The 57,671-nt window shown below is 71.2% G+C and carries 46 protein-coding genes (2 of these 46 only partly in view); 24 read left to right on the top strand and 22 right to left on the bottom strand.

The features are described from left to right. The 4 genes from rpoC to AC0L6F_RS06795 all read right to left on the bottom strand — a co-directional run. A protein-coding gene (gene rpoC, locus AC0L6F_RS06780) for a DNA-directed RNA polymerase subunit beta' (protein ID WP_274635892.1) crosses the window boundary here: on the bottom strand, window positions 1-8 show its start. The gene continues 3,868 nt to the left of window position 1, outside the view; 8 of the gene's 3,876 nt are visible here — the first part of the coding sequence; it begins with the start codon at window positions 6-8; its stop codon lies beyond the left edge, outside the window. A 48-nt stretch (window positions 9-56) separates the two neighbouring features. Continuing rightward, on the bottom strand, window positions 57-3,551 hold the full coding sequence (gene rpoB / locus AC0L6F_RS06785) for a DNA-directed RNA polymerase subunit beta (RefSeq protein ID WP_473539649.1): 3,495 nt from the start codon (window positions 3,549-3,551) through the stop codon (window positions 57-59). Window positions 3,552-3,817: 266 nt separating this feature from the next. Then, window positions 3,818-5,518, bottom strand: a complete 1,701-nt coding sequence (locus AC0L6F_RS06790) for a 5-oxoprolinase subunit B/C family protein (protein WP_473539650.1) — start codon at window positions 5,516-5,518, stop codon at window positions 3,818-3,820. 10 nt (window positions 5,519-5,528) lie between these two features. After that, a complete protein-coding gene (locus tag AC0L6F_RS06795) occupies window positions 5,529-6,284 on the bottom strand; it encodes a LamB/YcsF family protein (RefSeq protein ID WP_473539652.1) in 756 nt (251 codons plus the stop codon). A gap of 208 nt (window positions 6,285-6,492) precedes the next feature. Here AC0L6F_RS06795 and AC0L6F_RS06800 point away from each other — a divergent pair, with 208 nt between their 5' ends. From AC0L6F_RS06800 to AC0L6F_RS06810, 3 genes are all read left to right on the top strand, one after another. Beyond that, complete coding sequence (locus AC0L6F_RS06800; RefSeq protein ID WP_473539974.1) at window positions 6,493-7,299, top strand: spermidine synthase; 807 nt, start codon at window positions 6,493-6,495, stop codon at window positions 7,297-7,299. 89 nt (window positions 7,300-7,388) lie between these two features. Beyond that, window positions 7,389-8,390, top strand: coding sequence for an ATP-binding cassette domain-containing protein (locus AC0L6F_RS06805; RefSeq protein ID WP_473539654.1), 1,002 nt, complete (start codon window positions 7,389-7,391; stop codon window positions 8,388-8,390). After that, window positions 8,387-9,211, top strand: a complete 825-nt coding sequence (locus AC0L6F_RS06810; RefSeq protein WP_274635897.1) for an ABC transporter permease — start codon at window positions 8,387-8,389, stop codon at window positions 9,209-9,211. Before AC0L6F_RS06805 ends, AC0L6F_RS06810 begins: the two co-directional genes overlap by 4 nt. A gap of 32 nt (window positions 9,212-9,243) precedes the next feature. On the opposite strand, the gene AC0L6F_RS06815 is transcribed toward AC0L6F_RS06810, so the two are convergent. Continuing rightward, entirely contained in the window at window positions 9,244-12,543 is a 3,300-nt protein-coding gene (locus tag AC0L6F_RS06815) for an ATP-binding protein (protein ID WP_473539655.1), read from the bottom strand. Between the two features lie 287 nt (window positions 12,544-12,830). Here AC0L6F_RS06815 and AC0L6F_RS06820 point away from each other — a divergent pair, with 287 nt between their 5' ends. After that, window positions 12,831-13,358 (top strand): tetratricopeptide repeat protein, encoded by a 528-nt coding sequence (locus tag AC0L6F_RS06820; protein ID WP_274635899.1) that lies wholly within the window; start codon window positions 12,831-12,833, stop codon window positions 13,356-13,358. A gap of 33 nt (window positions 13,359-13,391) precedes the next feature. Further along, window positions 13,392-13,880 carry a SprT-like domain-containing protein gene (locus AC0L6F_RS06825; protein WP_259612584.1) on the top strand — a complete coding sequence of 163 codons (489 nt, stop codon included), beginning with the start codon at window positions 13,392-13,394 and terminating at the stop codon, window positions 13,878-13,880. Window positions 13,881-14,056: 176 nt separating this feature from the next. Here the strand turns inward: AC0L6F_RS06825 and AC0L6F_RS06830 are convergent, their stop codons facing one another. After that, window positions 14,057-14,668 (bottom strand): 2-phosphosulfolactate phosphatase, encoded by a 612-nt coding sequence (locus AC0L6F_RS06830; RefSeq protein WP_473539656.1) that lies wholly within the window; start codon window positions 14,666-14,668, stop codon window positions 14,057-14,059. Between the two features lie 30 nt (window positions 14,669-14,698). Here AC0L6F_RS06830 and AC0L6F_RS06835 point away from each other — a divergent pair, with 30 nt between their 5' ends. Next, the gene (locus tag AC0L6F_RS06835; RefSeq protein ID WP_473539657.1) at window positions 14,699-15,190 is read left to right on the top strand and encodes a hypothetical protein; all 492 of its coding nucleotides are present in this window, start codon (window positions 14,699-14,701) and stop codon (window positions 15,188-15,190) included. 140 nt (window positions 15,191-15,330) lie between these two features. On the opposite strand, the gene AC0L6F_RS06840 is transcribed toward AC0L6F_RS06835, so the two are convergent. After that, window positions 15,331-16,767, bottom strand: coding sequence for an ABC transporter permease (locus AC0L6F_RS06840; RefSeq protein ID WP_473539658.1), 1,437 nt, complete (start codon window positions 16,765-16,767; stop codon window positions 15,331-15,333). Beyond that, window positions 16,764-17,549, bottom strand: coding sequence for an ABC transporter ATP-binding protein (locus AC0L6F_RS06845; protein WP_473539659.1), 786 nt, complete (start codon window positions 17,547-17,549; stop codon window positions 16,764-16,766). Before AC0L6F_RS06845 ends, AC0L6F_RS06840 begins: the two co-directional genes overlap by 4 nt. A gap of 142 nt (window positions 17,550-17,691) precedes the next feature. Between AC0L6F_RS06845 and AC0L6F_RS06850 the strand changes: the two genes are divergently transcribed. The 7 genes from AC0L6F_RS06850 (at window position 17,692) to AC0L6F_RS06880 (ending at window position 24,233) form a co-directional block, all read left to right on the top strand. Further along, window positions 17,692-18,063: a hypothetical protein gene (locus AC0L6F_RS06850; protein ID WP_259612588.1), complete on the top strand. Its 372-nt coding sequence runs from the start codon at window positions 17,692-17,694 to the stop codon at window positions 18,061-18,063. A gap of 185 nt (window positions 18,064-18,248) precedes the next feature. Further along, a complete protein-coding gene (locus tag AC0L6F_RS06855) occupies window positions 18,249-18,695 on the top strand; it encodes a CBS domain-containing protein (protein ID WP_274635905.1) in 447 nt (148 codons plus the stop codon). Between the two features lie 49 nt (window positions 18,696-18,744). Then, entirely contained in the window at window positions 18,745-20,058 is a 1,314-nt protein-coding gene (locus AC0L6F_RS06860) for a thiamine pyrophosphate-dependent enzyme (protein ID WP_473539660.1), read from the top strand. Between the two features lie 5 nt (window positions 20,059-20,063). Beyond that, window positions 20,064-21,089: an alpha-ketoacid dehydrogenase subunit beta gene (locus AC0L6F_RS06865; protein ID WP_473539661.1), complete on the top strand. Its 1,026-nt coding sequence runs from the start codon at window positions 20,064-20,066 to the stop codon at window positions 21,087-21,089. A gap of 33 nt (window positions 21,090-21,122) precedes the next feature. Beyond that, on the top strand, window positions 21,123-22,520 hold the full coding sequence (locus tag AC0L6F_RS06870) for a dihydrolipoamide acetyltransferase family protein (protein ID WP_473539662.1): 1,398 nt from the start codon (window positions 21,123-21,125) through the stop codon (window positions 22,518-22,520). Then, on the top strand, window positions 22,517-22,993 hold the full coding sequence (locus AC0L6F_RS06875) for a hypothetical protein (RefSeq protein WP_473539663.1): 477 nt from the start codon (window positions 22,517-22,519) through the stop codon (window positions 22,991-22,993). The genes AC0L6F_RS06870 and AC0L6F_RS06875 overlap by 4 nt, the downstream gene beginning before the upstream one ends. A 100-nt stretch (window positions 22,994-23,093) precedes the next feature. Further along, on the top strand, window positions 23,094-24,233 hold the full coding sequence (locus tag AC0L6F_RS06880) for an IS110 family RNA-guided transposase (RefSeq protein ID WP_473539975.1): 1,140 nt from the start codon (window positions 23,094-23,096) through the stop codon (window positions 24,231-24,233). A 287-nt stretch (window positions 24,234-24,520) separates the two neighbouring features. On the opposite strand, the gene AC0L6F_RS06885 is transcribed toward AC0L6F_RS06880, so the two are convergent. Next, window positions 24,521-25,957 carry a GH1 family beta-glucosidase gene (locus tag AC0L6F_RS06885; protein WP_473539664.1) on the bottom strand — a complete coding sequence of 479 codons (1,437 nt, stop codon included), beginning with the start codon at window positions 25,955-25,957 and terminating at the stop codon, window positions 24,521-24,523. Between the two features lie 155 nt (window positions 25,958-26,112). On the opposite strand from AC0L6F_RS06885, the gene AC0L6F_RS06890 reads away from it, so the two are divergent. Further along, window positions 26,113-27,078: an acetylxylan esterase gene (locus tag AC0L6F_RS06890; RefSeq protein ID WP_274635911.1), complete on the top strand. Its 966-nt coding sequence runs from the start codon at window positions 26,113-26,115 to the stop codon at window positions 27,076-27,078. Window positions 27,079-27,142: 64 nt separating this feature from the next. On the opposite strand, the gene AC0L6F_RS06895 is transcribed toward AC0L6F_RS06890, so the two are convergent. Continuing rightward, a complete protein-coding gene (locus AC0L6F_RS06895) occupies window positions 27,143-28,204 on the bottom strand; it encodes a LacI family DNA-binding transcriptional regulator (RefSeq protein ID WP_274635912.1) in 1,062 nt (353 codons plus the stop codon). Window positions 28,205-28,362: 158 nt separating this feature from the next. Between AC0L6F_RS06895 and AC0L6F_RS06900 the strand changes: the two genes are divergently transcribed. From AC0L6F_RS06900 to AC0L6F_RS06915, 4 genes are read left to right on the top strand one after another with little or no spacing between them, the layout of a single operon-like run. Beyond that, on the top strand, window positions 28,363-29,661 hold the full coding sequence (locus AC0L6F_RS06900) for an ABC transporter substrate-binding protein (protein WP_274635913.1): 1,299 nt from the start codon (window positions 28,363-28,365) through the stop codon (window positions 29,659-29,661). A gap of 8 nt (window positions 29,662-29,669) precedes the next feature. Then, a complete protein-coding gene (locus AC0L6F_RS06905) occupies window positions 29,670-30,692 on the top strand; it encodes a carbohydrate ABC transporter permease (protein ID WP_274635914.1) in 1,023 nt (340 codons plus the stop codon). Further along, window positions 30,689-31,558, top strand: coding sequence for a carbohydrate ABC transporter permease (locus AC0L6F_RS06910; RefSeq protein ID WP_274635915.1), 870 nt, complete (start codon window positions 30,689-30,691; stop codon window positions 31,556-31,558). Before AC0L6F_RS06905 ends, AC0L6F_RS06910 begins: the two co-directional genes overlap by 4 nt. A gap of 33 nt (window positions 31,559-31,591) precedes the next feature. Then, on the top strand, window positions 31,592-33,997 hold the full coding sequence (locus AC0L6F_RS06915) for a beta-xylosidase/alpha-l-arabinosidase (RefSeq protein ID WP_473539665.1): 2,406 nt from the start codon (window positions 31,592-31,594) through the stop codon (window positions 33,995-33,997). A gap of 13 nt (window positions 33,998-34,010) precedes the next feature. On the opposite strand, the gene AC0L6F_RS06920 is transcribed toward AC0L6F_RS06915, so the two are convergent. From AC0L6F_RS06920 to AC0L6F_RS06935, 4 genes are all read right to left on the bottom strand, one after another. Further along, window positions 34,011-34,673 (bottom strand): response regulator, encoded by a 663-nt coding sequence (locus tag AC0L6F_RS06920; protein WP_473539666.1) that lies wholly within the window; start codon window positions 34,671-34,673, stop codon window positions 34,011-34,013. 145 nt (window positions 34,674-34,818) lie between these two features. Further along, the gene (locus AC0L6F_RS06925; RefSeq protein WP_259612596.1) at window positions 34,819-35,988 is read right to left on the bottom strand and encodes a sensor histidine kinase; all 1,170 of its coding nucleotides are present in this window, start codon (window positions 35,986-35,988) and stop codon (window positions 34,819-34,821) included. A gap of 66 nt (window positions 35,989-36,054) precedes the next feature. Then, window positions 36,055-38,853, bottom strand: a complete 2,799-nt coding sequence (gene acnA, locus AC0L6F_RS06930; RefSeq protein ID WP_473539667.1) for an aconitate hydratase AcnA — start codon at window positions 38,851-38,853, stop codon at window positions 36,055-36,057. 395 nt (window positions 38,854-39,248) lie between these two features. Continuing rightward, window positions 39,249-39,734, bottom strand: a complete 486-nt coding sequence (locus AC0L6F_RS06935) for an Lrp/AsnC family transcriptional regulator (RefSeq protein ID WP_259612598.1) — start codon at window positions 39,732-39,734, stop codon at window positions 39,249-39,251. Between the two features lie 71 nt (window positions 39,735-39,805). Here AC0L6F_RS06935 and AC0L6F_RS06940 point away from each other — a divergent pair, with 71 nt between their 5' ends. From AC0L6F_RS06940 to AC0L6F_RS06950, 3 genes are all read left to right on the top strand, one after another. Further along, the gene (locus AC0L6F_RS06940; RefSeq protein WP_473539668.1) at window positions 39,806-41,320 is read left to right on the top strand and encodes a DUF6421 family protein; all 1,515 of its coding nucleotides are present in this window, start codon (window positions 39,806-39,808) and stop codon (window positions 41,318-41,320) included. 179 nt (window positions 41,321-41,499) lie between these two features. Then, a complete protein-coding gene (locus AC0L6F_RS06945) occupies window positions 41,500-42,189 on the top strand; it encodes an SDR family oxidoreductase (RefSeq protein WP_274635921.1) in 690 nt (229 codons plus the stop codon). Between the two features lie 117 nt (window positions 42,190-42,306). Further along, window positions 42,307-43,437, top strand: a complete 1,131-nt coding sequence (locus AC0L6F_RS06950) for a threonine aldolase family protein (RefSeq protein ID WP_274635922.1) — start codon at window positions 42,307-42,309, stop codon at window positions 43,435-43,437. A gap of 15 nt (window positions 43,438-43,452) precedes the next feature. Here the strand turns inward: AC0L6F_RS06950 and AC0L6F_RS06955 are convergent, their stop codons facing one another. From AC0L6F_RS06955 to AC0L6F_RS06985, 7 genes are all read right to left on the bottom strand, one after another. Beyond that, entirely contained in the window at window positions 43,453-44,958 is a 1,506-nt protein-coding gene (locus AC0L6F_RS06955) for a DivIVA domain-containing protein (RefSeq protein ID WP_473539670.1), read from the bottom strand. Window positions 44,959-45,167: 209 nt separating this feature from the next. Then, entirely contained in the window at window positions 45,168-45,800 is a 633-nt protein-coding gene (locus AC0L6F_RS06960; protein WP_473539671.1) for an NUDIX hydrolase family protein, read from the bottom strand. 132 nt (window positions 45,801-45,932) lie between these two features. Next, on the bottom strand, window positions 45,933-47,582 hold the full coding sequence (locus tag AC0L6F_RS06965) for a dipeptide ABC transporter ATP-binding protein (protein WP_473539672.1): 1,650 nt from the start codon (window positions 47,580-47,582) through the stop codon (window positions 45,933-45,935). After that, a complete protein-coding gene (locus AC0L6F_RS06970; protein ID WP_473539673.1) occupies window positions 47,579-48,439 on the bottom strand; it encodes an ABC transporter permease in 861 nt (286 codons plus the stop codon). Before AC0L6F_RS06970 ends, AC0L6F_RS06965 begins: the two co-directional genes overlap by 4 nt. Next, on the bottom strand, window positions 48,436-49,470 hold the full coding sequence (locus AC0L6F_RS06975; protein ID WP_473539674.1) for an ABC transporter permease: 1,035 nt from the start codon (window positions 49,468-49,470) through the stop codon (window positions 48,436-48,438). The genes AC0L6F_RS06970 and AC0L6F_RS06975 overlap by 4 nt, the downstream gene beginning before the upstream one ends. Further along, window positions 49,457-51,094 carry an ABC transporter substrate-binding protein gene (locus AC0L6F_RS06980; protein WP_473539675.1) on the bottom strand — a complete coding sequence of 546 codons (1,638 nt, stop codon included), beginning with the start codon at window positions 51,092-51,094 and terminating at the stop codon, window positions 49,457-49,459. The genes AC0L6F_RS06975 and AC0L6F_RS06980 overlap by 14 nt, the downstream gene beginning before the upstream one ends. Continuing rightward, complete coding sequence (locus AC0L6F_RS06985) at window positions 51,091-52,764, bottom strand: amidohydrolase (protein WP_473539676.1); 1,674 nt, start codon at window positions 52,762-52,764, stop codon at window positions 51,091-51,093. Before AC0L6F_RS06985 ends, AC0L6F_RS06980 begins: the two co-directional genes overlap by 4 nt. Window positions 52,765-52,936: 172 nt before the next feature. Here AC0L6F_RS06985 and AC0L6F_RS06990 point away from each other — a divergent pair, with 172 nt between their 5' ends. Both AC0L6F_RS06990 and AC0L6F_RS06995 read left to right on the top strand, forming a co-directional pair. Continuing rightward, window positions 52,937-53,632, top strand: a complete 696-nt coding sequence (locus AC0L6F_RS06990) for a TetR/AcrR family transcriptional regulator (RefSeq protein ID WP_473539677.1) — start codon at window positions 52,937-52,939, stop codon at window positions 53,630-53,632. 37 nt (window positions 53,633-53,669) lie between these two features. Beyond that, window positions 53,670-54,365, top strand: a complete 696-nt coding sequence (locus AC0L6F_RS06995) for an alpha/beta hydrolase (protein WP_473539678.1) — start codon at window positions 53,670-53,672, stop codon at window positions 54,363-54,365. 125 nt (window positions 54,366-54,490) lie between these two features. Here AC0L6F_RS06995 and AC0L6F_RS07000 read toward each other — a convergent pair whose 3' ends face one another. Continuing rightward, the gene (locus tag AC0L6F_RS07000; protein WP_473539679.1) at window positions 54,491-56,479 is read right to left on the bottom strand and encodes an endonuclease/exonuclease/phosphatase family protein; all 1,989 of its coding nucleotides are present in this window, start codon (window positions 56,477-56,479) and stop codon (window positions 54,491-54,493) included. Window positions 56,480-56,746: 267 nt separating this feature from the next. On the opposite strand from AC0L6F_RS07000, the gene AC0L6F_RS07005 reads away from it, so the two are divergent. Then, window positions 56,747-57,671 carry the 5' portion of an ABC-F family ATP-binding cassette domain-containing protein gene (locus AC0L6F_RS07005; RefSeq protein WP_473539680.1) on the top strand. It continues 740 nt past the right edge of the window, so 925 of the gene's 1,665 nt are visible here — the first part of the coding sequence; the start codon lies at window positions 56,747-56,749; its stop codon lies beyond the right edge, outside the window.

A 57,671-nucleotide genomic window follows, 5' to 3' on the forward strand; every position in this document is an offset into this window, starting at 1 on the left:
TCGAGCACTGGTTCTCCTGTGTGCCTTGTGAAAGCTTGAGTGTGGGCCTGGTCGGATCAGATCTCGTCGATGGACGAGGACTCGAACCGGCTGGAGATGTTGATGCCGAGCTCCTCCGCAGCGCGGAAGGCCTCGTCATCCGTGTCACGCAGGTTGACCGCCGTGCCGTCGGCCGAGAGGACCTCGACGTTCAGGCAGAGCGACTGCATCTCCTTCATCAGCACCTTGAACGATTCGGGCGTGCCCGGCTCGGGGATGTTCTCGCCCTTGACGATGGCCTCGTACACCTTGACGCGGCCGAGGATGTCGTCGGACTTGACCGTCAGCAGCTCCTGCAGCGCGTATGCGGCGCCGTAGGCCTCGAGCGCCCACACCTCCATCTCGCCGAAGCGCTGGCCGCCGAACTGCGCCTTGCCGCCCAGCGGCTGCTGGGTGATCATCGAGTACGGACCGGTCGAGCGGGCGTGGATCTTGTCGTCCACCAGGTGGTGCAGCTTCAGGATGTACATGTAGCCGACCGAGATGGGAGCCGGGAACGGCTCTCCGCTGCGGCCGTCGTACAGCATCGTCTTGCCCGTGGAGTCGATCAGCCGGTCGCCGTCGCGCGTCGGCAGCGTCGAGTCGAGAAGCCCTGCGACCTCGTCCTCGCGCGCACCGTCGAACACGGGGGTGGCGACCTTCGTGCCCGGGGCGGCCTCGCGGGCCTGGTCGGACAGCTCGGTGGCCCAGTCGGGGTTGCCCTCGACCTTCCAGCCGGTCTTGGCGATCCAGCCGAGGTGGGTCTCCAGCACCTGGCCGAAGTTCATCCGGCCGGGGATGCCGAGCGGGTTCAGGATGACGTCCACCGGGGTGCCGTCGGCGAGGAACGGCATGTCCTCGACCGGCAGGATGCGGGAGATGACGCCCTTGTTGCCGTGGCGGCCGGCCAGCTTGTCGCCGGCGGTGATCTTGCGCTTCTGGGCGATGTAGACCACGACACGACGGTTCACGCCGTTGCCGAGCTCGTCGTCGCCCTCTTCGGCGTTGAACTCCTTGACCGCGATGATCGTGCCCTCTTCACCGTGCGGCACCTTCAGCGACGTGTCGCGGACCTCGCGGCTCTTCTCGTTGAAGATCGCGCGCAGCAGTCGCTCCTCGGCCGACAGCTCGGTCTCGCCCTTGGGCGTGACCTTGCCGACCAGGATGTCGCCGGGGCGCACCTCGGCGCCGATGCGCACGATGCCGCGCTCGTCCAGGTCCTTCAGCAGGTCCGGGCTCACGTTGGGCAGGTCGCGGGTGATCTCCTCCTTGCCGAGCTTGGTGTCGCGGGCGTCCACCTCGTACTCCTCGATGTGGATCGAGGAGAGGGTGTCGTCCTTCACCAGGTTCTGGCTGAGGATGATCGCGTCCTCGTAGTTGTAGCCCTCCCACGTCATGAACGCGACCAGCAGGTTCTTGCCCAGCGCCAGCTCGCCGTTCTCGGTGGCGGGACCGTCGGCGATGACCTCGCCGACCTCGATCCGGTCGCCGGCCGAGACCACGACGCGCTGGTTGTAGCAGGTGCCCTGGTTGGAGCGGTCGAACTTGCGCAGGTAGTACTCCTGGGTGCCGCCGGCATCCAGCTGCACGGTGACCTTGTCGGCCGAGACCTCGTTGACCACACCGGCGTTCTCGGCGGTGATCACGTCACCGGCGTCGATCGCGGTGTAGCCCTCCATGCCGGTGCCGACCACGGGCGACTCGCTGCGCAGCAGCGGGACGGCCTGACGCTGCATGTTCGCGCCCATCAGGGCCCGGTTCGCGTCGTCGTGCTCGAGGAACGGGATGAGGGATGTCGCCACCGACACCATCTGTCGGGGCGAGACATCCATGTAGCCGATGTCCTCGACGTGGAACAGGTCGACCTCGCCGCCCTGACCGCGACGGGCAAGCACCCGCTCCTCGACGAACGTGCCGTCCGCCTTCAGCTCGGCGCCGGCCTGGGCCACGATGTAGTCGTTCTCCTCGCTCGCGGTGAGGTAGTCGATCTGCTCGGTGACCTTGCCGCCCAGCACGCGGCGGTACGGGGTCTCGATGAACCCGAACGCGTTGATGCGGGCGAACGAGGCGAGCGAGCCGATCAGGCCGATGTTCGGGCCTTCCGGCGTCTCGATCGGGCACATCCGGCCGTAGTGCGACGGGTGGACGTCGCGGACCTCGACGCCGGCGCGCTCACGCGACAGACCGCCGGGGCCCAGCGCCGACAGGCGGCGTTTGTGGGTCAGTCCCGCGAGCGGGTTGTTCTGGTCCATGAACTGCGACAGCTGCGAGGTGCCGAAGAACTCCTTGATCGCCGCGACGACGGGGCGCACGTTGATCAGGGTCTGCGGGGTGATCGCCTCGATGTCCTGCGTGGTCATGCGCTCGCGGACGACGCGCTCCATGCGGGACAGTCCGGTGCGGACCTGGTTCTGGATCAGCTCGCCGACCGCGCGGATGCGGCGGTTGCCGAAGTTGTCGATGTCGTCGATGTCCAGGCGGATCTCGACGTCCTTGCCGCCTCGACGGCCCTCGAACGTGACATCGCCGCGGTGCAGGCGGACGAGGTACTTGATCGTGGCGACGATGTCCTGCACGGACAGCACCGACTCGGACAGCGGCGACTCGACACCCAGCTTCTGGTTGATCTTGAAGCGGCCGACCTTGGCCAGGTCGTAGCGCTTCGGGTTGAAGTAGAAGTTGTCCAGCAGGGCGCGAGCGGCCTCGGCGGCCACCTGCTCGCCCGGACGGAGCTTGCGGTAGATGTCGCGGAGCGCGTCCTCCTTGGTGAGGATCGTGTCCTTGGACAGCGTGTCCTCGATCGACTCGAAGCCCGCGAACTCGTTCAGGATGTCTTCGCTGGTCAGCCCCAGGGCCTTCAGGAACACGGTGACGGACTGCTTGCGCTTGCGGTCGATGCGCACGCCGACCTGGTCGCGCTTGTCGACCTCGAACTCGAGCCAGGCGCCGCGGCTGGGGATGATCCGCGCCGAGACGATGTCCTTGTCGCTGGTCTTGTCCGGCGTCCGGTCGAAGTAGACGCCCGGGGAGCGCACGAGCTGCGAGACGACGACGCGCTCGGTGCCGTTGATGATGAACGTGCCCTTGCCGGTCTGCAGCGGGAAGTCGCCCATGAAGACCGTCTGGGTCTTGATCTCACCGGTCTGGTGGTTCATGAACTCGGCCTCGACGTACAGCGGGGCGGCGTAGGTCTTGCCGCGCTCCTTGCACTCCTCGATCGAGTACTTCTCCGGCTCCAGGTACGGGTTCGTGAAGCTCAGCTGCATCGTCTCGCTGAGGTCCTCGATCGGCGAGATCTCCTCGAAGATCTCCTCCAGACCGCTGTGCTCGGGGACATCGCTGCGGCCGGCGGCCTGCGCCTCGGCGACGCGCGCCTTCCACGCGTCGTTGCCGATGAGCCAGTCGAACGACTCCGTCTGCAGCGCGAGCAGATCGGGGACGGTCAGCGTGTCTGAGATCTTGGCGAACGAGAGGCGGGATGCTCCGCGGCCGTTCTTGGGGGTGGTGGTGGATGCGTTGGGCGCAGCAGCCAAGGGGATAACCTCCATGGGCCCGGGGCGGGCTTCGGTTCCTTGTCGACAGATGGCGTGCTCGGATCCCCGAACCCCGAGCGCCTCACGTCGCCGCCCATCGGATGCCAGGTCCATCGGGAACAGCGGGGGCACACGGGCACGGCCGACCACCATATGAAGGCAGGGGGAACCAGAGCGCAACTACCAACTATAGGCCGCCGGGGCCTTCATGTCCAGTCGGATTCTTGACGAGTGTCCGATCCTGCGGTATAACCCGCCGATTCCGCTCAGACGGCGGGCGGCGCGTGCCGGAATCGGATGCGGGTGCCCGGCCGTGCCTGCGCGATCAGGTCGAGCGCGGCATCCGTCACGACCGCGATCACCGGGTAGCCGCCCGTGACCGGACCGTCGGCCAGCAGGATGGTCGGCCGGCCGTCCGGCGGCACCTGGATCGCCCCCGGCAGCATCCCCTCGCTGGGCAGCTCGTCGGTGCGGGCGCGCTCCAGCGCCGGGCCGTCCAGCCGCAGCCCGACCCGGTCGGCCTGCGCCGAGACGGTCCACACGGCGTCGAACAGCGCGGTCCGGGCGGAGGCGGTGAACCAGTCCCCGCGCGGGCCGGGGGCCAGCCGGATCTCGAGGTCCTCGTCATCCGGCGCACCCCACGGCATCACCTCGGCCGGAGGGATCGGCACAGCCGCGGCATCCGCCGTGGCCAGCACATCGTCGGCGGCGAGCGGGGACGGCCCGATCCCGGCCAGGATGTCGGTGGCCCGCGAGGTGGCCACGAGGGGCGCCCGGATGCCGCCGCGGACGGCGAGGTAGGCGCGGGCGCCGTGGGCGAACCAGTCCAGGTGCAGCTCGGCGCCGGCCGGCCAGGCGTACGACTCGTACGGATCGAGCTCGTGCCCGTCCAGATGGACCGGGCCCCACGCACCGGCCACGGCGAACCACAGGTCGCGCTGCGCGACGGCGCGCCAGCCGCCCATCGTGATCTCGATCCCGGCCGCGTCCTCGGGGTTGCCGACCAGCCGGTTCGCGGTGCGCAGGGCGCCGCGGTCGAGCGCGCCCGAGCGGGCGATGCCCTGCGCGGCATGGCCGGGACGGCCGAGGTCCTGCACGGTCGCCAGCAGCCCCGGGTCGACGACCCGCAGCGCGGCTTCTGGCGCGTCCTCCAGTCCGGGCGCGTCCTCCGGTCCGGGCGCGTCCTCCGGGTCGGGCGCGTCCGCCGGTCCGGGGGCGCCGCGCGGCGTGCGTGGCGTGCGGAACTCCGGAGATTCCGCCGCGGATGGCCCAGAATCGGCCCGAACGGCCCCGGAGGACGCCGGATCTCCGGAGTTCTGCACACGCGCGGCGGCCGCCTCGACGAACCGGACGCGGTTCCCCGGCGCGAGCAGGGCCGGATCGGCGGCATCCGGGTCGAACAGCGGCGCACCGGTGGTGCCGATGAGGCGCCACCCGCCGGGTGTCGCGCGCGGGTAGGCGCCGCAGAATGCGCCGGCCAGCCCGACCGCGCCGGCCGGGACGCGGGTGCGCGGGGCGCTCCGTCGCGGCACGTCGAACGGCCAGTCCTCGCTGACCAGGTACCCGAATCCGGGGGCGAACCCGGTGAAGGCGACGGTCCAGTCCGCCTCGAGGTGCCGGCGCACGAGCGCCTCCGGGCTCAGCCCGAGCAGCGCGGCGGTTTCGGCCAGGTCCGGGCCGTCGTAGGCGATCGGCAGCTCCACCGTGCGCGGCACGGGTGCCGCTGCCGCCGATTCGGGCGCCTCCGCAGTGCGCTCGATCCAGGTCCGCGCCGCCGACAGCGCCAGCACCTGCGGGTCGACCTGCACGAGCACCGTCCGCGCGGCCGGCACGACGTCGACGACCCCGGCCGGGCGGGATGCCGCCAGCCGGGCGCTGAGGGCGAGCACCTCGCGCAGGGCGTGCGACGGGTCCGCGGCATCCGCTTCGATCAGCACCGCGAGATCACCGAACGGAAGGATGCGCATCGGGGTCACCTCACCAGGGCGCGCGCACGGCGATGCCGGCGGCGTCCAGCGCCGCCCGCACCGCACGCGCCAGCTCGACGGATTCGGGGGTGTCGCCGTGCAGGCAGAAGGATGCCGCGTCGACTTCGACCACGGTCCCGTCGGTCGCCTCGACCTCGCCGGAGCGGGCCAGCCGCACCGCGCGCGCGGCCGCCGCGGCCGGATCGTGCACCAGATCGCCCGGCTCGCCGCGCGGCACGAGCGAGCCGTCGGGCAGATAGCCGCGGTCCAGGAACGCCTCGCGGAAGAACGGCAGGCCGATCGCGGTCGCCGCCTCGGCGAGCGCGTCGCCCAGCCCGAGGATCGGGATGCCGCGGCCGACCCGCTCGCTGAGCTCGGCGACCGCCTGCACGACCGCCCCGGCCTGCTCGGGGTCCGCGCCGGCGGCGTGGTAGAGCGCGCCGTGCGGCTTGACGTACCGGATGTCGGCGCCGGCGTCCGAGAGGGACGACAGCTGCTCGGCCAGCACCGCATGCAGCTCGAACTGCCCGATCCGCATCGGCGAGCGGCCGAAGCCGGCCCGATCCGGGTAGGACGGATGCGCGCCGATCGCCACACCGGTGCGGTCGGCGCGCTCGACGGCGGCGTGCATGGATGCGGCATCCCCCGCGTGCCCCCCGCATGCGATGCTGGCACTGGAGACGAGGGCGAACATCGCCTCGTCGTCGGCCGTGGGCGCCCCGTCCACGGTCTCGCCGAGGTCGGCGTTCAGGTCGATCGCGTCCATATCTCCACGGTAGCCCGGGTCGTGCGGCGGGTCACCCGTGCAGAACTCCGGAGATTCGCGCGCGGGCGGCCGGCTCAGGAGGTGATACGGCGCCGCCCGGTCGATTTCTCCGGAGTTCTGCACGCCGCCGCGACGGTACGGTGGTCGCGTGGGCCGGACCAGACAGCGGGACGCGGAGTTCCCGAAGGCGCGCCTGTCCGACGGGACGATGGCCGGGATCGTGCCGAGCCCGTTCGCCTCGGGCTTCGAGCTGCTGGTCGGGGCGACGCCCCAGTCGCACGTCGATCTGGACGACCCGTCCCACCTGCACTTCGAGTACGTGGCTCGGATGGGCGCGGTGATCGACCAGCTGGGGATGCCGGGCCAGCCGCTGACCGCGGTGCACCTCGGGGCGGGCGCCCTGACCATCCCCCGCTACATCGAGCACACCCGTCCCGGTTCGCGGCAGCAGGTGATCGAGCTCGAGCAGGCGCTGGTCGACCTGGTGCGCGCCGAGCTCCCGCTGCCCCGCGCCGCATCGATCCGGATCCGCATCTCAGACGCCCGCGCCGGCTTGGCCCGCCTGCCCGCCGCGCTGACCGGCACGGTCGATCTGCTGGTCTCGGACGTGTACGCCGGAGCCCAGACCCCCGCGCACCTGACCACCGTCGAGTTCTACACCACGGCATCCCGCCTGCTGGCCCCCGACGGGGTGCTGCTGGTGAACGTCGCCGACGGCGCCGGACTCGCGTTCGCGCGGCGGCAGGTCGCGACGGTGCGGGCGGTGCTGCCGCACGTGATCGTGCTGGCCGAGGTCCAGACGCTGAAGGGCCGCCGCTTCGGCAATCTGGTGGTCGCGGCATCCGCAGCAGAGCTGCCCACCCGCTGGCTGCCGCGCCTGATGGCCGCCGGCCCCCACCCGGCCAAGGTCGCCGAGGGCCGCGAGCTCGACGAGTTCGTGGGGTCGCTGGCGCCGGTGACGGATGCCGATGCCGTCCCGTCGCCGAAGCCGAACTCCTCGCTGTTCGAGCGCTGAGTCGGGGGCCGGGCGCCGGCGACAGCAGGTGAAAGCCGGCGACAGCGCCGCGACAGCGCCATGACAGGCCGGGTGCTGATCCTTGTCGCATGACAATTTCCACTGACTGGGCCGTTGAGGCCGACTCCCTGGTGAAGGTGTTCGGGCAGAACCGCGCGGTCGACGGCGTCGACCTGCGGGTCAAGACCGGCACCGTCTACGGGGTGCTCGGACCGAACGGCGCCGGCAAGACCACCACCATCAACATGCTCGCCACGCTCCTGCGTCCGGACGGCGGCTCCGGCCGCATCTTCGGCCACGACGTCGTGCGCGAGCCGAACATCGTGCGCCAGCTGATCGGCGTCACCGGACAGTTCGCGTCCGTCGACGAGACGCTGTCGGCCACCGAGAACCTGATCATCTTCTCGCGCCTGCTGGGCCTGTCCCGGGCCGAGGCCCGCAGCAAGTCCGTCGACCTGCTCGAGCGGTTCGGACTCACGGATGCCGCGCGCCGGCCGCTGAAGAAGTTCTCCGGCGGCATGCGCCGTCGCCTCGACCTGGCGGCATCCCTGATCGCCCAGCCTCCGCTGATCTTCCTGGACGAGCCGACGACCGGGCTGGACCCCCGCACCCGCGGGCAGATGTGGGACACGATCCGCGAGCTGGTATCCACCGGTTCGACGGTGCTGCTGACCACGCAGTACCTGGACGAGGCCGACCAGCTGGCCGACCGGATCGCGGTCATCGACCGTGGCAAGGTCGCGGCCGAGGGCACCGCCGACGAGCTGAAGTCGTCGGTGGGCACCTCGAGCCTGCAGCTGCGGCTGGCCGATGCGGCCGACACCGCCGACGCCCTGCGCGCCATCGAGCGCGTCCTCGGGACGACGGCGACGCTCTCCCCCGAGGCATCCCGCCTCACCGCACCGATGGCCGACGCCGACCGCGTCGCCGACCTGCTGATCACGCTGCGGGACGAGGGCATCCACCTCACCGAGATGAGCGTGCAGAAGCCGACCCTGGACGAGGCGTTCCTGGCGATCACCGGACACGACGCGACCGACCAGGCCGAGGCCGCGCAGAAGAACGCAGAGAAGGAAGAGGTATCGGCATGACCACCCTCACCGCCGGCCGGATCGTCCCGGCCGCCGATCGCCGGCTGAGCAACCGCCCCAGCATCCGCCAGAGCGTGGCCAACACGTTCACCATGGCGTACCGCGGACTGATCAAGATCCGCCGCACGCCCGAGCAGCTGGTCGACGTGACGGTGCAGCCGATCATCTTCACCCTGATGTTCGCGTACCTGTTCGGCGGCGCGATCGCCGGCGACGTGCAGAGCTACCTGCCGTCGCTGATCCCGGGCATCCTGGTGCAGACCGTCATCACCACCTCGGTCGTGACCGGCACCCAGCTGCGCGAGGACATGGACAAAGGCGTGTTCGACCGGTTCCGGTCGCTGCCGATCGCGCGTATCGCCCCGCTGTCCGGGGCACTCCTGGCCGACACCGTGCGCTACGCCATCGCGACCACGCTCACGTTCGCGATGGGCTTCGTGATCGGCTACCACCCCGCCGGAGGTCTGGGCGAAGTCGTCCTGGCCGGCCTGCTGGTGATCGTCTGCTCATGGGCGATCAGCTGGATCTTCGCGTTCTTCGGGGTCATCGCCCGCACCGCCGGCAGCGTGCAGGGCATCTCGATGCTCGTGCTGTTCCCGCTGACGTTCCTGTCCAACGCATTCGTGCCCGTGGACAGCATGCCCAGCTGGCTGGCCTGGTTCGCAGACATCAACCCGGTCTCGCATCTGGTCACCGCGGTGCGCGAGCTGGCCAACAACGGCGCCTTCACCTCGGATGCGTGGGTGTCGCTGCTGGGCGCCGCCGTGATCGTGGCGATCTTCGCCCCGCTGACCGTCCGCGCCTACATGCGCAAGGCCTGACGGCCGGCACTCGCCGCCCCGCCCCCGGTCGCTCAGCGGCCGGGGGCGCTCGGCTCGCGCAGCACGGCGAGTCCGCGGAGCACCGCGTCCTCCCGTGGCAGCCCGGCGATCGCGTCCCGCGCCGCGGCCACCCGCTGGGCGCCGGCCACGCGCTCGGCGTGTGCGAAGTGCTCGGTCCAGTGCAGGCTGAGCAGATCCTGCCGGGCGCCGAGCCGCTCGCCCAGCGCGAGCGCCGCCAGCGCCCGATCACGGCGCTCGGGGTGATCCATCGCCCACGCCGACCACCCCATCAGGACGGTGCCCACCACCGGGGCGTCGAGGAACTCCGACCGCATCCGCGCGACCGCCAGCATCCGTCCTCGCAGTCGGCGCGCCCAGCGGCTGCGCGCCGGCTCGGTGAGCAGGTCGTCGAACGTCGCGGCCGACAGGGTGCCGGCCATCAGCATCAGGTACCACGGCGATCCGCGCTGGTCACCGGACCGGAACATCGACAGCGCGCGCTCGAACGCCGCGCCGGCGTCCGCACCGGCTCCGGAGGCGCGATCGATCTCGGCCAGTCCGTACCAGCCGATGGATGCCGCCTCCAGCCCGTCCTCGGTCATCTCGCGCCCCTCGGTGAGGGCCTGGAACACGTCGCGGGCGGCGTCGAGTTCGCCGAGAGCGGCCAGGTTGGCCCCGCGCAGCCATTCCAGCTGCCGATCCTGCTCGAACGCACCGAACTGCGCGTACTCCTCCGCCGCGATCGCGAGCCATTTCAGCGCCGCCGCGGGCTGGGCCATCTGACTGCTCAGCTGGGCGATCGAGGACGCCGCCATCGCGGCGAACCACTGTGCCGGGCTGCGCTGCGCCAGCTGCCACGCCCGGGTGGCCGACTCGAGCGCGGTCTGCATGTCGCCGGAGTTCTCGGCGAACTGCGACAGCAGCGATTCGCCGAGCAGTCGGGTCGCGAGATCGGGCGCGGCGCGGAGCCGCTCGAACGCCGCCAAGATGCGATCGGTGCGGCGCGATGCTCCGGCCTGGAGGATCGCCAGGACCGCATCGGCGAACGCGCCGAGCAGACTGTCCATGTCCGGATGGCGGCGACGGAGGATGCGGATGCGCGCGAGGAACCGCAGCGCGCGCGGCTCGCCTTCGGCGCGCAGGACGAATGCGCCGAAGATGAGGGTCACGATGAGGGCGTCGACCGGGACCTCGCGCTCGCCGGTGCGGGCGACCGCGTCGAAGACGACCGGGGCGAACGCCGCGAGCTCGGTGAATGCGCCCTGCACCATCCAGCCCTGGCCGAGCAGGGCGAACAGCAGCACCGTGACCGCGTCGTCGTCCGCGTCGATGGACCGGCGCAGCACCGAGATCAGGTTGTCGTGCTCGGCGCGCACCTGACGGTTCACCTCGCGCTCGAAGACCTGCCCCAGGCGGTCGCTGCTGAACCGACCGGCCCAGTCGGTCACGCGGGCCCAGGCATCCTCGACACCCCCGGGGGTGTCGGCCAGTCGCGCCAGCGCGTACTCACGGACGGTCTCGAGCATCCGGAACCGCACCTGCCCGGTGTCGGGCTGCTCGCCCACCAGCAGCAGCGACTGCGACACCAGCCGGTCGACGACGTCGTCGGCGGGCTCGCCGAGGACCGTGGCCATGGTCTCGACCGTGAATCCGGCCGGCAGCACGGCCAGCATCGCCATCGCGCGGCGGGCCTGCTGGTCCAGCAGGTCCCAGCTCCAGCCGATCACGGCCTCGAGCGTGCGATGGCGTTCGGGCGCGCTGCGGTCACCGGTGGTCAGCAGCGCGAAGCGGTCCTGCAGCCGCGCCTCGATCTGCTCGGGGGTCATCGTCCGCACCCGGGCCGCAGCCAGTTCGATCGCCAGCGGCAGGCCGTCCAGGTGCGTGCACAGCCGGGCGACCACGTCTTTCGGCAGCGTCGCGCCGGGGCGCACGGCGCGCGCGCGATCCAGGAACAGCCGGACGGCGGGGCTCTCGATCTCGCCCGCCGTGGACGCCTCGCCGCCGGCATCGGCCGGACCGCCGGGGTCGGCCGGACCGCCGGCATCCGTCCCACTGCGGGCATCCGTGCCGCCGCGGGCGTCCGTGCCATCGACCGAGAGCGGCGGGAGCGGATAGGTGACCTCGCCGGCCACCGCGAGCGGCGTGCGGCTCGTGGTGAGGACGCGCAGCGTCGGGACGGCCGCCAAGATGTCGGCGACCCAGCCGGCGACGCCGTCGATGACCTGCTCGCAGTTGTCGAGCACCAGCAGGGTGGGCTGCTCGCCCAGCAGCGAGACGACCCGCACCCGAAGGTCGGGGCGGGTGCGGGCGTCGGCGAGGCGCCCCCCGGGCGTGGCCTCGTTGATGCCGAGCGCGGCCGCGATGGCCAGCGGCACATCGTCGTCCGAGCGGACCCCTGCCAGCGACACCACGACCACGGTGGGCGCATCGGATGCCGCGGCCACCGCCTGCGCCGCGCGCGTCTTGCCGAGGCCGCCGGTGCCCAGGATCGTGACCAGCCGGGCGTGCGCGAGCAGCCCGGCCAGAGCCCGCAGGTCGCCGTCGCGCCCGACCAGCTCGTTCGGGGCCGCCTGCAGCCCGAGGCGCACCCGCGCGCTGCGGGCCCGCGGATCCGCCCGCAGCAGCCGGGTGTTCAGCTCGGTCAGCTCGGCGCCGGGCGAGCTGCCCAGTTCGTCGCGCAGCCGAGTGCGCAGCGCCGCGAACACGGCGAGCGCCTCGGGCACACGGCCGGCGTCGGCGAGCGCCCGCATCCAGCGCGCGTGCAGGGCCTCGTCGTACGGCCGGGCGACGGCGAGCGCGGCGAGCGCGGCGGCAGCGTCATCGGGCCGGCCGCCCGTGCTCAGCGCATCGGCCCGGGATGCCTCGGCCCGGGCGCGCAGGGCGGCCGCGGCATCCCGCACCGCGTCTGAGACCGGGTGGCCCTCGAGATCGGCGCCGGGTTCGCCGCGCCACAGCGTGAGGGCCGCATCCAGCAGCGACAGCCGTTCCGGGTCGTCGGCGGGCAGGCGGTCGGCCCGCTCGAGCAGGCCGCGAGCCGTATCGATGTCGATCTCGACGTCGCCCAGCGCGTAGCCGCCGGGCGCGCTGCGCACCGCATCCGCGCCGGCGACCGCGCGCACCCGCGAGACCAGCGTCTGGAGGGCCGCCCGCGGGTTCTGCGGCGGGTCGTCGCCCCAGATGTCGTCCACGAGCGCATCGGTGCTGCGGGTGGTTCCGGTCGCGAGTACGAGCGAGGCCACCAGGGCGCGGGCGTTCGGCCCGCTCAGCTCGACGCGGGCGTCCGCGGCCTCGACCGTGACCGGCCCAAGGATCGCCGCACGCACACTGTTCACAGGCCGAGCCTAGTCATCGCTCCGACGTCGTCTCGGGCTGCTGCGCGGGGCGGCCGGCGGGCGGGACGCGCCCGCGGGGCGGCGGAGCACGCCGGCGCGGCGGGCGATCGAGAAGCACCGGCCGGATGCCGTGGCCATCACCTCGTGGACGGGGAGCACGGACGTGTCCGACCCGCGCCCGCCGGGGCGGGTGGGATGCCTCGAGCCCGGGGACACGCGGCGTCGATGCCCGACCGCCCCGGCCTCGTCAGGCACACTGGAAGCACCGGTCGCGAAGGGAGTTCACGGTGAGCTACATCCAGGGGTACGACCCCGACACCCTCCGCGAGATCGTCGACCCGCATCGCTGCCGGGAGCGGCTGGACGAGATCGGCGGGCAGCGCAGCCTCCCCGCGATGCTGGAGCGGGTCTGGCTGCTGAAGGTGCTCGACGACCTCGATGAGGCGCTCACCGTCGCCGACGCCGCCGTCCGGCAGGCCCGGATGGCGGGCACCCGCCGCGACCTGCTGCGCGCGCGGATCCTGCACGCGACGGTCCTGCAGTTCCGCGGCTCGTATGCGGCGGCGATCGCGGAGATGACCACCTGCGCGGCCGAGGCCGAGGGCCAGGGCTGGTCGAGCATCGCGGCGTTCGCGCTGCAGCACCGCGGCAAGGCGCACTTCGACGCCGGGGATTACGACTCCGCGCGCGCCGACTTCAAGCGCGCCCTGTTCCTGCGGCAGGAATCGGAGGCGCCCGAGGATCAGCTGGAGTCCACGCTGATGGCGATCGACACGACCGAACGGCGGCGGGCAGAGGCATCCATCGCCGTCTGACCCGATGTCGCAGGTACGTTCTAATGTCTTCGCATGTCTGAACTGCATCGGGTGCGCGCCTGGGCCGACGCACTCATCTCGCTCCATCTCGATCCCTCCTGGTCGTTCGCGTTCGACAACGCGAAACGCCGCGCGGGCCTGTGCAACTACACGCACAAGCGCATCAGCGTGTCGCGGTACCTGGCCGCCCGCTACGACGACGACACGAACCACCAAACGCTGCTGCACGAGGTCGCGCACGCCGTCGCCGGGCCGGCCGCCGGCCACGGCGCGGAGTGGAAGCGGGTCGCGCGACGACTCGGGTACGTCGGCGGCACCACGCATGACGGCGAGACGGCGACCGAGCTGGCGCCATGGGTCGGGGTCTGCCCGGCCGGCCACGTGGCGTATCGGCACCGGCGTCCCACCCGTCCCACGTCCTGTGTGAAGTGCGCGCCGCGCTACGACGAACGGTTCCTGTTCCGCTGGACGCGCCGCGAGATCGCACCGGCCGCGCGGCTGGCGGCCATGACGCCGCGCTGACAGAGCTGTCCCGACAGCAGCACCGCACGGTGTCCGCCAGGACGGGCGAAGAGCAGGAGACCACATGGCCTTCCAGTCCTCCGGACCGCACGGCGACGTGTCGGACACGCTGTGGCTCGACGGCAAGGACACGCACCCGCTGCAGAAGTGGCGGGTCGGACGCGCGCCGTCCGTTCTCAGCCCGCGGCGAAGACGCCGTCCCGCAGGATCGGCACGACGTCGGCCGCGTCGAGTTCGGCGGCGCGAAGGACGTCGTCGCGCAGGCGGCGCTCGACCAGTTCCTGCCCCGAGCCGCTCGCGAGCAGCAGGTGCCGCACGGCGCCGCGCAGTCCGCGGAACGCCTCGCACGCCACGGCGGCCTCAGGTGACGAGTGATCGATCCCGCGTGCCGCGAGCGCGTCGACGACTGCCCCGGCACCCAGCTGGTCCTCGATCGCGAACCGCATCTCGCCGGACCCGTCGCGCTCCCCCGCCGGCACCACGGCGACGCCGACCCGGGTGCCGCGGCGGTGCTGCTCGTCGGTGATCAAGCGGGCCACGGCACCGGCGTTGCGCAGGCTGCCGGCCAGCACGACGGCACCGGATGCGGCGGCCTGCGCCGCGATCGGTGCGCCGTTGATCGACCCGCTTCCGGTCAGCGGAAGGGACGCGCCGCGGGCCGCGGCATCCGTCGCCGTCGTCGTGAACCGCAGCACGTCCACGACCACGACCACATCGGCGGGAGCCAGGCGGGCCAGGCCGGCGAGACCCCAGTCGAGGCGGACCTGGAAGAAGGACTGATCGAACACGTCCGAAAGCCTAGGGTGCGAGACTGAGGCATGCGCATCCTGCTCAAGCTCGTGATCGACTGCGATGCGGATGCCGCGTGGCGGGCGCTGCACTCGCCGCGGGCGATCGCCGAGCTGGACGGCCCGTTCGTGACGCTCCGTTCGCTCGAGCACCTGCCGCCGTCGTGGTCGCCGGGCGATGACGCGATCGTCGACCTGTCGCTCGGCCCGCTGCCGCTGGGGCGGCAGCTGATCGACGTGAGCGATGTCGAGCGGGTGATGGACGGGCAGCGGGTGCGGATCCTGCGGGACAGCGGCATCCCGCTGTCGGGGCCGCTGGCGGCGCTGGATGTCTGGGACCACCAGATGGCGGTGAGCCCGGCCCCGGGCGACCCGGCACGCACGCTGTGGCGCGAGCGCCTCGTGATCGGCGGCCGCGCGGCGCCTGCCCTGTGGCCGGCGCTGTGGGCGGTGTGGCAGTGGCGTGCGGCGCGCATCCGCGCCCTCGCCCGCACCTGGGCCCACGACCCCGAGCCCGCCTGACCCTGCGCCTTCACCTCGAGATCGTACGATCCGGCCGAGTGCACATCAATCTGGGCCCAGGATGATGTGCACTCGGCCAAATCGTACGATTTCGGCAGGGGCGAGGGTCGGGCAGGGGCGGGGTCGAGCAGGGGCGAGGGTCAGGCGGCGAGCGCCTCGACCGGGGTGACCCGGGTGGCCAGGCGCGTGGGGACCACCGCCGCGACGAGGGTCAGCAGTGCGGTGGTCACGACGATGCCCACCACCACCGGCACCGGGATCGCCGGCCACACCATGCCCGCCTGCTCGCCGTTCGGGTTGGCCGCGACCGCGCCGAGCAGGGACTGCGCCCCCGCCCAGCCGTACGCGATCCCGAGCACGACGCCGGTGATCACGGCGGTGATCGCGATGTGCGCGGCTTCCAGCAGCACCACCCGCCGCACCTGGCCGGTCGACAGGCCCAGCGCGCGCAGCAGCCCGAGCTCGTGCCGCCGCTGCACCACGCCGAGCGTGAGCAGGTTGACCAGGCCGACCGCGGCGATGACCGCCGAGACCCCGACGAGTCCCATCATGATGCCCGCGAACGTGTCGAGCACGGTGCTCAGCTCGGGCGGGAGCGTCCCCCCGGCCGCGGCGGCCATGACCGCCTTGGCCGATTCCATCGCGACCGAGAACATCGTCACCAGCGTCACGCCGATCACGACGCCGATCGCCATCCGGCTCGAGCGCTCCGGGTAGCGCAGCGCGTTCTCCGCGGCCAGCCGCGCCACGGCCGAGCGGCCGAACATCCGGCCGGTGAGGCGCAGCAGCGGCGGCATGAAGACCGTCGCGCCGAGCGCGATCCCGGTGAACGAGAGCAGCCCTCCGACGAAGGCCACCAGGACTCCGGACGGGTTGAGCAGCCCCAGGGCGACGCCGGCGGTCAGCAGCAGCATCCCGACCCCCACCAGGATGACCGCGGTGACGTTGCGGCCCGTGCGCCGCGCGACCTCTTCGCGGCGCGCCTCGGTGGACGCCCCCAGCGCCTGCAGCGGCGTGACCGCCAGCACGCGGCGCGAACCCGTCCAGGCGGCGGCCCACGTGGTCAGCGCCACGATCGCCGTCGGCAGCAGCAGCACTGCACGCAGCACCTCGTAGTCGACCCCGGTGATGTCCAGCACACGCGCGACGATCGCGATCCCCGCGAACGACACCAGGATGCCGACGGCCAGGCCCACGATCGCGCCGATGACGCCGACCACCAGGCCTTGGCGCGCGACGTCCGCGCGCTGCGCACGCGCCGACGCGCCGATCAGCCGCAGGAGGGCGATCTGCCGGGTGCGTCCGGCGACCACGGTCGAGAACGTGTTCGCCGTCACGATCGCCGCGACGTACACGGCCAGGCCGACGAGGATGACGCCGACCACCCCGAGCACGACGGCCAGCGTCCCGCTCTCGCCGATGTACGGATTCGCCCGCAGCATGGCCGCGAGGTAGCCGGTCGCCGAGATCAGGATCACGCCGAACGCGGCGGAGATGGCCGAGACGAGGATGCTGGCGCCCATCCCCCGGTCGCGCAGCCAGTGGGTCTCGCCGATACCGCCCCCTGTGCCGCTCATGCCGACACCGCTTCGGAGGTCGTCGCGCCGAGCTCGGTGGCCAGCATGTAGGCCGAGATCTCCTCGGCGGACTGCCGCGGCTTGTCAGCGACGATCCGCCCGTCGCCGAGGAACACCACCCGGTCGGCGTGCGACGCGGCCACCGGATCGTGCGTGACCATCGCGATCGACTGGCCGTGCTCGGCGCTGGCGGCGCGCAGCAGCGCGAGTACCTCGCGCCCGGAGCGGGAGTCGAGGTTGCCGGTCGGCTCATCCGCGAACACCAGGTCGGGGGCCGTCGCCAGCGCCCGCGCGATCGCGACGCGCTGCTGCTGTCCGCCGCTGAGCTCGTGCGGTCGGTGCCGCAGCCGCCCGGTCAGGCCGAGCGTCTCCAGCAGCGAGTCGATGCGGGCGTGCTCCAGCGCGGACGGCTTGCGCCCGTCCAGGTCGAACGGCAGTCGCACATTGCCCAGGACATCCAGCGTGGGCACCAGGTTGAACGACTGGAACACGAAGCCCACCCGACGCCGACGCAGGATGGTCAGCTCGAGGTCGTCCAACCCGGTGATCTCGGTGTCGCCGATCCAGGCGCGCCCGTCGGTGGGGGCATCCAGCCCCGCCATGATGTGCATCAGGGTGGACTTGCCCGAACCGGACGGCCCCATGATCGCGGTGAACTCGCCGCGGCGGATTCCGACGGTCACGCCGTCCAGCGCGCGCACCTCGCCGGCGCCGGCGCCATAGGTCTTGGTCAGCTGGTGGACCCGGGCGGCCAGCCCGAGTTCGGTCGTTGTGATCTCCATGCCCTCGACGCTACGGATGCCGCACCCCGCCCCGCATCGGTCTGCGGTCGACTCTCGCCTACATCGCTGGGATGATCCCGCACCCGCGCGCGGAGGCCGGAACAGCCTAGTCTGGCGCCATGGCCCACCCTCCGCGTGCGCGGTGAACGCCGCGCGCGTCCTGCAGATCATCGGCTTCGCCCTGACTCTGGCCGCCGGCGTCGCGCTCTGCTTCCTGCCCGCCTTCCAGAGCGTCACCTCCGACTCCGACGGCCACCAGGCGACCCGGACGCAGACCCTCCTCCAGATGCAGGGGAGCGCATATCTGCTGGTTCTGGTCATCCCCGTCCTGATCGCCGCGGTGCCGCTGCTCCTGCGCGGGCGCGCCTGGAGGGTCTCCTCGATCGTGGCCGCCGTCCTCCTCGGCGTGTTCGCGCTCGTCGGGGCCCTCAGCATCGGCGTCTTCTACCTGCCGGCCGCGATCGTCGAGGTCGTGGCCGCCTGCCTTCCGGTCCGACGTCCGGAGGTTCCCTGACGCCACACCGTCGCCGCGGTCACGCACCGCCACCCGCCAGGGCCGCGAACACGCCCGGCACCGGCATTGTCACGGCCCGCGGCGGCCCACCGAGCCGGCCGGGCTGATAATCTGCGATGCAGGGACAGGGGGATGCGATGGCGTCACAATCGGGTTCGGCAGCGGGGATCACCGCCGGTCAGGTCATGACCGCACCCGTGATCACCGTCGGCCCGGATGCGACCGTGGCCCACATCGCCGAGGCGCTCACCTCACGGCGGATCAGCGCGGTCCCGGTGGTGGATGCCTCCGGCACGGTGCTCGGCCTGGTCAGCGAACTCGACCTGCTGGCGCGCACCGGCCGGACGGCGCGGGATGTCATGACCACCGCCGTGATCAGCGTCACCAGCGACACCGACATCGAGCAGGTGCGGCGCATCCTGGTGGACTCGCAGATCCGGCGCGTCCCGGTGCTGTCCTCCGGCCGCCTGGTCGGAATACTCAGCCGGCACGACCTGGTCGGCCGGATGGTGGAATGGGCGTGCGGCGTCTGCGGCGAAACCGTCCGCGGCGCGCACCCGCCGCTGGTGTGCCCGAAATGCGGAGGAAGCGAGGACCGGTTCACGCTGCAGGAGCAGCCACCCGGACCGTGACGAGACAGGCGGCCACAAGCCGCGTTGTTCGGTGAGAGGGATTCGACAAATGGCCGGACGAACGCAGGATCCGCAGCGCGACAAGACCGCCCCCGGCGGCAGTGCGCCCACGGACAGTGCGACAGCGTCAACACGTAGGAAAGCCCCCGCGAGATCCGCGGGAGCACGAGCGAAGGGCCCGGCGGCGACCGCCGCCAAGAGCAAGACCGCGGCATCCGCCCCCAAGGGCAAGACCGCAGCATCCGCCGCCAAGAGCAAGACCGCGGCATCCGCCGCCAAGGGGAAGGCCGCAGCATCCCGCACGAAGGGCGCGGATGCCGAGACCCAACTCGCGTACTACCGCGAGATGGAGCTCATCCGCGAGTTCGAGCAGCGCGCGGCCGAGATGTACACGCGCGCCAAGATCGGCGGGTACTGCCACCTGAACCTCGGCGAGGAGCCGTCGGTGGTCGGCCTGATGGCGGCGCTGCGGCCCACCGACTATCTGTTCACGAACTACCGCGACCACGGCTACGCCCTGGCCCGGGGCCTGGGCACCGACCGCGTGATGGCCGAGCTGTTCGGCCGCAGCGACGGCGTCGCACGGGGTCTGGGCGGCTCGATGCACATGTTCGACGCCGAGAAGCGGATGCTGGGCGGCTACGGGATCGTCGGCGGTCAGCTGCCGCCGGCCACCGGCGCGGCCCTCGCCCTCACGTACCGGGGCAAGGCCGGGCCGGACGCCGAGGCCGTGATGTGCCAGATGGGCGACGGCACCACCAACATCGGCGCGTTCCACGAGTCGCTGAACCTGGCGGCGATCTGGAACCTGCCGATCGTCTACGTCGTCATCAACAACGGCCTGGGCATGGCCACGACGGTCGAGCACGCGTCCGGTGAGCCGCTGCTGTACAAGCGCGGGGCCTCGTACCGGATCGAGGGCCGCCGCGTCGACGGCGGCGACCCCGAGGTGGTGCGCCAGGCGGCCGAGGAGATGCTCACGGTCGCGCGCGAGCAGCGTCGGCCCGGCCTGCTCGAGGTCATGTCGTATCGCCTGCGCGGCCACTCCGTGGTCGACCCGGCCCGGTACCGGAGCAAGGAGGAGACGGCTCACCTGAAAGAGCTCGACCCGCTCCCCGAGTACCGCGCGCGCCTCATCGCCGACGGCGTGCTCGATGCGAAGCAGGCCGATCAGATCCAGGCCGATGCCGTGAGCGAGGTCGCCGCGGCGATCGCGTTCGCCGACGCCAGCCCCGAGCCCGGCGCCGAGAAGCTGTTCGACTACACGTACGCGACGGATGTGCCCAACGCGCCGCGTCTGATGCCCGGCGACCCGGTGCTCGCGGCCGGCTGGGACAGGGCCGACGACAAGCAGGAGGCATGACGGCGATGGCCGACAAGACAGACCAGCCCGCAGCATCCGCCCCGGAGATCACCTACCGTCAGGCGCTGAACGACGCGCTGCGGGAGGAGATGACCCGAGACGAGAAGGTCATCCTCCTGGGCGAGGAGATCGGGATCTTCGAGGGCTCGTACAAGATCACCGCCGGGCTGCTGGACGAGTTCGGGCCCGAGCGGGTGCGCGACACCCCGATCGCCGAGGAGGGCTTCGTCGGAGCCGCGATCGGCGCCGCGATGCTCGGCATGCGCCCGGTCGTGGAGATCATGACGATCAACTTCTCGCTGATCGCGATCGACCAGATCGTGAACCATGCGGCGAAGATCTACGGCATGTTCGGCGGGCAGACCGCCGTGCCGATGGTGATCCGCACCCCGGGCGGCGGCGGGCAGCAGCTGGCCGCGACGCACTCGCAGAACCTCGAGGTCTGGTACGCGCACGTCCCCGGATTGAAGGTGCTCGCCCCGTCGACCCCGGCCGAGGCCAAGGCGATGCTGACCGCCGCGATCCGCGACGACGACCCGGTGCTCCTACTGGAGAACCTGTCGCTGTACAACACCAAGGGCCCGGTCCCCGAGGGCGAGCACGTCGCCGAGTTCGGCAAGGCGAAGGTGACCGTCGAAGGCACCGATCTGACCGTGGTCGGCTACTCCCGCTCGGCCGTGATCGCGAAGGATGTCGCGCACCGGATGGCCGAGCAGGGTGTGTCGATCGAGGTCGTCGACCTGTGCAGCCTGCGACCGCTGGACCGCGAGACCATCTGCCGTTCGGTGCGCAAGACCGGCAAGGCGGTGATCCTCGAAGACGACTGGCTCACCTACGGGATCGGCGCCGAGATCGCCGCGACGATCGGCGAGGGCGCGTTCGACTACCTGGATGCCCCGGTGCGGCGCGTGGCGGCGGCCGAGATCCCGCTGCCGTACGCGAAGTCGCTGGAGAAGATCGCCCTGCCGGACGCCGATGCGCTGATCCGGGTCATCAACGAACAGCTGGATGCGACGCGGTTCGCGCGCTAGAAGAGGGGACCGTGAACGATGCCTGATGTGTTCATGCCGCGACTTTCGGACACCATGACCGAAGGCGCGATAGCGCAGTGGCTCAAGGCCGAGGGCGACACCGTCGAGCGCGGCGACGTGCTGGCCGAGATCGAGACTGACAAGGCCGTGATGGATCTGGAGGCCTACGAGGGCGGCGTCCTGGAGAAGATCCTGGTCCAGCCCGGCGAGTCGGTCGATATCGGCGCCCCGATCGCCGTGATCGGCGACGGCTCCGGATCGTCCGGCTCGGGTGGGGCGGATGCCGCATCCGAGACGGCGGCCGAGGAGCCGGCCGAGACGGCGAAGGGCGCGTCCCAGGCCGACACCGGCCAGGAGCCGCCGGCCGAACGTGCCGACGAGTCCGCGCAGGACGCCCAGGTGAGGGACGAGGCCGCGCCGCAGACCGGCGCCGGGTCGAAGGATGAGGCCGCGAAGGGCGCGGATGTCGCGCGCACGCCGGCCGATGAGTCCGAGGCTCCGGCATCCTCGGGCTCGAAGGTGAAGGCGACCCCGCTCGTGCGGTCCCTCGCCCGGACTCACGGGATCGACCTGACCACCGTGACCGGCACCGGTCCCGGTGGCCGGATCGTCCGCGCCGACGTGGAGCAGCTGCTGAACGCGCCGCAGGGCGCCGAGGCCGCGCCGGCACCGCAGGCCGCAGCATCCGCCCCCACCCCGCCGCAGGCGGCGCCCGCCGCCGCGGCGCCGGTGGCGACCGCGGGCGAGGACGACGAGCGCATCCCGATGTCGCAGATCCGCAAGGTGACCGCGCGCCGGCTCACCGAGGCGGCGCTGGTGCCGGTGTTCCAGCTGACGACCGTGCTGGATGCCTCGCGGATGACCGAGCTGCGCCGCGACATCAACACCCGGCTGGCCGACTCCGGCGTGAAGGTCAGCGTGAACGATCTGATCGTGCGCGCGGTGGCCGTGGCACTGGCCGCCCACCCGGAGGTGAACGCCTCGTTCGGCGGTGACGCGATCCTGCGGCACAAGCACGTGAACGTCGGCGTGGCCGTGGCGCTGGAGGACGGCCTGGTCGTGCCCGTGGTCAAGGATGCCGATCGCAAGTCGGTCTCGGCGATCGGCGCCGAGGTGAAGGACCTCGCCGCGCGGGCCCGCGCCGGCCGTCTGAAGGTCGATGAGATGAGCGGAGGCACGTTCTCGGTCTCGAACCTCGGCATGTTCGGCATCGACGCGTTCACCGCCGTGATCAACCCGCCCGAGGCGGCGATCCTGGCGGTCGGGTCGACGGTGGACGAGCCGGTCGTGATCGACGGCGAGGTGCAGGTGCGTCCTCGCACCCGGCTGACGCTGACGGTCGACCACCGCGTGCTCGACGGCGCATCCGCCGCCGCATTCCTGCGGGATCTGACCGATCTGCTGGCCGAGCCGCTGCGGATCCTGGTGTGACGACCCCGCCGACGGGGGCGACCGCGGCCCTGCGCCGGGCGCTCCCGTTCTTCGTCGCCGCGCTCGTGTTCGCGGTGGCGGGCGGGATGCTGGCCGCGGCCACCGCGTACACGACGACGCAGAAGACGGCGTGGGCGACGGCCTACCTGGTGCTGGTCGGCGGCGTCGCGCAGGCCGGGCTCGGCGCGGCCATGGGCTGGCTCGCGCAGCGGGCCGGGGCGGCGCTGACCTGGACGGGCTTCGTCCTGTTCACCGTCGGCAACCTCGGGGTCCTGGGCGGCCAGCTGTCGGGACTGGTCCCGCTCACGTTCGTCGGCGGGGGGCTGCTGGTGGCCGCGCTGGCGGTGATCATCGCCGCGACCCGCCGGGGCGCACCGGCGCATCCCGTGCTGCTGTGGGGATTCCGGGCCCTCGTGGTCGTGCTGGCCGTCAGCATCCCCACCGGTCTCGTCCTCGCCGTCGTCGGTCGCTGATCCGCGCGGGAGGCGGCGGCTCAGACCCTATGAGGGTGGGGTTCTGAGGTTGGTCTTGTGGCCCAGGGCCTCACGGTGCAGATTCGTGGATCATCCCCAGATGGGCTGGGGATGCCGACATGCAGCGGAGGCCCTGGTGTTCAACGAGCGTACGACGATTGGTTTGGATGTGCACGCGCGCAGCGTGCGAGCGGCGGCGTTGGACACGTCGACGGGTGAAGTGGTCGAGGCGAAGCTCCCGCCGGGCAGTGATGGGGTGGCACGGTGGGTGGCCGGGATCGCGGAGCAGCACGGGCCGGTCGCTGCCGCGTATGAGGCTGGGCCGACGGGTTTCGGGCTGGCACGCATGCTGATCGCGGCCGGGGTGCCGGTGACGGTCGCGGCGCCGTCGAAGCTGATCCGCCCGGCCGGGGATCGGGTGAAGACCGACGCCCGTGACGCGCTGCTGCTGGCACGGTTGCTGCGGATGGACGAGCTGGTTGCGGTGCGAGTCCCGACCGTGGCGGAGGAATCGGCCCGCGATCTGGTGCGGGCCCGGGACGATGCCCGCACGGATCTGCTGTCGGCGCGTCACCGGCTCTCGAAGCTGCTGCTGCGCCGCGGGATCGTCTATGACGGGTCCGTGACCTGGAATCGGCCCCATGATGCCTGGCTGCGCCGGGTCCGCAAAGACGGTCTCGGCGACGCAGGACGCGGCACCCTGGCCGCGTTCGATGCCGCGTTCGACGCGGTCACGATGACCCTCGCTCGTCGGGACCGGCTCGACGCGCAGATCGCCGACCTGGCCGCCGACAGTGAGTTCACCGCGGTGACGAACCGGCTGGCCTGTCTGCGTGGGATCTCCACCCTCACCGGGCTCGCGTTGGCGGTCGAGATCGGCGACTGGGACAGGTTCACCGGCCGCACGATCGCCGCCTACCTCGGCCTGGTCCCATCCGAGCACTCCTCGGGAGGGTCAAGGTCGCTGGGGGCGATCACGAAGACCGGGAACACGCACGCCCGCAGGCTGCTGATCGAAGCCGCCTGGCACCACAAGGCCCGCTACGTCGCTGGGAAGACGATGACCGACCGGTGGGCGAAGAGCACCCCTGGTGCGGCCGCGCGCGGTGATGCCGGCAACCGGCGCCTGCACCACCGGTGGCAGGTCCTGACCACGCACAAGAAGAAGCACACGGTTGCCAACACCGCGATCGCCCGCGAGCTCGCCGGCTGGTGCTGGTCTCTGGCCGTCATGGACTGATCGAAGGCTCATTCGCCCGCCCGGCACCACCGGACAGCATGCAGCGTGAGGAACGGACCAGCGATTCGCCTGTGAGCGGCGACCACGATCGCCACGCTCGACCTCAGACCAGCCTGACCGTTCTCGCCGAAACAGGGTCATGCGGTAACCAACCCGCGCATATCAGACTGACCACGCGTCACCAGACACGCCGCACCCCGAAACGCCCTGGAGCGAATGACGGAGCGCCGCCGAGCAGCCAGCCCGGCGGCGCTCCACCCTGCCCCCTTGACAAACGAAGCTACATATCAGGCGGGGATGACCCCGGTGGTCGCCAGCTCGCGGAACCACCGGGCGGAGTCCTTGACGATGCGCCGCTGGTCGTCGAAGTCGACCCGGACGATGCCGAAGCGCTTGGCGTAGCCGTACCCCCACTCGAAGTTGTCCAGCAGCGACCACACGAAGTAGCCGCGCAGGTCGACGCCGTCCTCGATCGCCCGATGGGCGGCGGTGAGATGGCGACGCAGGTAGTCGACGCGCTCGACGTCGTGGACGGCCCCGTCCGCGGCGACGACGTCGTCGAACGCGGCGCCGTTCTCGGTGATCATCAGCGGCTGATCGGGGAACTCCGCCCGCAGCGAGTGGAGCAGGTCGAGCAGCCCGTCGGGGGCGATGTTCCATCCCATCGCGGTGTGCGGCCCGGGCTGCGGAAGGAACTCGACGGCCTCGTCGCTGCCCGGCCACGCCGTGCCGCCGACGGTCGGCTTGTGGCCGTCGTTGCTCTGCCGGGGCGAGACGCCGTCCCAGGTGCGGACCGTCACGGTCGAGTAGTAATTCACGCCGAGCACGTCGATCGGCTGCCGGATGCGGCGCAGGTCGCCGTCCTGCACGAACGCCCAGTCGGTGACCGCCGCGGTGTCGGCGAGCAGGTCGTCGTCGTAGACCCCGCGCAGCATCGGGCCGGTGAACGCTCGGTTGCCGAGCGCGTCGATGCGCCGGACGGCGTCGGCATCTCCCCGGGCCACGTGCAGGTTGAGGGTGACCGAGTATTCGGGACTCCCGGTGGAGGTGGCGCGCAGCGCCTCGATCGCGCGTCCGTGCGCGAGATTGAGGTGGTGGACGGCGGCGAGCGCCGCGGCGGGCTCGCGTCGGCCGGGCGCGTGACCGCCCTGGCCATAGCCCAGGTACGCGGTGCACCAGGGCTCGTTGAGCGTGGTCCAGGTGTGCACGCGGTCGCCGAGCGCCGTGCCGAGCACCGCCGCGTACTCCTCGAACGCGTCGACCGTCCCGCGCACCGGCCAGCCGCCGGCATCCTCCAGCACCTGCGGCAGGTCCCAGTGGTACAGCGTCGCGACGGGGCGGATGCCGCGGGCCAGGAGGCCGTCGACGAGGCGTGAGTAGAAGTCGATGCCGGCCCGGTTCACGGCGCCGCGGCCGGTGGGGATGACCCGCGGCCACGAGACGGAGAACCGATACGCGTCCAGCCCCAGCTCGGCCATGAGGTCGAGGTCCTGCTCCCAGCGGTGGTAGTGGTCGCACGCGACGTCACCGGTGTCGCCGTTCCACACCGCACCCGGCGTGCGGCTGAACGTATCCCAGATCGACGGGGTGCGCCCATCCTCGTGCGCGGCGCCCTCGACCTGGTAGGCCGCGGTCGCCGAGCCGAACGTGAAGCCCGGAGAGAACCGGAGTCCGCTGTCGCGGAAGTCCGTGCTGCGGTCCAGGGGCGGCGAATCCAGGCCCACGGGCACTCCCTCGGTCGAGTGTGGCGTCTCGCCACCGGTGCGCCCCCGAGCCGGGGCACTTCGATTCAGGGTAGAGGAACCCGAGCGGCCTCGTGCGCCCTGACGGCGGGCTGCCCGCCGCAGCACGGGTGACGCGAGCGTGTACGGTATGTGGCGTGCCGCTGACAGACCTCACCCTCGACGAGCTCCGCGACTATCGCCCCGAGGTGGCCGAGCCGGCGGACTTCGACGACTTCTGGCGCCGCACGCTGGACGAGTCGCGCGCCGCGGCGACCGATCCCCGGCTCGTGGCCGCCGACACCCCGATCAGCCAGCTGGTCATCGAGGACCTCACGTTCGCGGGGTTCGGCGGCGAGCCGATCCGCGGGTGGGTCACCCGTCCGCGCAGCGACACCCCGCTGCCGGCGGTGATCGAGTTCATCGGCTACAACGGCGGCCGCGGCATCCCCGGCGAGCGCCTGCAGTGGGCGGCCGCCGGCTACGTGCACATCCTGATGGACACGCGCGGCCAGGGCAGCGGATGGGGCACCGGCGGCGACACCCCCGACCCGCACGGCTCGGACGGCGCCGTCCCGGGGTTCATGACCCGCGGCATCCGACACCCCGACAGCTACTTCTACCGGCGGGTCTTCACCGACGCGGTGCGACTCGTCGACACGGCCGCCGCCCTGCCGTTCGTCGATCGGACGCGCATCAGCGTGACCGGCGGCAGCCAGGGCGGAGGCATCGCCCTCGCCGCCGCGGCGCTGCACCCGGCGGTGTTCGCCGCGATGCCGGACGTGCCGTTCCTGTGCCATTTCCGCCGTTCGGTCGAACTGACGCCCGGCCACCCGTTCGGCGAGGTCGAGCAGTACCTCGCGGTGCACCGCACCGCCGTCGACCAGGTCTTCGCGACGCTGTCGTACTTCGACGGCGTCAACTTCACCCGGCGGCTGGCCGCTCCCGCCTACTTCTCGGTCGCGCTGATGGACGGCATCGTCATGCCCTCGACCGTGTTCGCCGCGTTCAACCACTGCGCCTCGCCCGACAAGGCGATCGAGGTGTACGAGTTCAACGGGCACGAGGGCGGTCAGACCGAGCAGTGGCTGCGTCAGACCCGCTGGCTCGCCGCCCGTCTCTGACCCAGTGGCCTCCCGCAGCGAGCGGCCGGCCGACGAGGGCCGGTCGGCGGTTCGGGCCGGAGGCTCAGCGCCCGGGATCGTGATCGGGCGGCACGGAGCCGGGGACCGGTCCGGTGCTCTGGCGCACCACGAGGTGCGCCGGCAGGTGCACATACTGCTGCTCGGGCTCGCCGCGCCGCAGCATCTCCAGCACCATCCGCAGCGCCTGCGCACCCATGTCGTGCAGAGGCTGGGCGACCGTGGTCAGCTGCGGGGTGGTCGCGGCCGCCTCCGGCACGTTGTCGAAGCCGACGATCGAGAGGTCCTCGGGCACCCGGATGCCCATCTCCTGCGCGATGTCGAGCACCCGCACGGCGGACAGATCGTTCGCGGCGAAGATCGCGGTGGGCCGCCCCGGCAGGCTCAGCAGCTCCTGCGCGGCACGGGTGGTCGACTTGCCCCAGTACGCGCCCTCGCGCACCAGGTCCGGATCGAAGGGGATGCCCGCCTCGGCCAGCGACTCGCGATATCCCTGCTCACGCAGCACCGCGGACTGCAGATCGCCGCGCCCGCGCACGTGGGCGATCCGCCGGTGCCCGAGCGAGATCAGATGCCGCATCGCGATGCGGGCGCCCTCGACGTTGTCGGTGTCGACCGCGGGCACGTCGCCGTTGCCGGCGTGCGGGTCGATGGCGACCACGGGGATCGACGCTCCGGGCAGCCGCACCGTCGGGGTGACGATGATGGCGGCATCCACCAGCGTCCCGGCCAGGCGCGACAGCGACCGGCGCTCCCAGCCCACGAACGTGTCGTCGGTGAGCGCCCCGGCATAGGCGAGCAGCTCGTAGCCCGACTCGACCGCGGCCGCCGAGATGCCCTTGAGCAGTTCGGCCGAGAACGGCTCGAAGCCCGCGACGAGGATGCCGATGACGTTGGTGCGGTGGCTGCGCAGGCTCCGGGCGACGAGGGATGTCTCGTACCCGAGCTCTTCGATCACGCCCGAGACCTTCTCGATCGTGCGCTGTGCGACGCCGTACCGCCCGTTCGCGACCTTCGAGACGGTCGCGACCGAGACGCCGGCGGCACGCGCGACGTCGTGGATCGTCACCCGAGGAGGCACTGCTGGGCGGACGGAATCGGCGGTCACGACGCTCACGCTACCTCACGGATCGGAAACTGACGGTCAAAACGATAACGATATCGAAAACGATATCGAAAACGTTTGACATCCCTCGATCGGCCATGCCACTCTCGCTGATGCGGCAGACCGCAACGCCGCGCCCACGAAATGAAGGAGTTTCCACGATGAAGAGGAAAGTTCGCGGCGCGACGCTCGTCGCGCTTGCCGCGGGCGTCGCCCTGGTGGCAGCCGGCTGTTCCGGCGGCACCGGCGGAGGCGACGGCTCGAACGGCGGCGTCACGCTCACCCTGTGGCAGAACAGCACCACCGGTCCCGGCCAGCAGTACTGGGTCCAGGCGGCGAAGGCGTTCCACAAGGACAACCCGAATGTCACCATCAAGGTGCAGTCGATCCAGAACGAGCAGCTCGACGGCAAGCTGCAGACGGCGCTGAACTCCGGCAACGCGCCGGACGTGTTCCTGCAGCGCGGCGGCGGCAAGATGGCCGCGATGGTCGAGGCGGGACAGGTCATGGACCTCACCGACTCGATCACCGCCGAGACGAAGCAGTCGGTCGGTGAGGGCGCGATCAAGGCCGAATCGATCGACGGCAAGGTCTACGCGATGCCGCTGGACGTGCTGCCCGAGGGCCTGTTCTACAGCAAGGACCTGTTCTCCAAGGCCGGCATCACCCAGCCGCCGACCAGCATGGACGAGTTCAACAGCGCCGTGAGCGCGCTGAAGAAGTCCGGTGTGATCCCGGTGGCCGTCGGGGCGAAGGATGCCTGGCCCGCCGCGCACTGGTATTACAACTTCGCGCTGCGGCTGTGCAGCGAGCAGACGCTCAACGACACCGCCAAGTCGCTGAAATTCACCGACCCCTGCTGGACGGCCGCCGGCAACGAGCTGAAGAAGTTCGCCGACACCAAGCCGTTCCAGCCCGGCTTCCTGACCACCTCGGCACAGCAGGGCGCCGGCAGCTCGGCGGGCCTGGTCGCCAACCACAAGGCATCGATGGAGCTCATGGGCGGATGGGACCCGGGCGTGATCGCGTCGCTGACCCCCGACACGAAGCCGCTGCCCGACCTCGCCTGGTTCCCCTTCCCCACCGTCAGCGGTGGCGCGGGTGATCCGGCCGCGATCATGGGCGGCGTCGACGGGTACTCGTGCTCGGCCCAGGCCCCGAAGAAGGAATGCGCCGCGTTCCTGAACTTCCTGGTCACCCAGCCGCAGCAGGAGGCCTACTACAAGGCGTTCAACTCGCCGCCGGTCAACACCGCGGCGCAGAAGATCGTCACCGAGCCCTACCTGAAGGACCTGCTGGCCGCGTACAACAAGGCCCCGTATGTGTCGCAGTACCTGGACACGCTCTACGGCCAGAACGTCGGCAACGCGCTGAACGTCGCGGTGGTGAACCTGCTCGCGGGCAAGGGCAGCGTCCCCGACATCATCACGTCGGTCAACCAGGCCGCGGCCAAGGGATAGTCGAAGCGATGAGCAAGACCCTGGGCGAGAAGGCCGGGACGCTTCCTGCTCAGGAGCGCACATCGGTCGAGAGCACCGCACACGCGGCGGTGCTCTCGACCGGACGCCGCCGCGGCAGACGGCGAGCCGCCTGGACCACGCGGCTGGAGATCACGCTGCTGGCCGGGCCCGCGATCATCGTGTTCCTCGGATTCGTGATCTTCCCGGTCGTGATGGCGGCCTACTACGGCTTCTTCGACTGGAAGGGCTACGGCCCCGCGACGGACTTCGTCGGTCTGAAGAACTACGCCATCATCCTCACGGATCCGACCTTCCACGAAGCGCTGATGCACAACGGCATCATCGTCGTCCTGTCGCTGGTCATGCAGGGGCCGGTGGCGATCCTGCTCGCGCTCCTGCTGAACCAGAAGATGCGCGGGCGCACGGCCATCCGCGTGCTGATCTTCGTTCCGTACGTGATCTCGGAGGTCATCGTCGGCACCGGCTTCAGCCTGATGCTGCAGACCGACGGAGCCGTCAACGACCTGCTCAAGAGCATCGGCCTGGGCTTCCTGCAGGCCGACTGGCTCTCCGACCCGAGCGTCGCGATCTGGACGCTGATGCTCATCCTGACCTGGAAGTACATCGGCTTCGCCGTCATCCTGTTCCTCGCCGGCCTGCAGGGCGTTCCCACCGAGCTGTTCGAGGCGGCCGCGATCGACGGCGCCTCGTACTGGCAGATCCAGCGCCGGATCACGCTGCCGCTGCTCGGCCCCACCATCCGCATCTGGGCGTTCCTGTCGATCATCGGATCGCTGCAGCTGTTCGACCTGGTCTACATCGTGTGGGGGCAGTACGTCGCCGGCGTCGCCGGCACCTCGACGATGGCCACCTACATGGTCACCAACGGCCGTGACGCCGGCAACTTCGGCTACGGCAACGCCGTGGCCGTCGTGATCTTCTTCATCTCCATGATCATCGCGCTGATCTACCAGCGCTTCGTCCTGCGTCGCGACACCGCCGGCGCTCTCACCGAAAGGCAGACGCGATGACGGCCGTCGCCCCGCACCTCGCCCCGCCGGCCCACCCCGAGAGGGAACGGCTGCGGTGGGGAAGCCCCGTCGTCTACTTCATCGCACTCGTGCTGGTCGCGGTGTGCATCGCCCCGGTGCTCTACATCGTGGTGGGCGGGTTCCGCACCAACGCGCAGATCACCACCGACCCGGCGGGCCTTCCCAACCCCTGGGTGATCCAGAACTACATCGACGTGCTGACCAGCGAGACGTTCTGGCTCGAGGTGGGCAATTCGCTGATCGCCGCCGGCATCACCACGATCGGCGTCGTCGCGCTCGGACTCATGGTCAGCTACGTGCTGGCCCGCTACACGTTCCGCGGACGCGGCGTGATGTACTCGCTGTTCGCCGCCGGGCTCATGTTCCCCATCACCGTCGCGATCACCCCGCTGTACATCCTGGTCAAGGACCTGGGCCTGATGAACAGCCTCGCCGGCGTCATCCTGCCGCAGATCGCGTTCGCCCTGCCGGTCACCGTGATCATCCTCGTGCCGTTCCTGCGCGCGATCCCGGATGAGATCGAAGAGGCGGCGGCGATCGACGGGGCCGGACGCCTCGGCTTCTTCTTCCGGATGGTGCTGCGCCTGGCCGTCCCCGGAGTGGTCACCGTCGGCATCCTCGCCTTCATCGGCAGCTGGAACAGCTACCTGCTGCCGCTGTTCATCCTGAACGACCAGGCCACCTACACGCTGCCCCTGGGCGTGCAGGCGTTCTCGTCGCAGTACTCGGTCGACACGGCCCGCGTCCTGGCCTTCACCTCGCTGGCGATGCTGCCCGCACTGATGTTCTTCCTCGTCTTCCAGCGCCGCATCGTCGGCGGCTTGACCGGTGCGGTCAAGGGCTGACGCCTCGCTCACTTTCCCACGACAGGACCGCCGATGCACGACATCCCCGCCTTCCCCGATGTCTCCGACCGTGTGCAGGCACTGCACGCCCGGATGACCCTTGACGAGAAGCTCGCCCAGCTGGTGGGCTATTGGCTCGACCAGAACGGCACCGTCGCCCCGATGCAGAGCGAGATGGCGGCCGGACAGAAGGATGCCGGGGCCTTGGCCGAGGTGACCGAGCACGGCATCGGCCACTACACGCGGGTGTACGGGACCCGGCCGGTCCCCCCGGTCGAGCGGGCGCAGTGGCTGTGGCGCGAGCAGCGCCGGCTCAAGCGCGAGACCCGCCTGGGCATCCCCGCGATCGTGCACGAGGAGTGCCTGACGGGACTGGCCGCCTGGCAGGCCGCGGTGTTCCCGACGCCGCTGGCCTGGGGCGCGTCATTCGACCCGGAGCTGGTGCGCGAGGCCGCACAGGCGATCGGCGGGTCGATGCGCGAGCTCGGCGTGCATCAGGGCCTCGCGCCCGTGCTCGACGTGATCCAGGATCCGCGCTGGGGCCGGGTGGACGAGTGCATCGGCGAGGACCCGTACCTGGTCGGCACGGTCGGCACGGCGTACGTGCAGGGCCTGCAGGACGCCGGCGTGCACGCCACGCTGAAGCACTTCGTGGGCTACTCGGCCTCGCAGGCCGGCCGCAACCATGCGCCGGTGCACGCCGGTCCGCGCGAGATCGCCGACGTCTTCGTGCCGCCGTTCGAGATGGCGGTGCGCGACGGCGGCGCCGCGTCGGTGATGAACGCGTACACGGCGCTGGACGGCGTGCCGATGGGCGCCGACCCGGAGTACCTGACCACGCTGCTGCGCGAGCGGCTGGGATTCGACGGGGTCGTGGTGGCCGACTACTTCTCGGTCGCATTCCTCGAGGTGATGCAGGCCGTCGCCGCCGATCGCGGTCATGCCGGCGCGCTCGCCCTCGAGGCGGGCATCGATGTCGAGCTGCCCACCGGCGATGCCTACCTGCAGCCGCTGGCCGAGCTCGTGCGCTCCGGAGAGGTCGACGAGCGATACGTCGACCGCGCCGTGCTGCGCGTGCTGCGCCAGAAGGAGCAGCTGGGCCTGCTGGACGCCGATGTCTACGAGGACGAGCCGCCCGCGCAGATCGACCTCGACTCGCCGCGGCACCGCGAACTCGCGCGACGGCTCGCGCAGGAGTCGGTCGTGCTGCTGGCCGATGACGGCATCCTGCCGCTGCAGCCCGCGGCGCGGATCGCGGTCATCGGCCCGAACGGCGACCTGCCCGAGGCGCTGCAGGGCTGCTATTCGTTCACGAACCACGTGCTGGCCCATCATCCCGGCGTCTCGTCCGACGTGCGCATCCCGACCGTCGCCGAGGCGCTGCGCGATGCCGGTCGCGAGCTCACCGTCACCCGCGGCTGCGCGGTGGACGGCGACGACGAGTCCGGGTTCGCCGAGGCCGTCGCCGCCGCGCGCGGCGCGGATGTCGCGGTCGTGGTCGTCGGCGACCAGGCGGGGCTGTTCGGCCGAGGTACCGTCGGCGAGGGCAACGACGCCGAGTCGCTTGCGCTCCCGGGCGTCCAGCGGGCGCTGGTCGAGGCGGTGCTCGAGACCGGAACCCCGGTCGTGATGGTGCTGCTGACGGGTCGCCCGTACGTGCTGGACTGGGCGCTGGATGCTGCAGGGCCGCGTCCGGGTGCCGTGCTGCAGGCGTTCTTCCCCGGTGAAGAGGGCGGCACGGCGATCGCCGACATCCTGACCGGCCGCGCGGTGCCGTCGGGGCGCCTGCCCGTCTCGCTCCCCCGGTCGACGGGCGCGCAGCCCTATACCTACCTGCATCCCATCCTCGGCGGCGATTCGGATGTCACGGCCTCGCGCTCCACGCCGGTGCGCCCGTTCGGGTTCGGGCTGTCGTACACGACGTTCGACTACACCGACCTGTCGGTCGACGGCATGTGTGCGGCGGGCGCGGCGTTCGACGCCGAGGTCACCGTGACCAACACCGGCCGCACGGCCGGCACCGATGTCGTGCAGCTGTACGGGCACGACGTGCACGCCTCGGTGACCCGCCCGGTCGCCCAGCTGCTGGGCTACGCCCGGGTGCACCTGGAGGCGGGCGCCTCGGCGCGCGTGCGCTTCCGGGTGCCGAGCACCCGCTTCGCGTTCAGCGACCGGCGGATGGTCCGGATCGTCGAGCCCGGGGACGTGCAGGTGTGGGTCGGCGCGCACGCCGCGGCCTCGGCCGCGACCAGCCGGGACGACGGCGGCTTCGGCGCCGGTTCCGATGCCCGCCGCCAGCCCGTCGCGCCGGGCGTGCCCGGAGCCGCGACGCCGCGGGCGGTGGTCGCGATCACCGGCCCGGCGCACGACGTGACCGGGGCGGACCCGCGCCTGGTCACGTGGGAGCTGATCGGCGCGGCGGTGCCGGTTCGGGCGTGAGCCCGGTGCTGGTTCAGGCGTGACCCCGGCCGGGCTGCGGCCCCAGGCCGTGCTCGAACGCGAACACGACCAGCTGCACCCGGTCACGCAGGGCGAGCTTGGCGAGGATCCGGCTGATGTGCGTCTTCACGGTCGCCTCGGACAGGTACTCGCGTGCGGCGATCTCGGCGTTGGACAGCCCCCGCGCCGCCAGGGCGAAGATCTCGCGCTCGCGCTCGGTGAGCGTGCCGTACGAATCCGGGATCGGGGCGGGTGCGGCATCCATCGTGTGCGCGAACAGGTCACGGGTGGCGGATGCCGCGATCACGGCCGACCCGGCGTGCACGGTGCGGATCGCCGCCAGCAGGAACTCGGGGTCGGCGTCCTTGAGCAGGAACCCGCTGGCGCCCTGCCGGATCGCGCGGGCGGCGGCCTCGTCGAGGTCGAACGTGGTCAGCATCACGATGCGCGGAGCATCGGCATCCGTCAGCAGCTCCGCGGTGGCGGCCAGCCCGTCCATCACCGGCATCCGGATGTCCATCAGCACGACGTCCGGGTGGGTCGCGCGCACGATGTGGATGGCCTCGCGTCCGTCGGAGGCCTCGCCCACGACCTGCAGATCGGGCTGCGAATCGATCACCATGCGGATGCCGGCGCGGAACAGCGCCTGGTCGTCGGCCAGCACCACCCGGATCATTCGGCTCCTCCGCCCGGTGTCGCAGGCGCCACCGGTCGCGCTGTCGAAATCTGCAGACGCGCCCGTAAATCTCGGGCGCGCACCCGGAAAACGATAGCGCGACCGGGCAGCCGTCCCGGACACGCGCGCCTGCGCGGTGAGCGGGTCACGCGCTCGGTCCGATCGGGATCTGCGCGCGCACGACGAACGCGTCGCCGTCGACCCCGGCATCCAGCGTGCCGCCGGCCAGTACCGCACGCTCGCGCATGCCGATCAGACCGTGGCCGCGGGTCTGAGCCGGCGCGGCCGGCACCGCGCCGATCGCGTTGCGGACCGCCGCCTCGACCCGGTCGGCATGCCATGCCAGGCTCACGTCCACCGGTCCGCCGGCACCGTGCCGCAGTGCGTTGGTCAGGGCCTCCTGCAGGATGCGGTAGACGGCCAGCTGCACGGCGGTCGGCGGGTCCGTGCGCGGCGCGGGGTCGATCGTGACCCGCAGGTCGACCCCGGCGGCGCGCAGCTGGCCGAACAGCGCCTCCAGATCCGCCACGGTGGGCTGCGGACCGTCCTCCTGACGATGCCGCAGCTGGGCCAGCAGCACCCGGACGTCGGCGAGTGCGGCGCGCGCGGTCGCCGAGATCGTGCCGAGTGCCTGCCCCTGGGCCGAAGGGTCGGATGCCGCGGCATAACGCGCGCCGTCGGCCTGGGCGATGACCACCGCCAGCGAGTGCGCCACCACGTCGTGCATATCCCGCGCGATCCGCGCCCGCTCCTGCTCGGCGACCGCGTCCGCCTCGGCGCGCTGCTGGGCCAGACGGTTCGCCTTGGCGCGATGCGCGGTGCGCGTCAGCGCCCCGACGGTCCACGACAGCAGGAGCGCGAACGCGATCGCGATCAGCACCGCGGACGCCAGGGTGAGCGTCTCGAGGGTCAGAGAGGCGGCGCCCATCACCAGGAAGATGTAGGCCGTCGCGACGAACGCTCCCCCGAGCGCCGAGCCGAACCCGACCCAGAACACGACCCGGGTGCCGTAGGCCGCCGCCGTGTAGAGCACCGCGAACACGGCCAGATCGCTCAGGTTCGGGGAGCGCCCGAACCCCATCTGCACGAGGGCGCCGGCCCAGGCCAGCCCCAGGGCGAGCGTCGGCGACAGCCGCCGCACCGCGACGGCGGCGCCGAAGATCGTGCACAGCAGCACCGAGGCGACGACGTCGATCAGCGGGCGGAACGAGCCGTGCGCCCCGACCACCAGCTCGGCCGGCAGCGCCGCCAGCGCGAACAGCGCCGCGACGACGATGTCGACCGTGAGCTGGGTCGGCGTGAGACGGCGGAACACGGTCTTCACGCTACGGGAGCGCGCGGACCGCGGCATCCATCGTCCGATGTATTCGCCGCCTCCCCCTCAGGCCTCGAGCCGCTGGCGCAGCACGTACTGCAGGATGCCGCCGTGCCGGTAGTACTCGCGCTCGGTCGGAGTATCGATGCGGACGGTGGCGGTGAACTCCCGGGCCTCGCCGTCGTCGGGCTCGACCCGCACGGTCACCTCGGTCGGAACGGCATCCTGCCCCTCGAGTCCGATGATCGAATAGGTCTCGGTGCCGTCCAGCCCGAGCAAAGCGGCGGTCTCGCCCTCACGGAACTGCAGCGGCAGCACCCCCATGCCGATGAGGTTGGACCGGTGGATCCGCTCGAACGACTCGGCGAGCACCGCCTGGGCCCCCAGCAGCAGGGTGCCCTTGGCCGCCCAGTCGCGCGACGAGCCCGAGCCGTACTCCTTGCCGGCGAGCACGATCAGAGGTATGCCCTGCTCGGCATATTTCTCGGATGCCGCGAAGATCGAGGTCTGCTCCCCCTCCGGCAGCAGGCGGGTGAAGCCGCCTTCCGCGTCCACCAGCTCGTTGCGCAGTCGGATGTTGGCGAACGTGCCGCGGATCATCACCTCGTGGTTGCCGCGGCGCGAGCCGTACGAGTTGAACTGGCGCGGCTCCACGCCGTGCTCGGTCAGGTACTCGCCCGCCGGAGAGTCGCGCTTGATCGTCCCGGCCGGCGAGATGTGGTCGGTGGTCACCGAGTCGCCGAGCTTGGCCAGCACCCGCGCCCCGGTGATGTCGCGCAGCAGGTCCGGCACGGCGTGCATGCCGTCGAAGTACGGCGGACGGCGCACGTAGGTCGAGTCATCCTGCCAGTCGAACCGGTCGCCCTCGGGCACCGGCAGACTGTTCCAGTTCTCGTCGCCGGCGTACACGTCGGAGTAGCCCTCGGTGAACATGCGCGCCTCCACGCACGAGTCCACGACCTCCTTGATCTCGTGCGTGGACGGCCAGATGTCCTTGAGGAACACCGGCTGCCCGTCGTCGCCGTCGCCCAGCGGGTCGCGGTTCAGATCCACGTGCATCGATCCGGCGAGCGCGTAGGCGACCACCAGCGGGGGCGACGCGAGGAAGTTCATGCGCGTCTGGGAATGGATCCGGCCCTCGAAGTTGCGGTTCCCGCTGAGGACGGATGCCACGGTCAGATCGCCGGCATCCACCGCCTGTCCCACCTCTTCGATGAGCGGCCCCGAGTTGCCGATGCAGGTCGTGCACCCGTATCCGACGAGGTTGAAGCCCAACTCGTCGAGGTACGGCGTGAGGCCGGAGCGCTCGAAGTAGTCGGTGACCACGCGGGAGCCGGGGGCGAGCGAGGTCTTCACCCACGGCTTGCTCTTCAGCCCCTTCTGCACCGCGTTGCGCGCGAGCAGCGCCGCCCCGATCATGACCGACGGGTTGGAGGTGTTCGTGCAGGATGTGATCGCCGCGATGACGACATCGCCGTTGTCCAGCTGCGAGCTGTCGCCGCCGACGGTCAGCTGCTGCGGGTTGGACGGCCAATCGATCGCGCCCCCGTCGTCCTCGGCCACCGTCACGGCCGCGGCGGGCTCGAACATGTCCGGCTCGCCGAGGAACGGATCCGAGGCCGGGAACGTGTCGTCGATCGCATCGTCCAGCGCAGTCAGCCGCTTCACGTCCGCGGTCGGGTCGGCCAGCAGCCGCTCGACGGTGCGATGGGCCACAGCCAGCGGGATCCGGTCCTGCGGGCGCTTCGGCCCGGCGATCGACGGCTCGATCGAGCCGAGGTCGAGCTCGACCACGTGCGAGTACTCCGGCTCGTGCTCGGGGTCGTGCCACAGCCCCTGCTCCTTCGCGTACGCCTCGACCAGCGCCACCCGCTCGGGGCTGCGGCCGGTGAAGCGCAGGTAGTCCAGGGTCTCGTCGTCGATCGGGAAGATGGTGATCGTCGAGCCGTACTCGGGGCTCATGTTCCCGATCGTGGCGCGATTGGCCAGCGGCACGTTCGCCACCCCCGGGCCGAAGATCTCGACGAACTTGCCGACCACCCCGGTCTGCCGCAGCAGCTCTGCCACGGTCAGCACCATGTCGGTGGCGGTCACGCCCTCGCGCAGCTCGCCGGTGAGCTTGAGCCCGATCACCTCGGGCAGCAGCATCGACACCGGCTGGCCGAGCATCGCCGCCTCGGCCTCGATCCCGCCCACGCCCCAGCCGACGACGCCGAGCCCGTTGACCATCGGCGTATGCGAGTCGGTGCCGACCAGGGTGTCGGGGTAGGCCTGCGGCATCCCGTCGCCCTTGTCGTCCGCCCCGAACACGACCCGGGCGAGGTATTCCAGGTTGACCTGGTGGCAGATGCCGGTGTCGGGCGGCACGACGACGAAGTCGTCGAACGCATGCTGGGCCCATCGCAGCAGCTGGTACCGCTCGCGGTTGCGCTCGAACTCGAGGTCGGCGTTGATGCGGGATGACTCGGGCCGGCCGAAGCTGTCGGCGATGACCGAGTGGTCGATGACGAGTTCGACGGGGATCAGCGGGTTGACCTGCTGTGGGTCTCCGCCCAGCTCGTCCATCGCGTCGCGCATCGCGACCAGATCGACCACACAGGGAACGCCGGTGAAGTCCTGGAGCAGCACCCGGGCCGGCGTGAATTGGATCTCGGTGCCTCCGACATCCTTCGCATTCCAGTTCGCCAGCGCGGTGACCTGCTCGGCGGTGACGGTCACGCCGTCCTCGTTGCGCAGCAGGTTCTCCAGCAGGACCTTCAGGCTGTACGGCAGCCGGCCGGCGTTCGGGACGCTGTCCAGTCGGAAGATCTCGTACTGCTTGTCTCCGACGGTGAGCGTGTCCTTCGCTCCGAAGCTGTTCGACATCGATAACCCCTCCCAGCACGAGCGGCGGTGTGCAGACGACACCGGCGACGCCTCTCCCCATCATGCCCCGTTCCGCGGGGCTGTGGGCCGTGCCGGCTGGGGGTGGTGCCGCTGGCCGGGGTTGCGGCGCGGACGCGGTGCGACCGCGCCGCGGTGCGGCCGCAGCCCGACCCGACCGCAGCCCGACCCGCAGAATCGCCGAAACCAGGGATCCTCCGCGAAACCCAGGCGGAGGCCCCCGGTTTCGACGAGAATCCCTTGTCTCGCCGATCGGGGGCCGGGCCGCCGGGGGCCGGGCCGTCGCGGGGCCGGGCCGTCGCGGGGCCGGGCCGTCGCCGGGCCGTCGCCGGGCCGGGCCGCCGGGGGCCGGGCCGATCAGGCCGGGCCGCCGGTGATCAGTCCGCGGCGGGCGGGAGGGGCACGAGCGGGCGCTGCTCGTAGAAGGTCTGCAGCACCACCGTCGTGCGTGTGCTCACCGAGGCGGCACGTCGGATGTCGCCGATCAGCCGTTCGAGGTCGCGCGGCGAGGCGACCCGGACGAACAGCATGTACGAGGCCTCCCCCGCGATCGAGTGGCACGCCTCGATCTCGGTCAGATGCTCGAGCAGCTCGGGGGCGTCGTCGGGCTGGGCCGGGTCCAGGGGCGAGATCTCGATGAACGCCGCCAGCGGCTTGCCCACTGCCTCGGCCGCGAGGATCGGCCGGTAGCCGGTGATCACCCCGCGCGACTCGAGTCGCCGCAGCCGCGCCTGCACGGCCGACACCGACAGACCGACGCGCGGAGCCAGCTGTGCCAGCGTGGTGCGCGCATCGGCGGAGATCTCGGCGACGATGCGGGTGTCGACCGCGTCCAGTGCAGCATCCGATGGCGAATCGCTCATGACCGTAATATTATCGGTAAGACGGCGATTCAGCCGGAAGATTTCGTGTCATTCGAAGATCGGAGGTTCCCATGTCCATGAGTCAGGTCCACGCCGAGCGCGCGCAGAAGACCGTCGTCGGCGAACCCGAGCACCGCACTGAGCGAGCGGAGCGAGACGAAGGGGTCGTCGAAGACGTACGGGGCGTCGAGAACGGCTCCGCGTGGTCGGCGCTGAAGGATGCCGCGACCGCCCTGCAGACGATCCAGGTCCAGGACGGCTCCGTGCCCGACGAGAAGACTCGGGCCGCCGAACTGGTCGAGACAATCGTCGCCTCGATCGCCGAGCTCGCGCCGCTGTTCCCGCACGACGAGGCGTACCTCGCGGCATCCGTCGTGGACTTCCGCCGCTGGGCGGACGAGGGCTTCGGCATCCCGGACTTCTACGACTCGCTGGTCGCGTTCCATCCGGAGCAGCATCGCGTGGACGGCCTGCGGCACCTGGTCGTGTTCCCGATGTATACGCAGAACGGGTCGCGCAACCGGCACGTCGAAGCGCTGATCGTCGAGGTCATCTGGCCCGAGTTCATCGCCGCGCTGGAGGCCGGCGACTACGGCAACAAGCTGTTCGTGTCGCTGCGGCTGATCGATTTCACCCCCGGCTACAACACGAACTCGGCCGTGCTGTTCCCCGAGACGGTGGCGATGCGCGAGATCCCGACGTTCACCTGGGGCGCGATCTTCCAGGACCGCGAGGCGGCGCGCTACCGCCGAGTGGTGCGGGCGGCATCCGAGATCACGAAGCTCGACCTGCCCGCGGAGGCGGCGCGCATGCTGGAGGACCAGAAGCTCGCCGAAGAGGTGTTCGTGATGTGGGACATCATCCACGATCGCACGCACATGCGCGGCGATCTGCCGTTCGATCCGTTCATGATCAAGCAGCGGATGCCGTACTTCCTGTATTCGCTGGAGGAGATGCGCTGCGATATGACCGCGTTCCGCGAGTCGGTGGCGATCCAGGCGCGGCTTCAGGCGCAGGACGAGCGCACCCCCGTCGAGGAGCAGATCCTGGAGCACGCTCGGCTGGTGCAGTACGCGGTGATCTTCGACCGGATCTTCCGGTTCGCGATCACCGGGTCGCGGGTGCGCAACTACGACGGGCTGGGCGGCCAGCTGCTTTTCGCGTGGCTGCACCAGCGGGGCGTGCTGCACTGGACCGACACCGCACTCGCGTTCGATTGGGGCCCCACGCTCGGAGGCTCGGGTCAGCGCGCCGGCGATGGCTCGAGTGAGCGCGGGGAGGGCGACGTCCCGGCCGCCGTGGTCGCGCTCGGGGATGCGATCGACGAGCTGTACTGGAAGTCGATCGATCGTCCGAAGATCGCGCACTGGCTGGCCGCGTACGAGCTGGTGAGCGGCGTGGTGACGCCGCACCCGGCATCGGCGTGGGCGCGCGGGCTGCCGGACGACGTGCTCGCCGGTCCGCCGAAGGGGTACACGGATGCCGTGCTGGACGACGAGTTCCCCCACTCGATGTTCTACGAGGCCCTGGAGAAGAAGATGCGCGACGTGATCGCGTCGACCGCCGGCATCCGCGGCACCGACTGACCCCCTGCATTCTTCTCGAAATCGTACGATTTGGCCGGGTGCACATGAAACTGGGCCAGATTTGATGTGCAGTCGCGAAGATGATGTGCAGTGGATGACGCGGGCCCAAGGCCCCGGGATGACGCGGGACCAAGGCCCGTGGATGACGCGGGCCCAAGGCCCCGGGAGAGGATGCCCCGATGACGGACCTGACCGGTCGGACGGTGCTGGTGGCCGGAGCGACGAGTGCGAGCGGCCGCATCGCCGTGCAGACGCTGGTGGATGCCGGCGCCTTCGTGGTCGCTGTCGGACACGACCCGGTGAAGCTCGAGGCGCTCGCCGAGCAGATCGACGCGACGGACACCGGCGCACCGTGGGTGACCGAGGCGTGCGACCTCGCCGACGAGCAGGCGGTGTTCGGGCTCGCCGAGCGTCTGCGCGGCGATGACACCCGCGTCGACGGCGTGCTGCATCTGGTGGGCGGATGGCGCGGCGGCGGAGGCCTGGCCGGACAGACCGATGAGGACTTCCGCTTCCTCGAGGGGTCGCTCACCGCGCTGCGGCACGTGAGCCGGGCGTTCGACGACGATCTGAAGGCATCGGATGCGGGCCGCCTGGCCATGGTCTCGTCGGTCTCGGTCGCCCGGCCGCTGGCCGGCGGAGCGAACTATGCCGCGGTCAAGGCGGCCAGCGAGGCCTGGATGCGCGCAGTCGCGCAGGGCTTCGCGAAGGCGGCCAGGGATGCCGATCACCCGCTTGCCGCGGCGTCCGTCGTGTTCCGGGTGAAGGCTCTCCAGGGCCTCGAGCAGACCCTCGCCGATCGGTTCGCCGCCCTCTGGGACACCGACGCCGCCGATGTGAATGACACGGTGATAGACCTCACGACGTGATCGGGTGACAACGGCAGGCCGGATCGAGTCTCGGAGACGGTCCGCGGCGCCTCTGCGCCGATCCGGCCTGCCGCTGCCACCGGCGAGTGCCCCGCACACGAACTAGATTGGATACCTGTGACCCCTCTGCATGATGCGAACCTGCGCGGCTTCGCCAGCGACAACTACTCCGGCATCCATCCCGAAGTGCTGGCCGCCATCGCCGCCGCCAACGGCGGGCACCAGATCTCCTACGGCGAGGATGCCTACACCGCCCGCCTGCAAGAGGTCATGTCCGACCACTTCGGCGAGGGGGTCGAGGCGTTCCCGGTGTTCAACGGCACCGGCGCGAACGTCACCGCGCTGCAGTCGATGCTGCCGCGGTGGGGTGCGGTCGTGGCGGCATCCACCGCGCACATCAACGTCGACGAGCAGGGCGCCCCCGAGCGCATCGGCGGGATGAAGCTGCTGACCGTCCCGACCGACGACGGCAAGCTCACCCCCGAGCTGATCGACCTTCAGGCCTGGGGCTGGGGCGACGAGCACCGCGCGCAGCCGCTCGTGGTGTCGCTGACGCAGTCCACCGAGCTGGGCACGCTGTATACGCCCGACGAGCTGCGGGCCATCGCCGATCACGCGCACGGGGTCGGCATGCGCGTGCACATGGACGGCGCGCGCCTCGCGAACGCGGCGGCATCCCTCGACCTGCCGCTGCGCGCCTTCACCCGCGACGTCGGCATCGACGTGGTCAGCGTCGGCGGCACCAAGAACGGCGCGCTGGGCGCCGAGGCGATCGTCGTGCTCAACCCGGAGGCATCCGCCGGCCTCGTCTATCTGCGCAAGATGAACATGCAGCTCGCCTCGAAGATGCGGTTCGTCTCGGCGCAGCTGGTGGCGCTGCTGGAGGGCGATCTGTGGCTGCGCAACGCGCGGCACGCCAACGCGATGGCGCAGCGTCTGCGGACCGGCATCGAGGCGGGCCTCGCCGACGGCTCCATCAGCGGCGTCGGGTTCACCCAGGCGACGCAGGCCAACGGCGTGTTCGCGACGCTGCCGGCCGGCGTCGCCGACCGGCTGCGGGAGTCATTCCGGTTCTATGACTGGGGCCCCGCGTCCGGAGGCTCGGATCAGCGCGTCAGCGATGATCCGAGTGGACGTGGGGAGGATGCTGCGCGCAACGAGGTGCGGTGGATGTGCTCGTTCGACACCACTGAGGACGACATCGACGCGTTCCTCGCCGCGATCGCGCGCGAGACCACCTCCGGCTGACCGGCACTCCCAGGCTCAGTTGTCCGCGTCTTCGACGATGCGCTCGGCTTCCTCGATGACCGAGCTCTCCCCGTCGGCGTCCGTCGCTTCCCCGTCGGCGTCCGCGTCGGCATCAGCATCCGCCGCCGCGTCGGTCGCGGCATCCGCCGCGTCGTCCTCGGCAGGCGACACCGGCGCGCCCTCGGCGGCCGGCAGAGTCGAGGACGGCCGGATGAGCTCCTTCACCTCGGCGAGGAAGCTCGTGAGCTGATGCTGCTGCCAGCGCAGCTGGCGTGCGCGGTCCTCGGCGTCGCGCAGCACGTCCTGCGCGTTCGCGGTGACCAGGTCCATGATCTTCTGCGCCTTGGTGCGGGCGTGCTCCAGATGCTCGGCGGCGCGCAGCTGCGCGTCGGCCTCGATCTGCTGCCCCTGTGCGCGGGCGAGCTTCTCGAAGTCGTCCGCCTTCGCGGTGACGCGCTTCGCGTGCTCCAGCGAGGCGGCGACCTGCTCGTTCGCGTCGGTGGTGATCCGCTCGGCGTGGGCGACGGCCTGGTTGTGCAGCACCAGGAACTCCTGGTGCGCGTCGTCCTGGCGCCGGGTGAGGGATGCCTCGAACTCGAGCGTGCGCACGCGCAGCTCGCGGACCGCCTCCTCGGCCTCGGCGCGGTCGCGGCTGGTCTCGCGTGCCACCATCGAGCGCAGCGCCGCCGCGCCCTTCTCCGCCTCGGAGCGGATGGCGGCCGCCTCGCGGTCCGCCTGCTCCACCTTCTCGGCAGCGTGCGCGGCTTCGCGCTCGAGCAGCGCCTGGTGCGCGGTCAGCTCGGTGTCGATTCGCAGGCGCGCCTGCTGCGCCTCGTGCTGTGCCTGGGCGATGATCCCCTCGGCCTGCGCCTGCGCGTCCGCGCGCCGACTGTCCACCTCTTCGCGCGCGGCCTCCAGCAGCCGGTCGCCCTGCACGCTCGCGTTGCGGATGAGGGTGGACGCCTGCTCCTCGGCGACCCGCAGGATCTCCTCGAACTGGCGCCGGTTCGGCGACTCGGTCGGGGACCCGCTGAGTTCCTCGCTCAGCGCCTGCACGTGCTTCTGCGCCTCGGTCGTCTGCGCGTGCGCGGCGGCGAGGTCGGCCTTCAGCTGGGCATGCGCCTCCTCCAGCCGGGCACGTTCGGCAGCCTCGTCCGAACGGACCTGCTCGACCTCTTTGCGGCGCTGGGCTGCGGCATCCTTCAGCTTCGCCTTCAGCGCGGCCAGCGCGTCGCTGTCCTGCGAGCGGGCGGCGGTGGCGGCATCCTCCAGCTCTTCGACCCGGCTCTGCAGCTGCGCAAGCGACGTCGTGGCGCGGTGGCGCTCATCCTTGAGCCGGGCGGCCTCGTCACCCGAGGTGCGCAGGCGCGTCTTCAGCTGCGAGATCGCGGCATCGACCTCGTCCTTGTCGTACCCGCGGAACGCGGTGTTGAAGCCCGCATCGGCCGCGGTGGCGGCCAGCAGGGTGTCGAACGGCGTCTCGGCGGACTCGGCGTCGGTCTGCGGCGGCTGGTCGGACATGGGTGTGTCTCGGCTCTCGGAAGTGGGGTTCAGCGCGAGACAGCGCGACGCCGGAACCGCCTCGCCGCGCGCGGCCGATGGCGGGTCAGCGGACGCTGCCTACGACACCGGGGGGCAGTGGCGCAGATGCTCTGCGTGCGGACACGGTGAACACTACCGCCCCTGCCTGAGTGTCCTCAATGCCCGCGCGCGGCCGATGCCGCCGGCATTCAGCGGAGCGCGCCGACGCTGGCCAGCGCCATCCGCAGCAGCGTGCCGCGGCCGCCCTCCATGTCGGCCGCGACGGCATCGGATGCTGCTTCCTCGGGCCCGAGCCACGTCACCTCGAGCGCATCCTGACGAGGATCGCAGGTGCCGGTGACCGGCACCACGAACGCGAGCGAGACGGCATGCTGTCGGTCGTCGTGGAACGCGCCCAGCCCCGGCATCGGGAAGTACTCGGCCACCGTGAACGGCGTCGGCTGCAGTGGGAGCAGCGGGAACGCCATCGGGCCGAGGTCGTTCTCCAGATGGCGGAACAGCGCGTCGCGGATGGTCTCGCCGTATCGCACGCGGCCCGACACGATCGTGCGGGTCATCTCGCCCAGCGGCGTCGCGCGCAGCAGCAGGCCCACCTCGGTGACGACGCCGACGCCGTCGGTGCGCACCGGGACGGCCTCGACGTAGAGGATGGGCAGGCGACGCCGCGCCTGCGCGAGTTCGACGTCGGTCAGCCAGCCGGGGTTCACGCTCCCCGCACCGGTGCCGAAGCCCTCGAGCGAGCCGGGGATGAACGGCTCGCCGCCCGGGGTCGACTCCTCCGGGTCCGGCTCGGGATCGGGGTCAGGCGTGCGGACGGGCATGTCTCCTGTATACCCCACGCATCCGTCACTCCGGTGGTTCCCGGGTGTCGGATCGACGTGCTCGGTCAGACCGCGCAGGTATGTCTGCTCGACCGCCGCGCAGCGCGGTTGCTGCTCGCAACGCTCTCGCTCTCAGTCGTGGGCGGGCACCCGCGGGATCGAGTCCAGCAGCAGGCGCGTGTAGGGGTGCTGCGGCTGCTCGAGGAGTCGAGCAGTCGGACCTTCCTCGACGATCCGCCCGCGCCGCATGACCAGCGTCGTCTCGCATACGCGGCGCACGACGGTCAGGTCGTGGCTGATGAAGACCACGGTCAGTCCTCGGTCACGACGAATGTCGGCGACCAGGTCCAGCACCTGCGCCTGCACCGACACATCCAGCGCGCTGGTGGCCTCGTCCATCACCAGCACGTCGGGATCGACGGCCACCGCACGGGCGATGGCGACCCGCTGCCGCTGCCCGCCCGACAGTGTGCGCGGACGCGCCGATGCGTGGCGCTCCTCGAGCCCGACCGCGGTGAGCAGCTCGACCACGCGCCGGCGCAGAGCGGCATCGCGTCGGCCGGTGTGCAGCCGGAGCGCGTCTTCGATGGCTCGCCCCACCGGGACACGCGGGTCCAGCGACAGGTACGGATCCTGAAACACCATCTGCACAGAACGGGCCCGCGCAAGCCGCTCGGCGCGGCTGTGCGCGGCGCCGAGTCGGTCACGGCCGGCAATGTGGATGTCGCCGACATCGGGACGTTCGAGCCCCACGATCATCCGCGCCAGCGTGGATTTGCCCGAGCCGGATTCGCCGACCACGCCCAGCGCGCCGCCACGCGCCAGTGCGAACGAAGCGCCCGACACGGCCTGCAGGGGCGCTCGACCCGCCACATGGTAGCTCTTGCCGAGTCCCTCCACCCGCAGTATGGGCTCATCTGCGGGCGCCGGCGCGGGCTCGGCCGGAACACCCGCGTGCCGCAGCCCGGCCGCCGCTGGGCCGGCGGTTCGGTCCAACGATGGAGTGGCCTCCACGAGGCGGCGGGTGTACGCCGCCTGCGGGTTCCCGAACACGTCGCGCGCCGAGCCCTGCTCCTGAATCACACCGTCGTGCATCACATAGACGCGATCGCAGATGGATGCCGCCAAGTTGAGATCGTGCGTGATGAACAGCATCCCCATCCCACGCTCGCCCCGCAGACGCTGCAGCACGGCGACGATGTCGGCCTGGGTGGTCACATCCAGTGCCGAGGTGGGCTCGTCGCAGATCAGCAGCTGGGGCGACGAGGTCAGCGCTCCGGCGATCATCACGCGCTGGAGCATGCCGCCGGAGAACTCGTGCGGATGCTGACGCAGATGCGCCCGTGGATCCGGCAGCCGGACAGCATCCAGCAGGTCCAGTGCACGCGTGTGGGCATCGGCCGCCGAACAATGCTCGACCATCCGCATCGTCTCGGTCATGTGGTCGCCGATGGTGCGCATCGGATTGATCCCCGAGCGTGGATCTTGGAAGACGATGGCGGCACCTTCGCGACGCACGCGCAGCACGTCCTTTCGATGGGCGCCGACCATCTCGCGGCCGGTGACCCGCATCGACCCGCCGAGCGTCGCTGCGGCAGGCGTCAGGCCGAGGGCGGCGCGCGCCGTCAACGACTTGCCGGAGCCGGACTCGCCCACCAGTCCGACCGTCTCTCCCGCATCCACGTGCAGCGTCACGCCACGCAGGAGAGGCGTGCCGTCGGCGAGCGTCAGGGTGAGCTCCGAGACCTCGAGCAATCTGCTCGCCATTGCGGTATCGGTCATGCCACATCTCCTCCGATGCGATCGGAGATGTCCTCGCCGATCACGTTCACTGCGACGACCGCGAGCACGACCGCGACGGCCGGGACCAGGGCCGGCAGGAAGGCGCCGGCGACGATGCCGGCCTGCGCCTCGTTGATCATCGCGCCCCAGTCCGCTGTCGGCGGCTGCACGCCCAGCCCCAGGAACGAGAGCCCGGCCAGCTCTGCCAGGATGTAGCCGAAGTTCAGCGTCGACTGCGCGCCGACGACCGGGGTCACGTTCGGCAGCACCCGGCGCAGCGCGATCCAGGGCCCCGAGAAGCCCTGCACGCGGTAGGCGGCCACGTACGGGCGGGACCGCTCGGCACTGACCAGAGCACGGGTCAGCCGCGCGACGTAGGGCGCGTATGCGATGCTCATCGCGATCACCGGTGCGATCAGACCCTTGCCGAACAGCGCGACCGCCATGATGCCCAGAAGCAGCGACGGAAACGCGAACAGCACGTCGAACAGCCGGCCCAGGACGGCATCCAGCCAACCGCCGCGCCAGGCGGCTGCAAGACCGAGCAGGATGCCCACGATCGTCGAGCCGATGACCACGGCCAGCGGGCCGAGCAGCGCGGTCTGCGCGCCGAACATCGTGCGGCTGAGCAGATCGCGCCCGAGGCCGTCGGTGCCGAGCCAGTGCGCGGCGCTCGGGCCGGCGTTGATGGCGGCGAAGTCGACGGCATCCGGTGCGAACGGTGCGATGACGGGAGCAAGTGCTGCCATCAGCACGAGCAGCACCACGACGATGACGGCGACCCAGGTGGTGGCGGAAGCGCGCGGGAAGCGCGTGGTGCGCAGAATGCGCAGGGTCGTGGTCGCAGTCGTGCTCATCGTGCGGCTTCCCCGGCGGCCAAGCGTGGATCCAGCAGTGGTTCGAGCAGATCGACGGCGGTGTTGACGACGAGGAACACCGTGACCACCAGCAGCACGATGGCCTGCACCACGGGAAAGTCCAGTCGGTCGACGGACTGCACCAGGAGCGAACCGATGCCCGCGACCCCGAATGCCGCATCGACGATCGTCGTGGCCACCAGCATCCCGGCGATCAGCGGGCCGCCGACGGTGAGGATCGGGCGCAGCGAGTTGCGCAGCACGTGCCGGCGCACGACGGCGCCGGCCGGCACCCCGCGACTGGTGGCCACCTCGACGTGCTCACGCGAGAACTGCTCGACCATCGCCGAGCGGGTCACCTTGGCGATCAGCACGACGAACACGATGGTCAGCGTGAGTGCGGGCAGCGTGAGGTGGTACACCATGTCGCCGAACCCTTCGCCGGCGCCGAAGGTGGGGAACCAGCCCAGATCGACCGCGAACACTGCGATCAGCAGGATTGCGACCACGAAGGACGGCATCGCGCTGAGCACGGTCAGCCCGATCAGCGTGACCCGGTCGGCGGCGCGGCCGCGGTAGACCGCGGCGACGATGCCGGCGACGAGCCCGAGCACGAGGATCGCCACCGCGGCCATCCCCACCATCAGCGCCGTGGTGGGCAGCCGACCCGCGATCACCGAGGACACATCCTGCCGATACTGCAGCGAGCGACCGAAGTCGCCGTGCAGCATGTCGACCACCCAGTTGACGTACTGCTGCCATGGGGGCAGGTCCAGTCCGAACTGCTTCGTGACCTCGGCGATCGCCTGCGGGTTCGGACTGCGCCCGCGCAGCAGGAACCGTACGGGGTCGCCCGGAACGATGAAGCGAGAGAAGAACACCAGCAGTGACGCGAGGAACAGCGTGAGCACGAGGCTCGCAAGCTTGCCGACGACCAGCCGCACCACCGCGCCCGACCGCCCGCGGCGTGCGGCGGAGGCGGAAGCGTCGGCACTGTCGACCGGGTCCCGCAGCAGGTCAGCGCTTGCCAAGGGTGGCCGCCCACGGGTAGTACAGGAACGCGATCGACGGCTGCAGGCCGGTGATCCGCTTGCCGAGGAACACCGTCGTGGGCGCGTCGAACAGCGGCAGCCACGGCAGCTGCTCGTTGGCGATCTTCTGCGCCTTGGTCGACAGCTTCGCCCGGGCGTTGACGTCGGAGGTCCCGATCGCCTCGTTCACGACCGTGTTGAACTCCTTGTCGTCCCACTCGCCGTAGTTGCTGAACTGGCCGGTGCGCAGCACCGCGTACATCTCCAGCGGGTCGGGGCTGGACAGGTACCAGCTGGTGTAGAACATGTCGATGCCTTCACGCGCACTCGGGTCGGAGAACAGCGCGCTGAACTGCGCCGGCGTGAGGGTGACGATCTTCGCCTTCAGCCCGATGGCGTTGGCGGCGGCGGCCGTGCCCTGCGAGACGATGTTGAAGTCGTTGCCGATCGGCGCCGTGGCGAACACAACCTCCTTGCCGGTGGCGCCGGCCTCTTCGACCAGCTTCTTCGCAGCCGCGACGTCGTACGTGTAGTCCTTCAATCCGTTGAACGCGTCATCCACGGTCGATTCGTCGACGCCGCTCCACACCGATTTCGCGGTCATGGCGTTGGTGACCTCACCGATGCCGCCGGTCATGGCCTTGACCATCTCCGGTCTGTTCAGTGCCATCATCAGCGCTTGGCGCACGCGCACGTCACCGAGCGCGCCCTTCAGGTTCGAGATCACGATGTTGTTGACCGCGGTGTTCACACCGAGGTACAGGTGACCGGCATCCGTGCTGCGCAGCTTCGGCAGCGCCTCGGCGGGCAGCATCCAGCTGCCGTCGACGGCACCGGTGGTCAGCGCGTTCACGCGCGCTGTGGAATCGCCCATGAACACGAACGTGAAGGTCTTGTTCTTGGCCCTCAGCGCGGTGTCCCAGTAGTCGTCGTAGCGCTCGAGTGTGATCGACTCGCCCGACTCCCACGACGCGACGCTGTACGGTCCGGTGCAATTGACCAGCCCGGTCGAGTTGCCGTAGTCCTTGCCCTTCTCAGCGAGCGTCTTGGCCGACTCGACCACTCCGGCCGATGAGCCCATGGCCAGATTGAACTGCGAGTCGGGGATCGAGGTCGTGACGGTGACCTCGTACGGCCCGGTCTGCGTGATCGATCTCACGTTCTGGTAGACATCGGCCCACGACGACCCGACAGCCGGGTCCATGTGGCGTTTCATCGAGGCCACCGCATCTGCGGCGGTCATCCTGGTTCCGTCGTGGAATGTGACGTCCTTGCGCAGTTCGTAGACCCACGTGGTCGGGGTCGGGTTGCTGAACGACTCGGCCAGGCTCGGCGACAGCGTCCAGTCCGGGTTCAGCCGCAGCAGCGACTCGCACACGTTGGCCAGGATCTGGTTGTCGGGGTAGTCGAACGCGTAGGCGTAGTCGAGCGAATACGGCTCGGCATAGACGGCCCAGGTGATGCTGTCGATGTCGCCGGAGGGCGCCGGCGTGTCGGCGGTGAGGCTGTTGGACGTCTTCGGCGTCTCGGGCTGCTGTGAGCCGGCGCACCCGGTGACCACGAGCGCGGCGGCGACGATGCCGGCAGCGGCGGTCAGGATGCGGTGACGGTGCTGAGCTGTCATGAGTGCTCTCCTGTGGTGACGGGGGTACGGGTGTAGACCTGCGTGCCGCCGATCCACGTCGCGGCGACCTCACAGAGGTGGATGTCTGCGCTGGGCAGCGTGAACGGGTCGGGGTCGAGCACGATCAGGTCGGCGGCGAACCCCGGCGCTATCCGCCCGGTCTCGTGCTCGCGATGGTTGATCCACGCGGTGCCCGACGTATAGGCGGCCATCGCGGTGGCGAGGTCCAGGCACTGGCCGGCTCCACCCAGCGAGGGCAGTCCCGACCCGGGATACGCACGGTTCACCGCGACGTGGATCGCATCGATCGGCGCCGCACTCGAGACCGGCCAGTCACTGCCCCCGGCCAGCCGCGCGCCGGCGCGCGCAAGGTCGCCGAACGGATAGTGCCGCGCCTCCGCGCCATCGCGCAGGAACGGGAGGGTCAGCTCGTCCAACTGGTCCTCATGCGTGGCCCACAGCGCCTGGATGTTGGCCGTGGCATCCAATCCCGCGAAGCGGGGGACATCGACCTCGTCGACCATCTGCAGGTGCGCGAGGTGATGTCGGCCGTCGGTCGCGCCGTTCGCCTCGCGCGCCGCTTCCAGCGCGTCCAGGGCCACCCGCACGGCGCGGTCGCCGAGTGCATGGAAGTGCACCTGCATGCCCGCGGCATCGAGGGCGGTGACATATTCGCGCAGGTCGTCCGGCAGCACGAACGTCAGTCCAGAGGCGCCGGAGTCGTGGCCGTGCTCGTCGCGGTAGGGGGTGAGCATCGCGGCGGTGTGATTCTCGGCGACGCCGTCGACCATGATCTTGGTGGTGCCCAGGCGCAGCCGGTCGCTGCCGAGCGCGGCGATCTCGTCGCGCCGCGCGACCATCTGCGCGACCTGCTCCGCGCCGCCGTCGCGCTCCCACCACTGTGCACCGTCGACGTGCACACGCAGTGTGCCCTCGGCGAGCGCTCGTCGGTAGGCCTCCAGGCCCTCGGCCGTCCCGGCGAGGTCGCCGATCATGGCATCCTGCCAGCCGGTGATGCCCAGTGCGATCAGACGCTCCTGCGCGCGCAGCAATCCGCGGTAGGCGAGCTCCGGGTCGGCGGCGGGCGTGACGTGCGAGAACAGGTTCCCGGCGCCTTCGTGGAACGTTCCGGCCGGAAACCCGTCCGCCTCGCGGATGATGACGCCGTCTGCGGGGTCGGGCGTGGACGCGTCCAGGCCCGCCGTCTGGATGGCGGCGGTGTTGGCCCAGGTGGAGTGGTGGTCGCGGCTGAGCAGCATCACCGGACGGTCGGCGACAACCGCGTCCAGCAGACGACGGGTCGGATTGCCGCGGGGGAAGTGGTCCATCGACCAGCCGCCACCGAGGATCCAGGCGCCGGGCGGCTGCCGGGCGGCGTATTCCGCAACGATCGCGATGGCGGCGTCGGCATCCTCAGCACCCGACAGGTCGCACTGCAGCAGTTCGGTCCCGCCCCCGATCGGGTGGATGTGCGCGTCCTGGAAACCTGGCGACAGCAGGGCGCCCGCCAGATCGACGACTCGCGTGTGGGGACCGACATGGGCGACCAGCTCGGGATCCGGCGCCACGGCGACGATGCGACCATCCGTCACGGCCACGAACTGTCCGGACACCGGTGCCCCTGATCCGGTGAAGATCGCACCGCCGGTGAAGATCACATCAGCCGTCATGGCCGTCCTTCCGCGTCGAAGTTCTGCTTCGAGCGAGGCTAGATGCAGTCAACGTCGTTGTCAACACTGTTGACTCAATGGACGTGGAACAAGTTAGGCTGACAGGGGCGTCGGGGATGCACGCGGCGCATCGGTGCACCCGCCATCTCAACGGCGGCGAACGAGGGTGGGAATGGCGAATCACACGACCGCGAATCACCGGGGAAGAGCGCAGACCCGACTCGACCGCGAGGCGATCGTCGCAGCGGGCCTCGAGCTCGCGGCCTCGAGCGGCCGCGCGACCGTGTCAGTGCGCGAGCTGGGCGCTCGGCTGGGAGCCGATCCGACGGCGATCTACCGACACTTCTCCAGCAAGGAGGAGGTGATGCGTGCCCTGCTGGACGCGGTCATCGCCGAGTCGGTGGCGGCGGTGCAGGCAGAGCCCGAGGACTGGGAGCAGCGGTTGCGAGAATTGGCGACGCACACGCTGCGCACCTTCATCCGCTACCCGGCGATCGGCGCCGAGGCCACGACGCTGACCACACATGGCCCGGGCGAACTGTCGGCGATCGAACTGATGCTGGACGCATTCACCCGCGCCGGCTTGAACGATCAGGATGTCGTGCGCCACTACGCCCTGCTTGCCCAGCACTCGCTGTCCGGGGCTGCGGGCATCGCACGCGCGCAGCGGGAGGGCGAGTCGGGCACCGCGCGCGTGAACGGCGCCAATCCCTGGTTCGATGCGCCGCTTCGCCCTGACCCCCAGCTGTATCCGCGCTTTGCGGCCCTGGCGAACGAGCTCGTCGATCTGCAGGACGACGAGCTGTTCCTGCTCGGGGTCGAGTTCGTGATCGACTCTGCACGGCGGCTGGGCGCAGCCGCCGACTGACGGACGGGACGTCGGTGCACGCTGGCAGGATGGGCGCATGAGCTCTTTCGACGCGCCCCGCATCGATCCCGACGCCGCACTGTGGTCGGCCCCGGCCGACGCGCGCGCCGGCCGGCCGCTGCTCGTCCTGCTGCACGGCTACGGCGCCGATGAGCACGACCTGTTCGGGCTGTCTCCGGCGCTGCCCGAGGCGTTCGTCACGGCGTCCGTGCGCGCGCCGCTGACCCCGCCGTGGCCCTCCCCCGGGCACTCGTGGTATCCGATCGAGGATGTCACCGACGCCGACCTGTCGGGGCCGCGCGCACGCGACCCGGAGCGGGTGACGGCAGCGGCATCCGCGTTCTTGGAATGGCTGGATGCGGCGGCCGGCCCCGCGAGCACCGTGGGACTGCTCGGCTTCTCGCAGGGCGCCTCGGTGGCGCTGCAGGCGATGCGGCTGGCCCCCGAGCGGTTCGCGTTCGTGCTGAATCTGTCCGGGTACGCCGCCCCCGGCGAGCTGCCGGGCGATGCCGAGCTGCAGCGCCGGCGTCCGCCGGTGTTCTGGGGGCGCGGGGCGCTCGACGACGTGATCCCGGCGCCGCTGATCGACCGCACCACGCAGTGGCTTCCGGCGCACAGCGAGCTGTCCGGACGGGTCTACCCGACGCTCGGGCATGGCGTGTCCGAGGAAGAGGTCGCCGACATCCGGGTGTTCCTTGACAAGCGGCTGGCCGCCCTCGACGCCGACGGATAGCGGGCGCGGGTGCCGGGGCCCTGTCGGCGCGGCGCGGATGCCGGAGCGCGGTCGGCGGGGCGCGGATGCCGGAGCGCGGGCGCGAATGCGGGCGCGCGGGTGCCCCGGCCCCGGCCCGCGCGGCGTCAGTCCACCTGCACCTGCACGGTGATCATCCTGTGGTCGGACAGCGTCGAGTCGGCGACGGCGGCGTCGTGCACCGTCATCCCGGCGACGAACAGGTGGTCGATCTCCTGGTCGGGGGCCTCCGCCGGCGAGGTGTAGGCGGGCCGGATGGGAGCGAGCGCGTCGTGGGCGCCCGAGGCGAGCAGCAGCCGCCAGGACGCCGTGTCGGGTGTCGTGTTCAGGTCGCCGCCCCCGATCACGGGTCCGCGGGCGGCGGCTGCGGCCAGCGCCTGCGAGAAGAACGCCGCCTGGCCCTGCGTGGCGTTCAGCTCGTCGCCGTCGGGCTGCAGGTGGGTGGCGATGACCTGCACGGCCGTGTCACCCCACTTCATGGTGGCCGAGGTCATCCCGGCGCCGGTGAGCGAGTCGAACGCCGGGTAGCGCTGTGAGCCGGCATCGTGCACCGGCAGGTCGGTGAGGATCGCGTCGCCCCACACCTGATCGCCGGCCGGCCCGAAGACGAATCGCATGCCCAGCATCCGCGCCATGATCGCCAGCTGATCCTGACCGCCGTTGAGCAGCCAGCCGCGGTCGACCTCGCTGAGCAGCACCACGTGCGCCCCGGCATTGCGAATCTGCTCGGCCACCGCCCCCGGCACGAAGCGGCCGTCCAGTGCGTACCCCATGCGCAGGTTGTAGGCCGCCACGGTGAGAGGCCGATCGGTGGCGGATGCCGCGACCGGCCGGGTCGGGATCGTCAGCGCCGGCCCGACCAGCGCGGCGATCACCGCGATCACGGCGGCGACGGCCGACGCGGCGACCGCCCGTGCGCCCCCGGCCCCGATGCGCTGCGCCTCGGCGGGATCGAAGGCGGCGTCGTCGGAGCCGGCCCCGGGCATAGAGCCGGACCCGCGCGCAGAGCCGGACCCACGCGCGGAGCCGGACCCGGGCGCAGCCCCGGAATCGCGACCGATGCGACCCCGAATCCCGGCCCGATACGACACGGCCCAGGCCGCCAGTGCCACCGCCGCGGCGAAGATCACCCAGTCCGCGCGATACCCCAGGTCGTAGCCGGCGTAGAACGCGAAGAACAGCAGCGTCCAGATCACCCCACCCACACCCGCCGACACGGACGCCGTACGCGGCGAGCGACCCGCCCCGGCGAACAGCAGCAGCCGGGCGGCAGCTGCCGGTCCGACGACGAACCCCGCCGCCGCCCACACGCTCAGCACGCCCTCGAAGCCGCCGCGCGTGACCTCGAGCGGCACGGCGACCAGCACCGCGGCGGGGAACAGCACGGCCGAGAACCACGGCCGTCGGCGCGGAGCCGGCAGCAGCGCGACGATCACCGCCGCCCAGACGCCGACCACGACCGCCAAGGTGCCCCAGATCGGGCTCAGCACCGAGCCCCGTCCGACGTCGGACAGCCCGAGCAGCACGATCAGCAGCACCGGCGGCAGCAGCAGCGCGGTGCGCGCGGCGACCGGCGCATCGCGCGCCCGTGCCGCGCCCCGCATCGCGACGACGACCAGCACCGCCTGCACGATCAGCAGCGCGACATCCCATCCGTCGCGGCGCCAGACGGCGCCGAACGTGCCCAGCAGCGCATGTGTGGACGCGCTCACCGCGACGCCCAGGAGCACGCTCGGCACCAGCGCGCGACCGAGCGACCCCGCGCACAGGCACAGCGCGCCGAAGGCCAGCACGACCCCGACCGAACTGCCGTACAGCTGGATGTCGCCGCCCTCGGGGTTGATCGCCAGCGCGATCCGCACCACGAATGCCGCCAGCAGCATCCACCCCGCCCACCGGGCGAGCCGGCGGCGGAGGAACGCGACGATCACGAGCGGAACCGCCATCACGAGCAGCGCGTACGCCCCCATCACCTCGGCCGGCGTCTGGGCGGCGCGCCCGAACAGTGTGATCAGCGACGGCGTCCACACCCGCCACAGGTCTATGAGCAGCCACGTCGCCAGGACGCCCAGGGCACTCACCGACCGCGTCGTCATGTGCGCCAGTCTGCCGGATGCCGCCGACATCGGCAGGCCGATCTGCTAAAGTGGCTCGGCCCTGTCCCCGACGTGAGGAATGGAATGACCGAGATCGCCGCCGCGCGCTGACGCTGCCCGATCCGTCGTTTCTCGACGTGTCGTGCCGTCACCGGACAATCCGCTGCCTCTGCAGCACGTTCGCGCGCCGACCGTCGATCTCACCCCTCCCGCTGCGGGAGCGCCTCGGGCATCGATGTCGGCGCACCCCGACATCGAGGAGGCCCCATGCCTGCACACACTCTCTCCGCTCCCGTCGTCCTGGATCGGCTCTCGTTCGCCTGGCCGGACGGCTCGATCGCCCTGCGCGACGTGTCCGGCGCGTTCGGCGCCGGTCGCACCGGGCTGGTCGGCCGCAACGGATCCGGCAAGTCGACGCTGCTCCGCCTGATCGCCGGCGCGCTCGAACCGTCCGGAGGCCATGTGACGGCGGCATCCGACATCGCGCACCTTCCGCAGCAGCTGACGCTAGGCACCGAGCGACCGGTGGCCGAGCTGCTCGGCGTCGCCGAGACGCTGGCCGCGGTGCGCGCCGTCGCGGCCGGCGACGCCGACCCGCGGCACTTCGACGCGATCGGCGACGACTGGGACATCGAGGCCCGGTCGATCGCCGCGCTGGCCGAGGCGGGGGTGCCGGACGGGGCCCTGGACCGGACGGTGGGCGAGATCTCCGGCGGCGAGACGGTGCTGGCGGCGGTCGCCGGCATCCGGCTGCGACAGGCGCCGATCACCCTGCTGGACGAGCCGACGAACAACCTCGACCGCGACGCCCGGCACCGCCTGTACGACCTGGTGCGCGCGTGGCGCGGGACGCTGATCGTGGTCAGCCACGACATCGCCCTGCTCGAGCTGATGGACGCCACCGCCGAGTTGTACGACAGCGAGCTGTCGGTGTTCGGCGGACCGTACTCGCAGTGGCGGGACTGGCGGGAGGCCGAGCAGTCCGCGGCCGCACAGGCCGAGCGCGCCGCCGAGCAGGTGCTCAAGCGCGAGAAGCGCCAGCGGATCGAGGCCGAGACCAAGCTCTCGCGGCGCGCAGCGGTGGGGCGCAAGGCCCAGGTCTCCAAGCGCGTGCCCGGCATCATCGCGGGCGGGCGCAAGCGCGCGGCGCAGGTCTCGGCCGGACGGCTGCGCACCGAGATGGGCGAGAAGG

Source organism: Microbacterium sp. G2-16M (assembly GCF_055809115.1).

Bases quoted from the DNA above. Each gene is read 5' to 3' on its own strand.
- AC0L6F_RS06790 (WP_473539650.1), bottom strand. From the start codon at position 5,518: ATGCGCATCCTTCCGTTCGGTGATCTCGCGGTGCTGATCGAAGCGGAT.
- AC0L6F_RS06795 (WP_473539652.1), bottom strand. From the start codon at position 6,284: ATGGACGCGATCGACCTGAACGCCGACCTCGGCGAGACCGTGGACGGG.
- AC0L6F_RS06800 (WP_473539974.1), top strand. From the start codon at position 6,493: ATGGCCGGGATCGTGCCGAGCCCGTTCGCCTCGGGCTTCGAGCTGCTG.
- AC0L6F_RS06805 (WP_473539654.1), top strand. From the start codon at position 7,389: ATGACAATTTCCACTGACTGGGCCGTTGAGGCCGACTCCCTGGTGAAG.
- AC0L6F_RS06810 (WP_274635897.1), top strand. From the start codon at position 8,387: ATGACCACCCTCACCGCCGGCCGGATCGTCCCGGCCGCCGATCGCCGG.
- AC0L6F_RS06825 (WP_259612584.1), top strand. From the start codon at position 13,392: ATGTCTGAACTGCATCGGGTGCGCGCCTGGGCCGACGCACTCATCTCG.
- AC0L6F_RS06835 (WP_473539657.1), top strand. From the start codon at position 14,699: ATGCGCATCCTGCTCAAGCTCGTGATCGACTGCGATGCGGATGCCGCG.
- AC0L6F_RS06840 (WP_473539658.1), bottom strand. From the start codon at position 16,767: ATGAGCGGCACAGGGGGCGGTATCGGCGAGACCCACTGGCTGCGCGAC.
- AC0L6F_RS06845 (WP_473539659.1), bottom strand. From the start codon at position 17,549: ATGGAGATCACAACGACCGAACTCGGGCTGGCCGCCCGGGTCCACCAG.
- AC0L6F_RS06855 (WP_274635905.1), top strand. From the start codon at position 18,249: ATGACCGCACCCGTGATCACCGTCGGCCCGGATGCGACCGTGGCCCAC.
- AC0L6F_RS06860 (WP_473539660.1), top strand. From the start codon at position 18,745: ATGGCCGGACGAACGCAGGATCCGCAGCGCGACAAGACCGCCCCCGGC.
- AC0L6F_RS06865 (WP_473539661.1), top strand. From the start codon at position 20,064: ATGGCCGACAAGACAGACCAGCCCGCAGCATCCGCCCCGGAGATCACC.
- AC0L6F_RS06870 (WP_473539662.1), top strand. From the start codon at position 21,123: ATGCCGCGACTTTCGGACACCATGACCGAAGGCGCGATAGCGCAGTGG.
- AC0L6F_RS06880 (WP_473539975.1), top strand. From the start codon at position 23,094: ATGGGCTGGGGATGCCGACATGCAGCGGAGGCCCTGGTGTTCAACGAG.
- AC0L6F_RS06900 (WP_274635913.1), top strand. From the start codon at position 28,363: ATGAAGAGGAAAGTTCGCGGCGCGACGCTCGTCGCGCTTGCCGCGGGC.
- AC0L6F_RS06905 (WP_274635914.1), top strand. From the start codon at position 29,670: ATGAGCAAGACCCTGGGCGAGAAGGCCGGGACGCTTCCTGCTCAGGAG.
- AC0L6F_RS06910 (WP_274635915.1), top strand. From the start codon at position 30,689: ATGACGGCCGTCGCCCCGCACCTCGCCCCGCCGGCCCACCCCGAGAGG.
- AC0L6F_RS06915 (WP_473539665.1), top strand. From the start codon at position 31,592: ATGCACGACATCCCCGCCTTCCCCGATGTCTCCGACCGTGTGCAGGCA.
- AC0L6F_RS06920 (WP_473539666.1), bottom strand. From the start codon at position 34,673: ATGATCCGGGTGGTGCTGGCCGACGACCAGGCGCTGTTCCGCGCCGGC.
- acnA (WP_473539667.1), bottom strand. From the start codon at position 38,853: ATGTCGAACAGCTTCGGAGCGAAGGACACGCTCACCGTCGGAGACAAG.
- AC0L6F_RS06935 (WP_259612598.1), bottom strand. From the start codon at position 39,734: ATGAGCGATTCGCCATCGGATGCTGCACTGGACGCGGTCGACACCCGC.
- AC0L6F_RS06940 (WP_473539668.1), top strand. From the start codon at position 39,806: ATGTCCATGAGTCAGGTCCACGCCGAGCGCGCGCAGAAGACCGTCGTC.
- AC0L6F_RS06945 (WP_274635921.1), top strand. From the start codon at position 41,500: ATGACGGACCTGACCGGTCGGACGGTGCTGGTGGCCGGAGCGACGAGT.
- AC0L6F_RS06955 (WP_473539670.1), bottom strand. From the start codon at position 44,958: ATGTCCGACCAGCCGCCGCAGACCGACGCCGAGTCCGCCGAGACGCCG.
- AC0L6F_RS06960 (WP_473539671.1), bottom strand. From the start codon at position 45,800: ATGCCCGTCCGCACGCCTGACCCCGATCCCGAGCCGGACCCGGAGGAG.
- AC0L6F_RS06965 (WP_473539672.1), bottom strand. From the start codon at position 47,582: ATGACCGATACCGCAATGGCGAGCAGATTGCTCGAGGTCTCGGAGCTC.
- AC0L6F_RS06970 (WP_473539673.1), bottom strand. From the start codon at position 48,439: ATGAGCACGACTGCGACCACGACCCTGCGCATTCTGCGCACCACGCGC.
- AC0L6F_RS06980 (WP_473539675.1), bottom strand. From the start codon at position 51,094: ATGACAGCTCAGCACCGTCACCGCATCCTGACCGCCGCTGCCGGCATC.
- AC0L6F_RS06985 (WP_473539676.1), bottom strand. From the start codon at position 52,764: ATGACGGCTGATGTGATCTTCACCGGCGGTGCGATCTTCACCGGATCA.
- AC0L6F_RS06990 (WP_473539677.1), top strand. From the start codon at position 52,937: ATGGCGAATCACACGACCGCGAATCACCGGGGAAGAGCGCAGACCCGA.
- AC0L6F_RS06995 (WP_473539678.1), top strand. From the start codon at position 53,670: ATGAGCTCTTTCGACGCGCCCCGCATCGATCCCGACGCCGCACTGTGG.
- AC0L6F_RS07000 (WP_473539679.1), bottom strand. From the start codon at position 56,479: ATGACGACGCGGTCGGTGAGTGCCCTGGGCGTCCTGGCGACGTGGCTG.